The 57,671-nt window shown below is 58.6% G+C and carries 51 protein-coding genes and 1 tRNA gene (2 of these 52 running past the window's edge); 19 read left to right on the top strand and 33 right to left on the bottom strand.

The window, feature by feature from the left end:
- Together ACEN8Q_RS29385 and ACEN8Q_RS29380 are read left to right on the top strand one after the other, a co-directional pair.
- Positions 1-113, top strand: the 3' portion of a protein-coding gene (locus tag ACEN8Q_RS29385) for a cold-shock protein (RefSeq protein ID WP_007931076.1). Its footprint begins 100 nt before the window's first position; only the last 113 of its 213 coding nucleotides appear in the window; the start codon falls outside the window, past its left edge; its stop codon occupies positions 111-113.
- Between the two features lie 94 nt (positions 114-207).
- Entirely contained in the window at positions 208-696 is a 489-nt protein-coding gene (locus tag ACEN8Q_RS29380; RefSeq protein ID WP_413704099.1) for an RDD family protein, read from the top strand.
- A gap of 150 nt (positions 697-846) precedes the next feature.
- Here ACEN8Q_RS29380 and nadA read toward each other — a convergent pair whose 3' ends face one another.
- Complete coding sequence (gene nadA / locus ACEN8Q_RS29375) at positions 847-1,905, bottom strand: quinolinate synthase NadA (protein ID WP_008019227.1); 1,059 nt, start codon at positions 1,903-1,905, stop codon at positions 847-849.
- Between the two features lie 352 nt (positions 1,906-2,257).
- Here nadA and ACEN8Q_RS29370 point away from each other — a divergent pair, with 352 nt between their 5' ends.
- On the top strand, positions 2,258-3,214 hold the full coding sequence (locus tag ACEN8Q_RS29370) for an alpha/beta fold hydrolase (protein ID WP_413425980.1): 957 nt from the start codon (positions 2,258-2,260) through the stop codon (positions 3,212-3,214).
- A 98-nt stretch (positions 3,215-3,312) separates the two neighbouring features.
- Here ACEN8Q_RS29370 and ACEN8Q_RS29365 read toward each other — a convergent pair.
- From ACEN8Q_RS29365 to ACEN8Q_RS29285, 17 genes are all read right to left on the bottom strand, one after another.
- Positions 3,313-3,388 (bottom strand) — tRNA-Lys (locus tag ACEN8Q_RS29365).
- Positions 3,389-3,451: 63 nt separating this feature from the next.
- On the bottom strand, positions 3,452-4,144 hold the full coding sequence (gene queC, locus ACEN8Q_RS29360; protein ID WP_057398977.1) for a 7-cyano-7-deazaguanine synthase QueC: 693 nt from the start codon (positions 4,142-4,144) through the stop codon (positions 3,452-3,454).
- Position 4,145: 1 nt separating this feature from the next.
- The gene (gene queE, locus ACEN8Q_RS29355; RefSeq protein ID WP_413425979.1) at positions 4,146-4,793 is read right to left on the bottom strand and encodes a 7-carboxy-7-deazaguanine synthase QueE; all 648 of its coding nucleotides are present in this window, start codon (positions 4,791-4,793) and stop codon (positions 4,146-4,148) included.
- Positions 4,794-4,959: 166 nt separating this feature from the next.
- Entirely contained in the window at positions 4,960-5,805 is an 846-nt protein-coding gene (ybgF, locus tag ACEN8Q_RS29350) for a tol-pal system protein YbgF (RefSeq protein WP_057398976.1), read from the bottom strand.
- Between the two features lie 6 nt (positions 5,806-5,811).
- The gene (pal, locus tag ACEN8Q_RS29345; protein ID WP_003178634.1) at positions 5,812-6,309 is read right to left on the bottom strand and encodes a peptidoglycan-associated lipoprotein Pal; all 498 of its coding nucleotides are present in this window, start codon (positions 6,307-6,309) and stop codon (positions 5,812-5,814) included.
- A 52-nt stretch (positions 6,310-6,361) separates the two neighbouring features.
- Positions 6,362-7,642 carry a Tol-Pal system beta propeller repeat protein TolB gene (tolB, locus tag ACEN8Q_RS29340; RefSeq protein WP_177323544.1) on the bottom strand — a complete coding sequence of 427 codons (1,281 nt, stop codon included), beginning with the start codon at positions 7,640-7,642 and terminating at the stop codon, positions 6,362-6,364.
- Positions 7,643-7,659: 17 nt separating this feature from the next.
- The gene (gene tolA / locus ACEN8Q_RS29335) at positions 7,660-8,739 is read right to left on the bottom strand and encodes a cell envelope integrity protein TolA (protein WP_008015803.1); all 1,080 of its coding nucleotides are present in this window, start codon (positions 8,737-8,739) and stop codon (positions 7,660-7,662) included.
- Positions 8,739-9,191: a protein TolR gene (tolR, locus tag ACEN8Q_RS29330; RefSeq protein WP_162130292.1), complete on the bottom strand. Its 453-nt coding sequence runs from the start codon at positions 9,189-9,191 to the stop codon at positions 8,739-8,741. Before tolR ends, tolA begins: the two co-directional genes overlap by 1 nt.
- Positions 9,192-9,214: 23 nt before the next feature.
- Positions 9,215-9,910 carry a protein TolQ gene (tolQ, locus tag ACEN8Q_RS29325; protein WP_007977321.1) on the bottom strand — a complete coding sequence of 232 codons (696 nt, stop codon included), beginning with the start codon at positions 9,908-9,910 and terminating at the stop codon, positions 9,215-9,217.
- Positions 9,900-10,367 carry a tol-pal system-associated acyl-CoA thioesterase gene (gene ybgC / locus ACEN8Q_RS29320; protein WP_085714501.1) on the bottom strand — a complete coding sequence of 156 codons (468 nt, stop codon included), beginning with the start codon at positions 10,365-10,367 and terminating at the stop codon, positions 9,900-9,902. Before ybgC ends, tolQ begins: the two co-directional genes overlap by 11 nt.
- Positions 10,368-10,494: 127 nt before the next feature.
- Positions 10,495-11,556, bottom strand: coding sequence for a Holliday junction branch migration DNA helicase RuvB (gene ruvB, locus ACEN8Q_RS29315; protein ID WP_057398972.1), 1,062 nt, complete (start codon positions 11,554-11,556; stop codon positions 10,495-10,497).
- Positions 11,557-12,165 (bottom strand): Holliday junction branch migration protein RuvA, encoded by a 609-nt coding sequence (gene ruvA, locus ACEN8Q_RS29310; RefSeq protein WP_007995640.1) that lies wholly within the window; start codon positions 12,163-12,165, stop codon positions 11,557-11,559.
- 114 nt (positions 12,166-12,279) lie between these two features.
- Entirely contained in the window at positions 12,280-12,804 is a 525-nt protein-coding gene (gene ruvC, locus ACEN8Q_RS29305; protein WP_008015799.1) for a crossover junction endodeoxyribonuclease RuvC, read from the bottom strand.
- A 158-nt stretch (positions 12,805-12,962) separates the two neighbouring features.
- Entirely contained in the window at positions 12,963-13,709 is a 747-nt protein-coding gene (locus ACEN8Q_RS29300; RefSeq protein WP_007995641.1) for a YebC/PmpR family DNA-binding transcriptional regulator, read from the bottom strand.
- 128 nt (positions 13,710-13,837) lie between these two features.
- Positions 13,838-15,613 carry an aspartate--tRNA ligase gene (gene aspS, locus ACEN8Q_RS29295; protein WP_413425971.1) on the bottom strand — a complete coding sequence of 592 codons (1,776 nt, stop codon included), beginning with the start codon at positions 15,611-15,613 and terminating at the stop codon, positions 13,838-13,840.
- 119 nt (positions 15,614-15,732) lie between these two features.
- Positions 15,733-15,954: an FmdB family zinc ribbon protein gene (locus tag ACEN8Q_RS29290; protein ID WP_007977333.1), complete on the bottom strand. Its 222-nt coding sequence runs from the start codon at positions 15,952-15,954 to the stop codon at positions 15,733-15,735.
- Positions 15,955-16,090: 136 nt separating this feature from the next.
- The gene (locus tag ACEN8Q_RS29285) at positions 16,091-16,426 is read right to left on the bottom strand and encodes a ribbon-helix-helix domain-containing protein (RefSeq protein WP_413425969.1); all 336 of its coding nucleotides are present in this window, start codon (positions 16,424-16,426) and stop codon (positions 16,091-16,093) included.
- Between the two features lie 592 nt (positions 16,427-17,018).
- On the opposite strand from ACEN8Q_RS29285, the gene ACEN8Q_RS29280 reads away from it, so the two are divergent.
- The gene (locus ACEN8Q_RS29280; RefSeq protein WP_413425967.1) at positions 17,019-17,621 is read left to right on the top strand and encodes a cold shock domain-containing protein membrane protein; all 603 of its coding nucleotides are present in this window, start codon (positions 17,019-17,021) and stop codon (positions 17,619-17,621) included.
- A gap of 64 nt (positions 17,622-17,685) precedes the next feature.
- On the opposite strand, the gene ACEN8Q_RS29275 is transcribed toward ACEN8Q_RS29280, so the two are convergent.
- On the bottom strand, positions 17,686-17,892 hold the full coding sequence (locus tag ACEN8Q_RS29275; RefSeq protein ID WP_322614660.1) for a SlyX family protein: 207 nt from the start codon (positions 17,890-17,892) through the stop codon (positions 17,686-17,688).
- A 3-nt stretch (positions 17,893-17,895) separates the two neighbouring features.
- Entirely contained in the window at positions 17,896-18,321 is a 426-nt protein-coding gene (locus ACEN8Q_RS29270) for an HIT family protein (RefSeq protein ID WP_413426002.1), read from the bottom strand.
- 910 nt (positions 18,322-19,231) lie between these two features.
- Here ACEN8Q_RS29270 and ACEN8Q_RS29265 point away from each other — a divergent pair.
- On the top strand, positions 19,232-20,560 hold the full coding sequence (locus tag ACEN8Q_RS29265; RefSeq protein ID WP_413425965.1) for an OprD family porin: 1,329 nt from the start codon (positions 19,232-19,234) through the stop codon (positions 20,558-20,560).
- A 144-nt stretch (positions 20,561-20,704) separates the two neighbouring features.
- Here ACEN8Q_RS29265 and ACEN8Q_RS29260 read toward each other — a convergent pair whose 3' ends face one another.
- Positions 20,705-21,547 (bottom strand): mechanosensitive ion channel family protein, encoded by an 843-nt coding sequence (locus ACEN8Q_RS29260; protein ID WP_057398966.1) that lies wholly within the window; start codon positions 21,545-21,547, stop codon positions 20,705-20,707.
- Between the two features lie 135 nt (positions 21,548-21,682).
- The gene (locus tag ACEN8Q_RS29255; protein WP_007977344.1) at positions 21,683-22,168 is read right to left on the bottom strand and encodes a YajQ family cyclic di-GMP-binding protein; all 486 of its coding nucleotides are present in this window, start codon (positions 22,166-22,168) and stop codon (positions 21,683-21,685) included.
- A gap of 135 nt (positions 22,169-22,303) precedes the next feature.
- Here ACEN8Q_RS29255 and ACEN8Q_RS29250 point away from each other — a divergent pair, with 135 nt between their 5' ends.
- The 3 genes from ACEN8Q_RS29250 to ACEN8Q_RS29240 are packed head-to-tail and all read left to right on the top strand — an operon-like array spanning position 22,304 to position 25,887.
- Positions 22,304-23,221, top strand: a complete 918-nt coding sequence (locus ACEN8Q_RS29250; protein WP_413704098.1) for a putative 2-dehydropantoate 2-reductase — start codon at positions 22,304-22,306, stop codon at positions 23,219-23,221.
- A 45-nt stretch (positions 23,222-23,266) separates the two neighbouring features.
- Positions 23,267-25,303 carry an ATP-binding protein gene (locus ACEN8Q_RS29245; RefSeq protein WP_413425960.1) on the top strand — a complete coding sequence of 679 codons (2,037 nt, stop codon included), beginning with the start codon at positions 23,267-23,269 and terminating at the stop codon, positions 25,301-25,303.
- 2 nt (positions 25,304-25,305) lie between these two features.
- A complete protein-coding gene (locus tag ACEN8Q_RS29240; protein ID WP_413425957.1) occupies positions 25,306-25,887 on the top strand; it encodes a cob(I)yrinic acid a,c-diamide adenosyltransferase in 582 nt (193 codons plus the stop codon).
- A gap of 106 nt (positions 25,888-25,993) precedes the next feature.
- On the opposite strand, the gene ACEN8Q_RS29235 is transcribed toward ACEN8Q_RS29240, so the two are convergent.
- From ACEN8Q_RS29235 to secA, 4 genes are all read right to left on the bottom strand, one after another.
- Positions 25,994-26,938, bottom strand: a complete 945-nt coding sequence (locus tag ACEN8Q_RS29235) for a Nudix family hydrolase (protein WP_413425955.1) — start codon at positions 26,936-26,938, stop codon at positions 25,994-25,996.
- Entirely contained in the window at positions 26,935-27,561 is a 627-nt protein-coding gene (locus ACEN8Q_RS29230) for a glutathione S-transferase family protein (RefSeq protein WP_413425953.1), read from the bottom strand. Before ACEN8Q_RS29230 ends, ACEN8Q_RS29235 begins: the two co-directional genes overlap by 4 nt.
- A gap of 160 nt (positions 27,562-27,721) precedes the next feature.
- Positions 27,722-28,939, bottom strand: coding sequence for a bifunctional glutamate N-acetyltransferase/amino-acid acetyltransferase ArgJ (argJ, locus tag ACEN8Q_RS29225; protein WP_413425951.1), 1,218 nt, complete (start codon positions 28,937-28,939; stop codon positions 27,722-27,724).
- A 120-nt stretch (positions 28,940-29,059) separates the two neighbouring features.
- The gene (gene secA, locus ACEN8Q_RS29220) at positions 29,060-31,795 is read right to left on the bottom strand and encodes a preprotein translocase subunit SecA (RefSeq protein WP_413425949.1); all 2,736 of its coding nucleotides are present in this window, start codon (positions 31,793-31,795) and stop codon (positions 29,060-29,062) included.
- A gap of 306 nt (positions 31,796-32,101) precedes the next feature.
- Between secA and ACEN8Q_RS29215 the strand changes: the two genes are divergently transcribed.
- Positions 32,102-32,557, top strand: a complete 456-nt coding sequence (locus tag ACEN8Q_RS29215) for a DUF721 domain-containing protein (protein WP_057396259.1) — start codon at positions 32,102-32,104, stop codon at positions 32,555-32,557.
- A 133-nt stretch (positions 32,558-32,690) separates the two neighbouring features.
- Here ACEN8Q_RS29215 and ACEN8Q_RS29210 read toward each other — a convergent pair whose 3' ends face one another.
- The gene (locus ACEN8Q_RS29210; protein ID WP_413425947.1) at positions 32,691-34,178 is read right to left on the bottom strand and encodes a helicase HerA-like domain-containing protein; all 1,488 of its coding nucleotides are present in this window, start codon (positions 34,176-34,178) and stop codon (positions 32,691-32,693) included.
- A gap of 188 nt (positions 34,179-34,366) precedes the next feature.
- Here ACEN8Q_RS29210 and ACEN8Q_RS29205 point away from each other — a divergent pair, with 188 nt between their 5' ends.
- The 3 genes from ACEN8Q_RS29205 (at position 34,367) to ACEN8Q_RS29195 (ending at position 38,336) form a co-directional block, all read left to right on the top strand.
- Complete coding sequence (locus ACEN8Q_RS29205; protein WP_413425945.1) at positions 34,367-36,256, top strand: methyl-accepting chemotaxis protein; 1,890 nt, start codon at positions 34,367-34,369, stop codon at positions 36,254-36,256.
- 198 nt (positions 36,257-36,454) lie between these two features.
- Complete coding sequence (locus ACEN8Q_RS29200; RefSeq protein WP_413704097.1) at positions 36,455-37,567, top strand: glycosyltransferase family 4 protein; 1,113 nt, start codon at positions 36,455-36,457, stop codon at positions 37,565-37,567.
- A complete protein-coding gene (locus tag ACEN8Q_RS29195) occupies positions 37,560-38,336 on the top strand; it encodes a DUF2334 domain-containing protein (protein ID WP_413704096.1) in 777 nt (258 codons plus the stop codon). Before ACEN8Q_RS29200 ends, ACEN8Q_RS29195 begins: the two co-directional genes overlap by 8 nt.
- 51 nt (positions 38,337-38,387) lie before the next feature.
- On the opposite strand, the gene ACEN8Q_RS29190 is transcribed toward ACEN8Q_RS29195, so the two are convergent.
- Positions 38,388-38,564: a hypothetical protein gene (locus tag ACEN8Q_RS29190; RefSeq protein ID WP_413428828.1), complete on the bottom strand. Its 177-nt coding sequence runs from the start codon at positions 38,562-38,564 to the stop codon at positions 38,388-38,390.
- Positions 38,565-38,650: 86 nt separating this feature from the next.
- Positions 38,651-39,499 (bottom strand): formyltetrahydrofolate deformylase, encoded by an 849-nt coding sequence (purU, locus tag ACEN8Q_RS29185; protein WP_007993692.1) that lies wholly within the window; start codon positions 39,497-39,499, stop codon positions 38,651-38,653.
- Positions 39,500-39,835: 336 nt separating this feature from the next.
- On the opposite strand from purU, the gene mvaT reads away from it, so the two are divergent.
- The gene (gene mvaT / locus ACEN8Q_RS29180; RefSeq protein ID WP_007933316.1) at positions 39,836-40,213 is read left to right on the top strand and encodes a histone-like nucleoid-structuring protein MvaT; all 378 of its coding nucleotides are present in this window, start codon (positions 39,836-39,838) and stop codon (positions 40,211-40,213) included.
- Positions 40,214-40,311: 98 nt separating this feature from the next.
- Here mvaT and sbcB read toward each other — a convergent pair whose 3' ends face one another.
- Positions 40,312-41,742, bottom strand: a complete 1,431-nt coding sequence (gene sbcB / locus ACEN8Q_RS29175; protein ID WP_413428827.1) for an exodeoxyribonuclease I — start codon at positions 41,740-41,742, stop codon at positions 40,312-40,314.
- Positions 41,743-41,940: 198 nt separating this feature from the next.
- On the opposite strand from sbcB, the gene ACEN8Q_RS29170 reads away from it, so the two are divergent.
- From ACEN8Q_RS29170 to ACEN8Q_RS29155, 4 genes are read left to right on the top strand one after another with little or no spacing between them, the layout of a single operon-like run.
- Complete coding sequence (locus ACEN8Q_RS29170) at positions 41,941-42,666, top strand: RDD family protein (protein ID WP_413704095.1); 726 nt, start codon at positions 41,941-41,943, stop codon at positions 42,664-42,666.
- Complete coding sequence (locus ACEN8Q_RS29165; RefSeq protein ID WP_413425266.1) at positions 42,663-43,640, top strand: stage II sporulation protein M; 978 nt, start codon at positions 42,663-42,665, stop codon at positions 43,638-43,640. The genes ACEN8Q_RS29170 and ACEN8Q_RS29165 overlap by 4 nt, the downstream gene beginning before the upstream one ends.
- Positions 43,627-45,171, top strand: a complete 1,545-nt coding sequence (locus ACEN8Q_RS29160) for a DUF4129 domain-containing protein (RefSeq protein ID WP_413425264.1) — start codon at positions 43,627-43,629, stop codon at positions 45,169-45,171. The genes ACEN8Q_RS29165 and ACEN8Q_RS29160 overlap by 14 nt, the downstream gene beginning before the upstream one ends.
- Positions 45,168-46,331, top strand: coding sequence for a DUF4350 domain-containing protein (locus ACEN8Q_RS29155; RefSeq protein ID WP_413425262.1), 1,164 nt, complete (start codon positions 45,168-45,170; stop codon positions 46,329-46,331). Before ACEN8Q_RS29160 ends, ACEN8Q_RS29155 begins: the two co-directional genes overlap by 4 nt.
- A 288-nt stretch (positions 46,332-46,619) precedes the next feature.
- Here the strand turns inward: ACEN8Q_RS29155 and ACEN8Q_RS29150 are convergent, their stop codons facing one another.
- A complete protein-coding gene (locus ACEN8Q_RS29150) occupies positions 46,620-49,130 on the bottom strand; it encodes a putative bifunctional diguanylate cyclase/phosphodiesterase (RefSeq protein WP_413425260.1) in 2,511 nt (836 codons plus the stop codon).
- Positions 49,131-50,266: 1,136 nt separating this feature from the next.
- On the opposite strand from ACEN8Q_RS29150, the gene ACEN8Q_RS29145 reads away from it, so the two are divergent.
- Both ACEN8Q_RS29145 and ACEN8Q_RS29140 read left to right on the top strand, forming a co-directional pair.
- Positions 50,267-51,268: an AAA family ATPase gene (locus ACEN8Q_RS29145; RefSeq protein WP_413704094.1), complete on the top strand. Its 1,002-nt coding sequence runs from the start codon at positions 50,267-50,269 to the stop codon at positions 51,266-51,268.
- A complete protein-coding gene (locus ACEN8Q_RS29140; RefSeq protein ID WP_413425256.1) occupies positions 51,265-52,596 on the top strand; it encodes a DUF58 domain-containing protein in 1,332 nt (443 codons plus the stop codon). Before ACEN8Q_RS29145 ends, ACEN8Q_RS29140 begins: the two co-directional genes overlap by 4 nt.
- 33 nt (positions 52,597-52,629) lie before the next feature.
- On the opposite strand, the gene ACEN8Q_RS29135 is transcribed toward ACEN8Q_RS29140, so the two are convergent.
- A complete protein-coding gene (locus tag ACEN8Q_RS29135; protein ID WP_413425254.1) occupies positions 52,630-53,160 on the bottom strand; it encodes a hypothetical protein in 531 nt (176 codons plus the stop codon).
- A 73-nt stretch (positions 53,161-53,233) separates the two neighbouring features.
- Positions 53,234-57,671 carry the 3' portion of a neuraminidase-like domain-containing protein gene (locus ACEN8Q_RS29130; RefSeq protein WP_413425252.1) on the bottom strand. It continues 161 nt past the right edge of the window, so 4,438 of the gene's 4,599 nt are visible here — the last part of the coding sequence; its start codon lies beyond the right edge, outside the window; the stop codon is at positions 53,234-53,236.

The raw sequence follows: 57,671 nt of genomic DNA, 5'->3' as shown, positions 1-57,671 counted from the left end.
GCGCTATTCAGGGCAACGGTTTCAAGAGCCTGAAAGAAGGCCAGAAAGTGACCTTCATCGCCGTGCAGGGCCAGAAAGGCATGCAGGCTGACGAAGTACAAGCAGAAGGCTAATCTTCTGTAACGAAAAAGCCCCTGATGCTGACATCAGGGGCTTTTTTGTGCGCGTAAATCCGTAAAATGGCTTCTTTTTCGCCGAGAGCCTGTCATGTCGAAACACCTGCTAACTCCCCAGGGCGACTTTCCTGCCGCTGGCCTGGGTCGTCGCCTGGCAGCCATGTTCTATGACTTCCTGCTGTGCACCGCCCTGCTGATCGTCACCAGCGGCATCTACAAGATGATCCAGATGGCGATCATCGGCGAAGAAAGGATGCGTACCCTGACCGAAGCGGGTGCGCTGGACGGTGACCCCCTGCTCTCCACAATCCTGTTGTTCGTACTGTTCGGCTTTTTCGCCAAATTCTGGACCTGGTCCGGTCAGACCCTGGGCATGCAGGTCTGGTGTATCCGGGTGCAGAATGCCGATGGCTCGTCCATCAGCCTGTGGCAGGCGCTGTTGCGCTTTGTCGTGTCGATCGCTTCACTGCTGTGTGTTGGCCTTGGGTTCATCTGGTCGCTGTTCGACAAACAGAAACGCAGCTGGCATGACATGTATTCCAATACCGAACTGGTGCGGATTCCGAAGAAGACCAAGTAATCCCTGAACACACAAACCAATGTGGGAGCGGGCTTGCTCGCGAAGAGGGTGTATCAGTCGACATCGAGGTTGTCTGACACACCGCTTTCGCGAGCAAGTCGGATCGCCGCACCGCCGCTCCCACAGTTTTTGCGGCTTGCCTGAAAGATCTCAGGCGTTACCCGCCAATTTCATCCGCGCTGCGGCGGTGAAATCAAGCATGCGTTTGAGCGGCCGAATGGCCTGTGGAATCAGCGCAGGATCAACAAAGATCTCGTTCGCCCCTTCTTTCAACGCCTTCAGCGTCCGCTCAAGGGTGTTCATGGCCATCCAGGGGCAATGCGCACAACTGCGGCATGCCGCGCCGTTACCCGCCGTCGGGGCTTCGATAAAGACCTTGTCCGGGCACAGCTGCTGCATCTTGTAGAAGATGCCGCGGTCGGTCGCAACGATCAGCGTCTTGTTCGGCAGGCTCTGTGCCGCCGCAATCAACTGACTGGTGGAGCCTACGGCATCGGCCAACTCGATCACCGATGTCGGCGACTCAGGGTGCACCAGAATCGCCGCATCCGGGTACAGCGCCTTCATGTCTTCAAGCTGCTTGGACTTGAACTCTTCGTGAACGATGCAGGCACCGTCCCACAGCAGCATGTCGGCACCGGTCTGACGCTGGATGTAGGTTCCCAGGTGCTTGTCCGGGCCCCATATGATGGTCTCGCCGTTGTCCATCAGGCTTTCGACGATTTCCAGCGCACAGCTTGAGGTCACAACCCAATCCGCTCGGGCTTTTACCGCAGCGGAAGTGTTGGCGTACACCACCACCGTGCGCTCCGGGTGTTGGTCGCAGAACGCGGAAAACTCGTCCACCGGGCACCCCAGGTCGAGCGAACAGGTCGCTTCGAGCGTCGGCATCAGTACGCGCTTTTCCGGGTTGAGGATCTTGGCGGTCTCGCCCATGAACTTCACGCCGGCGACGACCACGGTCCTGGCTGGATGGGCGTTGCCGAAGCGGGCCATTTCCAGCGAATCGGAAACACAGCCGCCCGTCTCTTCGGCCAGCGCCTGAATGACAGGATCACAATAGAAGTGGGCTACCAGCACTGCGTCCTGAGCCTTGAGCTCGGCAGCGATGGCAGCACGGTAATAAGCCTCTTCGTCGGCGGTCAGCGGCTTGGGCTGTTTGGCGTCGAGGTGGGCTTGAACCAGAAGGCGTTCGGAAATTTGCGTCATGTTCGCAAGACCTGCAGGCGCATTCGCGCGAAAGTCGAGTATACACCCGGCTCCGGACCCTTCGGGGTACCGCCGGGAAAGTGGGTATTCATCAGGCACGGACAGCGTTGAAGCTGCGCAAGGCTACAGAATATCCGACGGATGCAAAAGATGATTCTGACCAGGGTGATGAATAGACGCGCCCTGATACAAGGCCTATGGCCTTGATCCTTGAGGAAAAACATTCGCCGTTGCAGTTATCGCACAAAACCTGAATGGCTTTGCCACTAACCTGCGCAAGGACTGATAGAAGCGTTAAGCCGGCTAAAGGAAACCGGCCAACCGAAACTGGAACAACCAAAGGACTGAACTCATGTCGATCCAACGCCTGATCAAGATCATGACCGCCTCAACCTTGCTGCTCACGGCATGGCTGATGTCTTCAACACTCGTCCTGGCGGGTGAGGATCTGAATCCAGCCTCGACAACCCGGCATTGTGAAACCCCACCCCTCTGCGCGCGCCTGATCCAGGCAGGCAACAGCGCCTGGTCGTATTACGAAAGCGAGCGGCAGGGGCCAACGGTGATCCTGATCCACGGCTTTTCATCAAGCAAACAAGCCTGGTTCGAATTTGGCAAGGCATTGAGTTCGCGTTTCCACGTCATCATCCCCGACCTCCCAGGCTGGGGAGCCTCCACTGACAATGAATATTCCAGCTACAACATCGAGGCGCAAGCGACCCGGCTCCATGAGTTTATCCTGGCGCTCGAAGCCGAGAACTTCACCCTCATCGGGCATTCAATGGGTGGAGCCATCGCCGGCGTGTATGCAGCCGATCAACCGCAGCGCGTCAGCCGGCTGGTATTGGTAGGCGCACTGGGGCTGAGCTTCAAAGACAATGATTTCATGCGGGAGTTGAATGCTGGAGGCAATCCATTTATCTACGATGATCGCGCTGGCGTTGAACGCACCGCCCGCCTCGTCTATCTGAACCCTCCACAGATGTCTGACCGGCAAGTGCAGGAAGCAATCCTTGCCAACCGCGCACAGCGAGCGATTATCGAATCCACCCTGGCGCAGATTCGCCCCTCCTCGCAATGGCTCGCCCTCGACCACCGGCTGATAAAATTGAACATGCCGGTACTCGGCATCTGGTGTCGCGAGGATAAAGTGATTGATGTCTCGGCACTGGACACGTTGCGTAACGGTCTTCCTGCCGGTTCAGCGAACGACTCGGCCATCCTTGAAGGGTGCAACCACCTGCCGATGATCGAACGCCCGGCCGAGACGCTTCAAGCACTGGACGCTTTCCTTGCAACGAGCGACTAGCCCAATGCAGCGGTGGCACGGGCACTTTTTTGCGGGCAAAAAAAAATCCGGAAATCCTCACTTGCGTGGGCCTTCCAGACTTTTAAAACAGCTAAAAATGGTGGGTCGTGTGGGATTCGAACCTACGACCAATTGGTTAAAAGCCAACTGCTCTACCAACTGAGCTAACGACCCGCTGTGTGGTGGCGCGTATAATACTGATTTTTAAGGACTATTCAACACCTATTTTGAAATAAATCAAAAATAAGGTGTTGGATCGCTGATTCCGGCCGCGGCAAAGCCTTCTGCACGCAGTCGGCAGCTGTCGCATTTGCCGCACGCACGGCCATCATCGTCTGCCTGATAGCAGGAAACGGTCAGCCCGTAGTTCACGCCAAGCTTCACGCCCGCCTGGACGATCTGCGCCTTGCTGAGGTTTTGCAGCGGTGCCTGAATCCGGAAGCCATTACCCTCCACGCCGGCCTTGGTTGCCAGGTTGGCCATGCGCTCGAACGACTCGATGAACTCGGGACGGCAGTCCGGGTAACCGGAGTAATCCACCGCGTTGACGCCGATGAAGATGTCGCGCGCACCGAGCACTTCAGCCCAGCCCAGGGCCAGGGACAGGAACACCGTGTTACGCGCAGGCACGTAAGTCACCGGAATGCCCTCTCCCAACTCTTCCGGAATGTCGATACTGCTGTCGGTCAGCGCCGAGCCGCCCATGCCGTTCAGGTTCAGACCGATCACCTTGTGCTCGACCACCCCCAGGTCTCGGGCCACGCGTTCGGCAGCGTGCAATTCGGCGTGGGACCGCTGACCATAGTCGAAGCTCATGGTGTAGCAGCTATAGCCTTCGGCGCGCGCCATGGCCACGACGGTCGCCGAGTCCAGGCCACCGGACAGCAGGATGACCGCACGTTTTTCAGGAGTGTTCAGTTGTTCAGTCATTTCAGCGCCCCGGCTCGTCATTCCATAGATATTTATGCAGCTGCAATTGCAAACGCACTGGCAGGTTGTCCGCCACCACCCAATCCGCCAGATCCCGCGCATTGAGATCGTGGTGACTTGGCGAGAACAGGACCTCACCGGCCCGCTGGTCCAGACCGTACTGGATCAGCTTGGAAACGGACCAGTCATAGTCCTCCCGCGAGCAGATGACAAACTTCACCTGATCGTTGGCCGTGAGCAGCTCAATGTTTTCGTAGCGATTGCGGTGTGCTTCCTTCGAACCCGGGGTTTTCAGGTCGACAACGCGACTGACCCGGGAATCTACCGCCGAGATATCAATGGAGCCACTGGTTTCCAGCGACACTTCGTAACCGGCGTCACACAAGCGCTTGAGCAAGGGAATGGCGTTGGGTTGCGCCAGGGGCTCGCCGCCCGTGACACAGACGTATCGCGGACGGAAACCGGCGACCTGCTCGAGGATGTCGTCGAGCGTGCGAATGGTTCCGCCTGTGAACGCGTAGGCGCTGTCGCAGTATTGGCAACGCAACGGGCAACCGGTCAGGCGCACAAAAACAGTGGGCAGGCCGGCGGTCCGAGTTTCACCCTGCAACGAGTAGAAAACTTCGGTGATTCTCAATGTGTCTTGCATAGTCGCCACGGGCGTAACAGCTAAACAGGCTGTCCGCCTCCGTCAGGCACTTCAAGGAACCCCGGCAATGCGCAGATCCCAAAAAGCGTGTTTCAGAAAAAGGGGATGAATTCTAACGAAAAAACCCGCGACAAGCGCGGGTTTCTTCAAAACGGGCCAGGCAGCCTTACATTTTCTGCAGATCGCGCTGGGCCAACTGGGCGGCGGACGTGCCCGGATACTGGGACACCACCTGCTGCAGAATGCCCTTGACCCGGTCGGTGTGACCCAGGCGACGCTCTACGTCAGCGAGCTTGTACAGCGAGTCCGGCACTTTGGCGTGCTTGGGATACAGCTGCGAAACCTTGGCAAACGCTTGACCTGCGCCTTGCAGATCGCCTTTGGCCAGGTTCACTTCGCCCAACCAGTATTGGGCGTTGCCCGCGTACTGACTGTTCGGGTATTTGCGCAGGAACGCCGAGAAAGCCTGGCTGGCCTTGTCGAAGTCCTTGGCCTTGATCAGGTCGAAGGCAGCATCGTAATAGAGCTTTTCCTTCGCCGGATCTGCCGGCTCGCTACCCGCAGCAGGTGCTTGAGCGGCGGCTGCGCCTGCTGCCGCACCTGCGGCTGCAGCTGCACCGGCGGCGTTCAAATCACCACCGGTGGAAGAATGTTCAGGAGTCGCGGCTGGTGCAACACCGGTTCCTATGCGCCGATCAAGATCCTGGTATCGCTCCAGGTTTTCCTGCTTCATGCGCGCTATATCGTTTTGCAGAACTTCAATCGCACCTTGCTGGCGCTCGATCTGTTGCTGCATTGATTGCAGTTGGTTGAACAGCTCGCCCTGTGCCGAGACAGGGGTCGAAACCCCTCCCCCGGCATAGGCGCCGTTCGTACCGTAACCTGCAGGCGGATAACTGCTCCCGCTATTGTTATAACCGGAGTTGTCATCGACCACAGGAACCGCAGCCCACACCGCAAGCGGCGCGAGGCTGAGAGCCAGAACAGTTACAGCACGACGGCACGTTCGCATGACGAATTACTTACGCAGTTCGACGCGACGGTTTTGAGCCCAGGACTGCTCGTCGTTGCCGGTAGCAACTGGACGCTCTTCGCCGTAGGAAACCAGTTCCAGCTGAGCTGGGGAAACACCTTGCAGTACCAGGTAGCGCTGAACGGCTTTCGCACGACGCTCGCCCAGTGCCATGTTGTACTCACGAGTACCACGTTCGTCGGTGTTGCCTTCCAGAACAACGCGAGCGCCGTTTGCTTTCAGGTCTTTGGCGTGAACGTCCAGAGCGCGCATGGCTTCTGGCTTCAGGTCCGAGCTGTCGTATTCGAAGTAGAAAGTGGTGATTGCGCGCAGAGCAGCTTCTTCGCTCAGGGAGCCGTCAACTGCACCAGTGTTTGCGCCGTAACCAGCGTTTGGATCTACCGCGCCTTCACCGGCATTGTCGCCGCCTTTGGACGAGCAACCTACAGCTACAGCCATGGCCAGTGCCAGCGCAGCAAATTTACCAAACTTCAGCATTTCCATCGTGAAACTCCTAATGAACCCCAGTGTGTTAAGTAAAACGTATAGCGCCGCGTCAGTTCAGGTAAGGGGACCAGGAAGGTTCTCTGACTTCGCCTTGTGCGGTAGGAAGCGGGAGCCTTACGCGTCCATTGATGGACACGAGCATCAAGACTCCCCGGCCCTGCTGGCGGGTGGCGTAGATTACCATGGTGCCGTTGGGCGCGACAGTAGGCGACTCGTCCAGAGTGCTATCAGTGAGGATTTTTACACTACCGCGTTGCAAATCCTGGGCCGCCACCTTGAAATTGGTGAAGCCATCCTGACGGTGAATCATGACAAGCGTCTTTTCATCAGCCGACAATTTAGGGTTGGCGTTGTAGTTGCCGACGAAAGTCACGCGTTCGGCACCGCCACCACCCGCACTGGTCTTGTAGATCTGCGGTTTGCCGCCACGGTCGGAAGTGAAGTAGATGGTCGAACCATCCTTGCCCCAGAACGGTTCGGTGTTGATGCCAGGACCGTTGGTGACGCGGCTGATCTGACGCGAACCCAGGTTCATCACGTAGATGTCCGGGTTGCCGTCTTTCGACAGCACGAACGCCAGGCGATTGCCATCCGGCGACCAGGCTGGCGCACCGTTCAGGCCTTCAAAGTTGGTGATCTGCTCACGGCGACCGGTGTCGATGTTCTGCATGAAGATCCGCGGACGCTTCTGCTCGAAGGAGACATAAGCGATGCGCTTGCCATCCGGTGCGAAACGCGGCGACAGGATCGGCTCGCGCGATTGCAGCAGGGTCACGGCGCGGGCACCGTCGTAGTCCGAACGTTGCAGGGTGTAGCGAGTGTTGTTCTCGGAGAAACGCTCGGCCGTCACGTACAGCAGGCGAGTCGAGAAGGCACCCTTGATACCCGTGAGCTTTTCGAACGACTGGTCAGAGATGTAGTGCGCCATGTCGCGCAACTGATCGACGCCGCCCGATACGCTGCCGGTCAGCACTTGCTGCTCGGTGGCCACGTTGAACAGTGCGTATTGCACCTGCAGGCGACCGCCCGCCGGAACGATGCTGCCGACCATGACGTACTGGGCACCCAGCGCCTTGAAGTCACGGAAGATGATCTCGCTGGCCTGGCTCGGCTGGCTGATCATGTTCTGCTTTGGAATCGGCGAGTAGTAACCCGAGTTGCGCAGGTCGTTACCGATGATTTCAGCCATGTCGTCCGGCAGCACGCTACCGCCCTGGAAGCCGAACGGAACAACTGCGATCGGGGTGGCCCGATCGCTGCCACTGGTGACCAGAATGTTTTTCTCATCTGCCATCGCGATCCCTGCCATGCAGCAGATCACGACGAGCATTCCTCGAAGGAGGTTTCTCACGGGGCTAGATCCTCAGGTGTGAATGTCATCTTGAATGAACGATACGGAGCAAAATCACTCGGCTTCATTCCCTGCATTTCTGTCAATCGTCCAATATTCTTCACTGCCGCTACGGCCGAAGCGTCAAACGGACCGTCGCCACTGGACTTGAGCACCTTGACCGAAGTCACCGTACCGTCCGGCAACATGCCGATTTGCAGCTGAACCGTCATGCCTTTGCGGGCCGAAGGTGGACGAGCCCAGCCTTCCGCTGCACGTATTCGAATCAGGTCATCGAAACTGCCGGCGACTTCGTCACCCTGCTCATCGGCCAAGGCCTGCTGACGCTGCGGCGTGTCGGAAAGCAAATCTGCCAGGGCCTGAGCCTTTTTGTCTTCGGCGGACTTACGTGCCGCATCCTGCGATTTCTTCTTCGCAGCATCGGCAGCAGCTTTCTTCTTCGCTTCCTCGGCGACCTTCTTCTTCGCCTCTTCAGCCTCGGCTTTCTTCTTGGCGTCTTCCGCGGCTTTCTTCTTCGCGTCTTCGACGATCTTCTTCTTGGCTTCTTCAGCGGCCGCTTTCTTGGCCTCTTCTTCAGCAGCTTTCTTGGCTTCTTCTTCAGCTTTCTTCTTGGCTATATCAGCCAATTGTTTCTCTTCTGCCTTCTTGGCTTCCGCGGCTTTCTTCGCATCGTCGGCTTTCTTGGCTTCATCAGCCTTTTTCGCCTCGTCCGCTTTCTTGGCTTCGTCGGCCTTCTTGGCTTCCTCGGCCTTTTGAGCCGCCTCTTCTTTCTTTTGTTCCGCGGCCTTCACCGCTTCCTGCTCGACCTTTTTCTGTTCCAACTGTTCGACTTCGGTCTGACGCGCAGCAGATTTCTGCGCTTCACCGGCAATCTTCTGATTGGTCTGGGTGGTCGCCCGACTTTTCGATTTCAGCTGGTACAAGGTCGCCTGGACAATCGGCTTGGCCGGCGGCAGTTCCGGGGTAAAGGCAAAACTGACGAACAGCATGCCGAACACCAGCACGTGCAAGCCAATCGCCCAGACACTAGGCCAGAAGTAGCTTTCCGAGGCGGACGGCTCTCGCTGTTGCTGCATCAGGGCGCCTCGGTAATCAAGCCAACATTACCGACCCCGGCTTTCTGCAACCCGCCCATGGCCCCCATGACAGAACCGTAATCGACGGATTTGTCACCGCGAATGAAGACTTGGGTGTGCTTGCCGTTTTCATTGCCGACGCGAATGATCTTGGTCACGGCGTCAGTCATCTGCGGCAACGTCATGGCCCGGTCTTGCTGCTTGTCCGTGTCGACTTCGCTACCAAGGTTCCAGTAGTAGGTCTTGTCGGATTTGATGGAAATGGTCAGGACCTGGGTGTTGTTGTCCTGCGGCAAGGCTTCGCTGGAAACCTTGGGCAGATCAACTTTCACGCCCTGATTGAGCATCGGCGCGGTCACCATGAAGATGACCAGCAGCACCAACATCACGTCGATGTAAGGCACCACGTTCATCTCGGCGACCGGCTTGCGCTTTTTGCGAGCTCGAGCGATTAAAGCCATTGGAAATTACCTGCTTATTCTTCGCTGGTGTGCACTTTGCGGTGCAGGATCGCCTGGAACTCGTCGGCGAAGGTGTAGTAGCGGCCCAGCAGGGTTTCGCTGCGAGCAGCAAAACGGTTGTAGGCGATAACGGCTGGAATGGCAGCGAACAGACCGATGGCCGTGGCGATCAGTGCTTCGGCGATACCCGGGGCCACAGTGGCCAGGGTCGCTTGCTGGGCGGTTGCCAGACCACGGAAGGAGTTCATGATCCCCCAGACGGTACCGAACAGACCGATGTACGGGCTGACGGAACCGACGGTGGCCAGGAAGGGCAGGCTCTGCTCGAGCTTTTCTTCTTCGCGGGAAATGGCGACGCGCATGGCACGGGCCACGCCTTCCATGACCGCTTCCGGATCAACGCCTGACTGCTGGCGCAGACGGGAGAATTCCTTGAAGCCGGCACGGAAGATTTGCTCGACACCCGAATCAGGGTCCGGGTTGCTGCCGGCCTGACGGTACAGCTTGGACAGGTCGATACCCGACCAGAAGCGCTCTTCAAAGCTCTCCAGGGCACGTCGACCGGCGCGCAGCAGGTTGCTGCGCTGAAAGATCATGATCCACGAGGTCACCGATGCGGCTACCAGGGTCAGCATTACCAGTTGCACCACGATACTGGCATTGCTGACCAGGCTCCACATGGAGGAATGGTCGACGACGTTAGCTTCCACGCTTTATCTCCTGCTTTGAGTGTGTACCCGCGCCGCTCACGTCGGCAAAGGCCGCTCGCAGAGCTTCGGGAATGGCCCGGGGTTTCAAACTGTCGGTGCGCACACAGGCCACCAAAAACTGCCCTTCGCAGAGCAGCGCATTATCCGTTGCCCGCCTGACCTGCTGTTTGAAGCGCAGGCTGGCACGGTTCAATTCGATTACTTCAGCGCTTACCAGCAGTTCGTCATCCAGTCGCGCCGGCGCGTGGTAGCGCGCTTCGCTGGAATGCACGACGAACAACAGGTCCTCCCCTGCCAGCTGCGATTGGGCAAAGCCCAGATCTCGTAGCCGCTCGGTTCGAGCCCGTTCCATAAACTTGAGGTAATTGACGTAATACACGATGCCGCCCGCATCGGTGTCCTCGTAATAAACGCGACAACGATGTGCGAAAGGCTCAAGCCCGTTTTGCGCGCGCATACTCTAGTGCTTACTCCTCAGGTTGCCAATCCGGCCAGGCAACTGTTTTTCATTGATCTGCGGCTTTCTCGTGAAAGTACGGTCCTGGGACACTACATTGCCCGAAAAAATCAGCACGCAAGGTTAATTAATCGTCACTGGCATCGAGGAACTCGTCTGCCACGGGCATTTCGCCCAATCGTGACGGAATGTTTAAACCGAAATGCAGGTAGGCATGGCGCGTCACCACCCGTCCCCGTGGCGTGCGCATGATGTAGCCCTGCTGGATCAGGTAAGGCTCCAGCACGTCTTCAATGGTGTGACGCTCTTCGCTGATGGCGGCGGCCAGGCTGTCGACCCCGACCGGCCCGCCGTCGAACTTCTCGATCATGGTCAGCAACAGGCGCCGGTCCTGGTGATCGAAGCCGCGCTCGTCGACGTCCAGCAGGTTCAGCGCGAGGTCGGCGATCGGCTTGGTGATATGCCCCTTGGCGCGAACTTCAGCGAAATCGCGCACCCGGCGCAGCAGTCGGTTGGCAATCCGTGGCGTGCCACGGGCGCGGCGGGCGATTTCGAAGGCGCCCTCCGGATCCAGCGGCAAACCAAGGATGCTTGCCGAGCGGCTGACAATGGTCGACAGATCGGCGTTGTTGTAGAACTCCAGGCGCTGGACGATCCCGAAACGGTCACGCAAGGGGTTGGTGAGCATCCCCGCCCGCGTCGTTGCGCCGACCAGGGTGAAAGGCGGCAGATCCAGTTTGATCGAACGCGCGGCCGGGCCCTCCCCGATCATGATGTCGAGCTGGAAATCCTCCATGGCCGGGTACAACACCTCCTCGACGATGGGCGACAGACGATGGATTTCATCGATGAACAGCACATCGTGAGGCTCAAGGTTGGTCAACAGCGCCGCGAGGTCACCCGGCCGCTCCAGCACGGGCCCCGAGGTGCTCTTGATCGACACCCCCATTTCCTGGGCGATGATGTTGGCGAGGGTGGTCTTGCCAAGGCCGGGGGGCCCGAAGATCAGCGTGTGATCCAGGGACTCGTTACGACCGCGAGCAGCTTGAATGAACAACTCCATCTGCTCGCGAACGGTCGGCTGGCCAATGTATTCGGCCAGGCTGACCGGGCGAATCGCCCGGTCCTGGACTTCTTCGCGCTCACGCGGGCTGTGCGTGGCAGCGATCAGACGATCAGCTTCAATCACTTAGATCATTCCCTTCAAGGCGCGGCGGATCATGTCTTCACTGCTCAAACCTTTCTCCTTGATCGCAGACACTGCCTTGCTGGCTTCCTGGGGTTTGTAGCCCAGGGAAATCAAGGCGCTGACGGCGTCATTTTCGGCAGTGTTCACCGGAGCGGGTCCATCCGGCTGGTTAGGCACCAGGGCGAACATGGCCGGTACGGTTTCCCAGGCCTTGAAGCGATCCTTGAGTTCGACCAGCAAGCGTTCGGCAGTTTTCTTGCCGACACCCGGGACCTTGGTCAGCGCCGAAGTGTCCTGGGACTGTACGCAACGAACCAGTTCATCGACTTCCAGGCTCGACATCAAGGCCAGCGCCAGTTTCGGCCCGACACCGTTGAGGCGGATCAATTCGCGAAAGAAATCGCGCTCACGCTTGCCGACAAAACCATAAAGTAACTGTGCGTCTTCGCGCACGACCAAATGGGTGTGCAAGGTCAGCGGTTCACCGACCGACGGCAAGCGGTAAAGAGTCGTCATGGGCACTTCAAGTTCATAGCCCAGGCCATTTACATCCAGAATCAGATGTGGAGGCTGCTTCTCAGCCAGGGTGCCGCGCAAACGTCCAATCACGTTACAAATCCTTGAGCGTTGGCCAGCTCTGGGCCAGCGACTGATAGAGCGAGGGAATATCGCCGACAACCCAGGCGAAACGCCCCCACTCCATAAAAATGCTTGCTGATGCTATCAGAGACGCAGGCGCCCGCCACGACTGCGTGCTGCTCCCAGGCCATGGGGCAACAGACTGGAACGGGTATGAGCATGGCAGATGGCAATGGCCAGGGCGTCCGAAGCATCGATCTGCGGCTTGCTGGTCAGCTTGAGCATGTGCATGACCATCATCTGCACCTGCTCCTTATTGGCCGCACCGGTACCGACGACGGCCTGCTTGACCTGGGTTGCGGTGTATTCGGCAATTTCCAGGCTTTCCTCGGCACCTGCCACGATCGCAGCACCACGGGCCTGCCCCAGCTTCAGGGCGGAATCGGCGTTACGGGCCATGAACACCTTTTCGATCCCCATGGTCACCGGATGGTACGTCTGAATGATCTCCCGCACCCCACGATAGACAATCTGCAGTCGCTCATGCAGCTCGCCGGCACCGGTGCGGATACAACCGGAGGCGACGTACTCACAGCCACGGCCGGTATCACGAACCACACCGTAACCGGTGATGCGCGAACCGGGGTCGATACCAAGAATTAAAGTCATAACGCCTGCAGGCTCAGTAAAAGCACGATATTCAATACAACGAATAACAAATGTGGGAGCGGGCTTGCTCGCGAAAGCGGTTTCATATTCAGCAACAACGTTGCCTGCAAATCCGCGTTCGCGAGCAAGCCCGCTCCCACATGGGACATTGTTGCCCTTTAGCCTAGCTGTGCGGCCACCGATTCCGGAATTTCCGCATTGGAATAGACGTTTTGCACGTCATCCAGGTCTTCGAGCATATCGATCAGCTTGAGGACTTTCTCGGCACCTTCCAGATCGAGTTCGGCACTGGTGGTCGGCAACATGACGATTTCCGCGTCATCACCCTTGAAACCCGCCGCTTCCAGTGCGTTACGCACGGAATAGAAGCCGGCGAACGAGGTGAAAACGTCGATCGAACCGTCTTCATTGGTCACCACGTCATCGGCGTCGGCTTCCATGGCCGCTTCCATCAGCGCGTCTTCGTCAACGCCGGCAGCGAAGGAGATCTGCCCCTTGCGTTCGAACAGATAGGCCACCGAACCGTCAGTCCCGAGGTTGCCACCGCACTTGCTGAACGCGTGACGAACAGCGGCTGCGGTGCGGTTACGGTTGTCGGTCATGCATTCGACCATCACCGCCACGCCACCCGGACCGTAACCCTCGTAGGTCAGTTCGACCACGTCGTCCGTGTCGGCTGCGCCGGTACCGCGGGCGACAGCACGGTCGATGATGTCGCGACTCATGTTGGCACCCAGGGCCTTGTCCAGGGCCAGACGCAGGCGTGGGTTGGAGCCCGGGTCGCCACCGCCCTGACGGGCAGCAACGGTTAGCTCACGAATCCACTTGGTGAAGATCTTGCCCCTCTTGGCATCCTGACGTTCTTTGCGGTGCTTGATGTTCGCCCACTTGGAATGACCTGCCATAACTCGCTCCGAATTCTCTTTGAAACATTGCCCGCTACGCTGCATTGCGCCAGCCGACAAACAAAAGTCTTGAACAACTCTGCCTAAAAGGAAAGGGCGCATCCCGAGATGCGCCCTTCAGGTCAAGCTTACTCAGCCTTGGGCGTTTCGCGCAGACGAATGTGCAGTTCGCGCAATGCCTTGGCGTCCACCTGGCCCGGCGCCTGAGTCATGACATCTGCCGCGCTCTGGGTTTTCGGGAAGGCGATCACTTCACGGATCGACTGGGCGCCGGTCATCAGCATCACCAGACGGTCCAGACCGAAGGCCAGGCCACCGTGCGGCGGTGCGCCGTATTTCAGGGCGTCGAGCAGGAAGCCGAATTTCTCTTCCTGTTCCGCTTCGTTGATGCCCAGCAGGCGGAACACCGACTGCTGCATCTCCTTGCGGTGGATACGGATCGATCCGCCACCCAGTTCGGTGCCGTTCAACACCATGTCGTAGGCACGGGACAGTGCGCCAGCCGGATTGGCTTCCAGCTCTTGCGGGGTGCACTTCGGTGCGGTGAACGGGTGGTGCAAGGCGGTGAAGCTGCCGTCGTCGTTCTCTTCGAACATCGGGAAGTCGACGACCCACATTGGTGCCCACTTGCAGGTCAGCAGGTCCAGGTCGTGGCCAAGCTTGATCCGCAGTGCGCCCAGGGCTTCGCTGACGATCTTCGCCTTGTCGGCGCCGAAGAACACGATATCGCCGTCGACCGCACCGACGCGATCGAGGATCACGTTCAGGTTGGCTTCAGGAATGTTCTTCACGATTGGCGACTGCAGGCCTTCGACGCCATTGGCGCGCTCGTTGACCTTGATGTACGCCAGGCCCTTGGCACCGTAGATACCGACAAACTTGGTGTAATCGTCGATCTGCTTGCGCGGCATGCTTGCCCCGCCTGGAACGCGCAAGGCAGCGATGCGGCATTTCGGGTCATTGGCCGGGCCGCTGAACACCTTGAAGTCGACTTCCTTGAGCTGGTCGGCAACGTCAACCAGTTCCAGCGGGTTACGCAGGTCTGGCTTGTCGGAACCGTAGCGGCGCATGGCTTCTTCGAAGGTCATGTGCGGGAAATCGCCGAATTCCAGATCCAGCACTTCCTTGAACAGGTTGCGGATCATGGCTTCGGTCAGGCCCATGATGTCTTTTTCATCGAGGAAGCTGGTCTCGATGTCGATCTGGGTGAATTCCGGCTGGCGGTCGGCACGCAGGTCTTCGTCACGGAAGCACTTGGCGATCTGGTAGTAACGGTCGAAGCCGGCCACCATCAGCAGTTGCTTGAACAGCTGCGGCGATTGCGGCAAGGCGAAGAACGAACCGGCGTGAGTACGGCTCGGCACCAGGTAGTCGCGCGCGCCTTCAGGGGTGGCGCGGGTCAGGATCGGCGTTTCTACGTCGAGGAAGCCGTTCTCGTCGAGGAAGCGGCGGATGCTGGTGGTCATGCGCGAACGCAGACGCAGCTTCTCGGCCATTTCCGGACGACGCAGGTCGAGGAAACGATAGCGCAGGCGGGTTTCTTCGCCGACGTCGGAGAACTCGTTCAATGGGAACGGCGGGGTTTCCGATTCGTTCAGCACTTCCAGCTCATAGCCGAGGACTTCGATCATGCCCGACGCCATGTTGGCGTTGGTCGCACCGGCCGGACGCAGGCGAACCTTGCCGGTGATCTTCACGACGTATTCGCTGCGCACGCGGTCGGCTGCGGCGAAGGTTTCAGCGCGGTCCGGATCGAACACGACCTGGGCCAGACCATCACGATCACGGATATCGAGGAAAATCACCCCACCGTGGTCACGGCGACGATGGACCCATCCGCAAAGGGTAATTTCCTGGCCGTCCAGGCTTTCGTTCAGTTGGCCGCAATAATGGCTGCGCATCATGGTCGTGGTTTCACTTCTCGTAATTCGAAATTCGGTTGGAGATCCTACAGCAGCCCCGCCTTTAAAAAGTCGTCGGGTGATGCAAGAGCACGCGTGTTGTTCAACTCAGGCTCAGGACCTTAGTCAGCTTTGTCGCCGCCGGCCAGGTTCTTCTTGGAACCGGTCTTGAAATCGGTTTCGTACCAACCCGTGCCGCTAAGGCGAAAGCCCGGCATGGACAGCATTTTTTTAAGCTCTGGCGCCTGACAGGCAGGGCAGTCGACCAGCGGTGCATCGCTGATCTTTTGAATGGCTTCCAACTGATGACCACAGGAAGCACATTGATAATCGTACATCGGCATGGAGGTTGTCTCGGCGATCAGATTGCTACCGCACACGCAGGGTTTTGCGGCAAAGAGCGGGATTATATCCATTAAATGCGGCCTGTGCAGCCGTAAGACTGCACAGGCCGACACTCTGCTGCTTTCGCCGTCCAGACTAGGCCGTGCCGATGCACCCGCCTTCCTTGAGACTGTGCACGACACAAACAACCCGCACCAATCCGCTGAAATTCCTGACTCCGCCGTGGCGCAAGTGAACCTCGCGATCCAGATGAGATAACAGGCTACTGACCGAGCAACCGTTGACCCGGGCCATCTCCGCCAAAATATCCCAATAAACCTGCTCAAGCCGCAAACAGGTGGCGAAGCCATTCAATCGTACGGAGCGGGACAAAGGCTGGGCCAGCCCCATATCGAACTCGCGAACGAACGGGTCAACCCTTACATCCCTGCGCGAACCGTATCGCCCCTCTTCATGCCTTTCATAAACCATAACGCTGACACTCCTTTGCCATCCTGGTTTGATTAAGAGCAACTGTCTGCCGACTTATAAAAACGCAGGTGCAAAGGTATATCCAGACGACTTTATGGCCGCCGACGTAGGATAAGCCAACAACTTTTGGCAGACCGTGGAGAACGTCCTACTCCGGACAATTTCCCACACAGCAAAGTGACGCCCCCTTCAGATGCACAGTATCGAATGGTGTAGGAAAGTAGAGTGCGAAGCATCCAGGCCGTTTTTTTTCATGCACCTGCATGCACTGGATCAACACCTCAACCGCAAGTTCGTCACTGACCTTGTCGAGTAATGGGTGCCGAACCACCCCGGCAAGCCTGCCGCCTTACCGCAGCCGCGAAACTTCGGGCAACCTGCGGCCATTCGCTCCAAAAGAGCCGCCGGACGCCCTGATTTGAGTAGCCTGCCGCTTTGCTGTTAAATAGACGGCGTGTCGCCAGCACCTATTTTTCCCGGTATGGCGCATAGGCTGATATCGGGCACGTGTCCAACGCCTCTTTATTGTTTTGAAGCGAACCGTGCGCCATCAGCTCTTCCTTGTGAACTGTCTTAACGTGAGTTAATCAAAATGTTGAAAATCGTCCATCTGCTGATAGGCGCTGCGGCCTTGCTGCTGTCCTTTGTCCCTAGCCTGCAATCCGAAGCCTTACCTTACCTGCAACAACCTGATGCGCTGTACCTGGCCTTTTTCGGCCTGCTCAATCTCACACTTGCACCTGTCATCCCTTACTGGAACAAAGGTCCGCGCCACCAACTGCAAAACCTGGTCAGCGCCCTGCTGGTCCTGGCGGTAGTCCTGCAAACCCTGACACTGATCGCACCGATGCCTGTCATCGCCGGTCAACCCGCCGTTCTGTTCAGCCTGGTCGCAGCCCTGATCGCTATTGCCCTGCATCTGGGTATCAGCTTCTACAAATCGTCACCAGCCACCGCCTCGCCAAGCTACGACATGAGCAACCGCGATACCGGCACCGTAAAATGGTTCAACACATCCAAAGGCTTCGGCTTCATTTCCCGCGACTCCGGCGACGATATCTTCGTCCACTTCCGGGCCATTCGCGGTGAAGGTCACCGCGTTCTGGTAGAAGGCCAGCGCGTGGAGTTCTCTGTCATGAATCGTGACAAGGGCCTGCAAGCCGAAGACGTGATCGCCGCACTGCCACGTCGCTGATTCAAAGCTGAAAAAAACCGCGCACAGCCGAGCTGTCCGCGGTTTTTTCATGCCTGTGCGTCGCTCAATAGTGCGGCGGCGGCGCTTCCTCTTCGAACGACTCGAACTGGCCGACCATTTCCTCCTGGCGCTTGAGCAGCGCAGCCATCTGCAGTTGCAGACGCTCGACCACCCGTTGCTGCTCGACCAGGACATCATTCAATGCCTGGACGGTGTCATCCTGAAAGGCCAGGCGGCTTTCCAGATCGGTAACGCGTTCTTCCAGGCTCATGATTCAGCCCTCCAGAAACGTAAAATCATCGGTCAATATCAGGCGCAAACGTTCGCGAATGGCGGCGACCTGCTCCGAATCATAGGGCTTTGCCGGATGTTTCCCCCAAACCGGTGCTGGCCAGGCGGCATCTTCGCGCTTGCGCACAATCACGTGCATATGCAACTGGCTGACGACATTGCCCAGCGCCGCAACATTCAATTTGTCCGCGTCGAACGAGTCCTTGAGCACTTGCGAAAGCTCCGTCGTCTCCTTCCAAAGCTGTTGCTGATCTGCATCATCCAACTGAAATATCTCACTGATAGCCTCACGGCGAGGTACCAGGATGAACCAGGGATAGTTCGAATCGTTGGACAACAGCAACCGGCAGAGCGGAAAGTCCCCGATCGGTAACGTGTCTTGTTGAAGTCGTGGATCTAAAGCAAACACCGCGTGCACTCCCGCCGGGTCATCATTTTTCAGCTTAGCGCCCATCCGGAGGGACAGCTCACCAAGCGACCGGACGGCAGCATACCTGCGAACGGCGCACGCTTCACGGCGAACCTTGCACAGAGGTCCCTGGCGCAAGCGAAAGCTGTCAGCCCGCTCCTGAATGAGACATTTTTCGCTGCCGCGCACCATGACAGCACCGATCAACCGGCAAAAAACGCCGAAATGACTGATTCACAACGAAGTGTTCGCACAAGACAAGCGGTCAACCGGGATGAACCCGGCACGGGGCGAAAAATTTTTTGCACCAAAACCGCACAGTGGGTCTACGCTGAACGCTTCGACATCCGCCATTTACTCACTGGCGGGGTGAACCGGTAACATTTTTGGTTGTCAGTCAGTCGACCAGAAGGGTGCAACATGATGCCAGGCAAGGCGTCAAGCCCATACCAAGCGTGCTTGAACCCCCGGTTTTATGAGGTTTTTACAGCGTCAGACCGTCAATTTGAAAAAAAATGCAACAGAGCTGGATTTTGCGCATGCTTATTGCATTCATACCCAACATCACCTGATGTGACACCCGCTGGAAGCGGAGGTCTTCAGGTAAAAAAGACAGCGGCAAGGTAGCCCGATGGAGATTCAAACGTTTCACCAGGACTCTTTTTACTGGCGCCAAGGCTCAGAAAACAGCATTAAAGTTGTCAGCCCGGTTGCGTTGGAGCTGGAAATTTGCGACATCTATCTCGCTGTTTGCGACAGGGTCGTAAAGAAGGCGAAAGGTTAGATACGCAAGTATCGCCAACATTGTCGGCGTGATATAAGTTTGCGCCGACACAAAAAGAAAGAGCCGCCCAGATAATAAAACAGGTGGGACGGCAGTACTCTTCTAAAACCAAAGGAGCAAATCACGATGCGCGTGATGAAGTGGAGCATGATCGCACTGGCAGTTGCAGCAGCAGCCAGTACTCAGTTGGCAGTAGCCGCACCTTTCGTAAGCGACCAGGCCGAAGCCAAAGGTTTCGTTGAAGACAGCAAACTCGACTTGCTGGTTCGCAACTACTACTACAACCGTAACAAGAAAAACGGCGCAGTCGATGACAAAGACTGGACCCAGGGCATCCAGGGCATGTACAGCTCGGGCTACACCCAAGGCCTGATCGGTGTTGGCGTTGAAGCTTGGGGCCAACTGGCCATCAAACTGGACGGTTCCGACAAATATGCAGGTTCCGGCAACATGTCCGTGGACTCTGATGGCGAAGTCAACAACAGCCAGGGCAAAGCCGGCGCTGCCGCCAAGTTCCGCATCTCCAAGACCGAGCTGAAAATCGGCGACATGCAGCCAAGCACCTCTCCAGTGTTCGCTGTAGGTGGTTCCCGTATCCTTCACCAAACTGCCAGCGGTATCCAACTGCAGAGCAGCGAAGTCAAAGACCTTGACCTCGAAGCCGGTCACTTCTACTCGGCAACCAGCCAGGACCGCAACGCTCGTGACGGCGAACTGTTCGCTACCTACGCTGGCGTGACAGCCAACTCCATCGACTACTTCGGTGGCAAGTACGGCATTACCCCGGACCTGAGCGTATCGCTTTACGGTGCCAAGCTCGAAGACGTCTGGAACCAGTACTACGCCAACGCGAACTACACCCTCGCACTGGGCGGCGACAACTCGATCAACTTCGACGGTAACATCTACAACACCAAGGATACCGGTAACGCTAAAGCAGGCGACATCAGCAACACCGCCTACTCCCTGGCCGCTGCTTACTCGTTCCTGAAAGCACACACCCTGACCCTGGCCTTCCAGAAGGTCAACGGCGATACCCCGTTCGACTACATCGGTGTGGGTGACAACAACCGTGGTGGCGACTCGATTTTCCTCGCCAACTCCATTCAGTACTCTGACTTCAACGCCCCTGGCGAGAAGTCGGTACAAGCCCGTTACGACCTGAAAATGGCCGAGTACGGCGTACCTGGCCTGAGCTTCATGGTCCGTTACGTGAATGGTTGGAACATCGACGGTACCAACACTCCATCGAACAGCACCTACACCGGTCTGTACGGTGCAGACGGCAAACACCACGAAACCAACGTGGAAGCCAAGTACGTCATTCAATCCGGCCCAGCCAAGGATCTGTCGTTCCGCATCCGTCAAGCATGGCACACCGCCAATGCTGACGAAGGCGAAGGCGATATCTCTGAGTTCCGCCTGATCACCGACTACCCGCTCAACATTCTGTAATCACAGAAAGTTAGTTTGCGGTAATCAAAAAAAGGCCCATCTTCGGATGGGCCTTTTTCGTTGGTGTGACAACAGTGTGTTTAAAACATCAGATCCATGCAGAACATGCCTGACCGAATAGTCAGGCATTGACCAGAAAACCAATCACTGCGCAGCAGATTCCTGAACCACGCGAATAACCCGCTGTGGAAATGGAATATCGATGCCGGCCTCTCTCAGACGATCACGGGATAGTTCGTTGAACATGAACATCACATCCCAATAATCCGCCGTCTTCACCCAGACACGCAGGGAAACAGTGATCGAACTGTCACCCAATGTCGAAATGACTGCCTGAGGTGCCGGGTCAGTCAAAACACGCGGATCCTTGGCCAACTCCAGCAACACTTCTCTGGCTTTCTGCAAGTCCGCTTCGTAATCGACGCCTACATCAAACACCACTTTGCGGGTCGGCTGACGATTGGTATTGGTGATAATGCCGTTCGACAGATTACCGTTGGGCACGATGATGGTTTTGTTGTCACCGGTACGCAGTACGGTATGGAAAATCTGGATGCTGTCGACAGTACCGGCGACACCTTGAGCCTCGATCCAGTCACCAATACGAAACGGACGGAACAGCAAAATCAGCACGCCGCCCGCGAAGTTCGCCAGGCTGCCCTGCAAGGCCAGGCCAATGGCCAGGCCCGCCGCACCAATCGCCGCTACAAACGAAGTGGTTTCCACACCGATCATCGAGGCCACGCTGACGATCAGCAGGATCTTGAGGATGATGTTCGCCAGGCTGCTGATAAAGCCTTGCAGCGCCAGGTCGGCATTACGCAATGCGATCAGGCCGCCGAGCTTTTTCGTGACTTTGTTGATCAGCCACCAGCCGATGGCCAGGGTGATGACCGCCAGCAGTACACGACTGCCGTACTCCATGATCATCGGGATCCAGGTCTGGGAGACCTTGACCAGGTTGTCTACCTCAGCATTTAAGTCCATCTGCTTGCTCCTTTTCCGGCTATCCGGCATGCATAAAAAAAGCGGCAGAAAGATTGAACCGCGACGAGCTCAATCGTTTCTGCCGTTGCCTGGGCCTGCGACGTCGCAAACGCCAAGAGGTTCCCGCGTACAAGATCAGTCGCGGAAGTTGTTGAACTGCAGCGGCATACCGAATTCCTTGGCCCGCAGCACTGCAATGGCTTCTTGCAGGTCATCGCGCTTTTTACCGGTAATACGTACCTGCTCGCCCTGAATGGCAGCCTGGACCTTGAGCTTGGCGTCCTTAACATGAGCGACGATCTTCTTCGCCAGTTCCTTGTCGATGCCTTCCTTGAGGACCGCTTCCTGCTTCATCAGCTTGCCCGAAGCGAACGCGTCCTTGACTTCAAGGCACTGCACGTCGATTTTGCGCTTGACCAGCGCCAGCTTGAGGATCTCAATCATTGCTTCGAGCTGGAAATCCGCCTCGGCGGTCAGGTTGACGGTCAGGTCTTTTTCCTTGAACTCGAAGCTGCCTTTGCCTTTCAGGTCATAACGACGATCGAGTTCCTTGACGGCGTTCTCGACCGCGTTGGTGACTTCGTGTTTGTCCAGTTCGGATACCACGTCGAACGACGGCATGTAATCTCTCCAAATTTAAAGGCGTGCTGATGGAGCACGCCTGGCTTGCGGTTAAAATCCGCGCTGATTATAACGGGTCTTTCCCATCATTCACTGTGAGCTGCCGATGCACGCCTTAAACAGAGCAAAAAGCTGATGTCTACCACCTGGCATGTTCTGGGCGCCGGCAGCCTTGGCACTTTATGGGCAACACGTCTGGCACGGGCTGGAGTGCCGGTCAGGTTGATCCTGCGGGACACCGCGAGACTGCAGGCCTATGAGGCAGCCGGTGGATTGACACTGGTGGAACACGGCGAGGCGCAACACTATGCCGTGCCCGCCGAGACAGCCGACAGCAGCCAACCGATCAACCGCCTGCTGGTGGCATGCAAAGCCTACGATACCGAAGGTGCGGTGGCCCGACTGGCGCCACGCCTGGCCCCAGACGCCGAACTGATTCTGCTGCAAAATGGCCTGGGCAGTCAGGAAGCGGTGGCCGCACAGGTTCCTCAGGCACGCTGCATCTATGCGTCGAGCACCGAAGGGGCCTTCCGCGATGGCGATTGGCGCGTGGTGTTTGCCGGGCATGGCTTCACCTGGCTGGGGGATGCGAGCCATCCCGTCGCGCCGATCTGGCTCGATGACCTGAGCACTGCCGGCATCCCCCACGAGTGGAGCACCGAAATCCTGACCAGGCTGTGGCGCAAACTTGCGCTTAACTGTGCGATCAATCCGCTGACGGTGCTGCACGACTGCCGCAACGGTGGTTTACAGCAACATCACTGCGAAGTCGCCACCCTGTGCGGCGAACTGGTGGAGTTGCTTGAGCGTTGTGGTCAGCCGGCAGCGGCCGAAAACCTGCAGCAGGAAGTCGAACGGGTGATCCACGCCACTGCTGCCAACTACTCCTCGATGCATCAGGACGTCACCAGCCAGCGCCGCACAGAAATCAGCTACCTGCTGGGTTACGCCTGTAAAGTTGCCGGGCGTCATCAACTGAACCTGCCTCACCTCAATCAGCTTGAGTCAAGGTTGATTGCTCGCCTGCACAGCCTTGGATTGCCCAGCGACTGAGCAGCGGCTACGCTGGCCACTTGTTCCTTTTTTGCGATGAATCCGATGCCATTGCGCCAGCGCCTTGAAAACCTGCCCGTCGGCCAGAAACTGCTGGCCGCCCTGCTGGTACTGATGGTCACCGTCCTGCTGGTTGCCAACCTGACCTTTATCAGCGCCGCGTACTACATCTCCCAGGAAAGCATGGCACCCCAAGCCCTGCAGACCATCGGCCGACTGGTATCCAACCCGAGCCTGGCCTCCGAAGCCCTGGCGTCACCACAAAGCGCCGAGCGCCTGCTACAGGAACTCAACAGCTATTCGCCGCTGCGTGCGGCAGCCCTGTATGACGGCAAGGGCGAGCAACTGGCGCAATTGCAGCATGGCGACAACCTGGAACTGCCGAAGCGTTTCCGCCATGTCGAAGACTGGCAGGCCACCGAGTTTCGCACCAATCAAGTCATCACCCTGCCCCGCCCCGGCACTGCACCAGGGCACTTGCTGCTGGTGGCCACGAGCGAACTGCCAATGGCGTTCTACACCGGGACCCTGACGGCCAGCCTGGGCATTCTGATCTTCAGCGTGTTGCTGTGGCTGATCATTGCCCGCCAGATCAAGCGCCTGATTACCCGGCCGATCCACCAGCTCGAAGAGTTGTCCCGCCAGGTAACCCGTGAAGAAAACTACGCACTGCGCGCTTCACGAGGAAACCACGATGAAATCGGCAGCCTCGCCGAGGCGTTCAACACCATGCTCTCGCGAATCGAGGCCAGGGAGCAGCAACTCAAGCGGGCTCGGGACGACTCCCAGGCGGCCTACGACCAGGCCCAGGGTCTGGCCGAAGAAACTCGCCATACCAACCGCAAACTGGAGCTCGAAGTCCAGGTGCGCAGCAAGATCGAGAAAAAGCTCACCGGCTTCCAGAACTACCTCAACAGCATCATCGACTCCATGCCGTCGGCGCTGATCGCCCTCGACGAACAGCTCTACGTGACGCAATGGAACCAGGAAGCCAGCGCCCTGTCCGGCACACGCCTCGATGAAGCCCTGAACCAACCCATCTTCCTTGCCTTCGAACCACTGAAGCCGTTTCTGCCGCAACTCAAGCAGACGGTCGAGCAGCATACGGTGGCCAAAATCGAACGTGTCACCTGGCTCAAGGACGACGAACCCCGCCACTACGCCCTGACTTTCTACCCATTGATGGGCGGTGCCGGGCGCGGCGTGGTGATCCGGATCGACGACATCACCCAGCGCCTGTCCCTGGAAGAGATGATGGTGCAATCGGAGAAAATGCTTTCGGTCGGGGGGCTTGCCGCCGGCATGGCCCACGAGATCAACAACCCGCTGGGTGCGATCCTGCACAACGTGCAGAACATTCGTCGACGCCTGTCCCCTGATCTGCCGAAGAACCTTGAAGTGGCCGAACAGGCCGGAATCGAACTGGCGACGGTCAATCAGTATCTGCAAATCCGTGAAGTGCCACAGTTGCTCGACGGCATCCAGCAGGCCGGTGCCCGGGCCGCCAAAATCGTGACCCACATGCTCAGCTTCAGCCGTCGCAGCACCCGCCAGATGGCCCCCTGCGATCTGCCCGCACTGATCGACCAGGCGGTGGAGATCGCCGGTAACGATTTCGACCTGGCAATAGGCTTCGACTTCAAGGGCCAGGCCATCATTCGTCAGTTCGATCCGGCGCTGGGACCGGTTCCCGGCACCGCCAACGAACTGGAGCAAGTGCTGCTCAACCTGTTGAAAAACGCCGCGCAAGCCATTCACCAGCGCGAAGACGACAGCGAGCCGGGACGGATCATCCTGCGCACCAGGCTGAATCCGCCGTGGGCGGAAATCCAGGTCGAGGACAACGGCATCGGCATGAGCGAGAACGTGCGCAAACGGACCTTCGAACCCTTCTTCACCACCAAGGAAATCGGCCAGGGCACCGGACTTGGGCTGTCGGTGTCGTACTTCATCATCACCAATAACCACAAAGGGCAGATGGAAGTGCAATCGACCCTGGGCCAAGGCACTTGCTTCACCTTGCGCCTGCCCCTGGCGAGCACACCGCCTGTCTCGCAAGAACTCAATCTGCTATCGAGGTAACCATGGGCTTTCGTTTATCGAAGATTTACACCCGCACTGGCGACAAAGGCGAGACCGGGCTGGGCGATGGCCGTCGCGTGCCCAAGGATCACCCGCGGATCGAGGCCATTGGCGAAGTCGATACGCTGAACAGTCAGGTGGGCGTGTTGCTGGCCGGGTTGGCGGCGCAAACGCATGACTTTTCAGGTTTGCAGGAAGTGATCGATGTTTTGGCGCCTTGCCAGCACCGTTTGTTCGACCTCGGTGGCGAACTGGCGATGCCGGTGTATCAGGCGTTGAATGCAGCGGAAATCGAACGCCTGGAAGCCGCGATCGATGTGTGGAATGAAGAGTTGGGGCCGCTGGAAAATTTCATCCTGCCCGGCGGCTCGACGCTGATTGCCCAGGCTCATGTCTGCCGCAGCCTGGCGCGCAGCGCAGAGCGGCGGTGTCAGCAACTCAATGCGATTGAGCCATTGGCCGGGGTTGGCCTGGCGTACATCAATCGGTTGTCGGATTTGTTGTTTGTTGCCGCGCGGTTGATTGCCAAGCGACAGGGAGTGGCGGAGATTCTTTGGCAGCCTGCGGCGAAACCTGAGGTTTAGTCGGCGCCTGCCAGGCCCCCTTCGCGAGCAAGCCCGCTCCCACAGTAGGTCTGTGGCGCTCACAAAACCTGTGGGAGCGGGCCTTCCCGCGAAGGGGCCGCTAGAATCAGGCCTCAGGCCAAAACGCCCGAATACCTGCCACCCCCTGCGCACCCGCAGCCCAGGCTTTCTCGACCTCCGACGGGCCAACACCACCAAGCAGGAATACCGGTTTGCTGAACCCCTCGATCAAGCTCGACGCCTGCTCCCAACCCAACGGCTCGGCGCCAGGGTGAGTCAGGGTCGGTTGAACCGGAGACAGGGTCACGAAGTCCACCCCCATCTGTTCGGCCAACGCCAGCTCTTCAGCGTTATGGCACGACGCCGCCAGCCAGCGCGATGCCGGTAGCGGTCGCCCCGCCGCTGCGTATTTGCGCAGCTGCGCCGAGGTAATGTGCCAACCCGCGGCCGGGAAGTCGCCCAGCCATTCGAACGGCCCCTTGATCATCAATTGCGCCTTGCCGGCACACAAACCCACCGCATCGACAGCCAGGTCACGATATTTCGGGTCGTAACCGTTTGGTGCACGCAATTGGATAAGCTTGATGCCGCCTGCAATGGCCTTCTGAATACCACGCAGCAACGCTGGAGTTTCCAGGTCCTCCGGGGTGATCAAGTACTGAGCCGGTAATTTTGCAGCCGCGACGATCGGCTGATTGGCCGCCGGGAACTGGTAATTCGACAAATCACGCGGTGCAACCCAGGCCAGCGGCTGTCCCTCGGCACCGTGGGGCTCACCGGTAAACGCCGAAACCTCCCAGACATCCAGCAACACCTGCTTGTCCGGGTAATCGTGCCGAATCCTGATCAGCGGGCGCGCCGCGCCGACCACGATGCCCAGTTCTTCATGGAGTTCGCGGGCCAGTGCGGTTTCGACCGACTCGTCGGCCTCGACCTTGCCCCCGGGAAACTCCCACAGGCCGCCCTGGTGCTGTGAGTCGGCACGTCGGGCGATCAGGATCTGGCCACTGCCATCGCGGATGACGGCAGCGGCGACATGAACTCGTTTCACCTTTGCAACTCCTCCAGTCCGGCCTTCTGCCACGCCTTGAACGCCGGCCATTGGTAGAGGGTCTCGACATAGGCTTCGTCGATGGCAGACAGTTTCACCTGATAGGTGCGCAGGCGCACGGCAATCGGTGCAAAGAACACGTCAGCCAGACTGATACGACCAAACAGGTACGGCCCGGCTTCAGTCGCGGCAGCGCGGCACTCGGCCCACAGTGCCGACATGCGTTCGATGTCGGCCTGAACGTCAGCCGGAACCGGCGACAAAGGGGCGTCATGGCTCAGGTCAAACGGCATGTTGCCGCGCATGGCGAAGAATCCGCTATGCATTTGCGCACACGCCGAGCGCGCCTGGGCGCGGGCGGCAATGTCTTTCGGCCAGAGTCCCGGGAACTGTTCTGCCAGGTATTCGGCAATCGCCAGGGAGTCGGCAATGGTGCCGTGTCCGGTTTTCAGCAGCGGGACCTTGCCAGTCGGCGAATGCTTGAGCAGACGCTCGCGGGTGTCCGGCTGGTTCAGCTTGATCAGTTCTTCGGTGTAGGCCGCGCCGGTCAGATCCAGAGCCAGGGCGCCGCGCAGGGACCAGGAAGAAAGCAGTTTGTCGCCGATGATCAGGTGCAGGCTCATGTTCGGGGTGCCTTCTCGTCAGGGTAACAAGCAAGAATATCCAGCGTCTGGTCGTCAGCCTTCGCGAGCAAGCCCGCTCCCACAGTAGATTTGTGGCACTCACAAAACCTGTGGGAGCGGGCTTGCTCGCGAATGGGACGACTCGGTCTTCAACCGTGTATCAAGTACGGTACTCGGCGTTGATCTTCACGTATTCGTGGGACAGGTCGGTGGTCCAGATGGTTTCGCTGCAATCGCCACGCCCCAGCTCGATACGGATGGTGATTTCTTCCTGCTGCATCACCGCCGCGCCCTGGGCTTCGGTGTAGGTTGCCGCGCGCGCACCACGGCTGGCAATGCACACTTCACCGAGAAATACGTCGATCTTGCTCACGTCCAGGTCCGGAACGCCGGCACGGCCAACAGCGGCCAGGATACGGCCCCAGTTCGGGTCGGAAGCAAACAGTGCGGTCTTGATCAGCGGCGAGTGAGCCACGGTGTAGCCGACGTCCAGGCACTCCTGGTGATTGCCGCCGCCGTTGACTTCAACGGTGACGAACTTGGTCGCGCCTTCGCCATCGCGGACGATGGCCTGGGCCACGTCCATGCACACTTCGAACACCGCTTGTTTCAACTTGGCGAACAACTCGCCTTCGGCGCGGGTGATTTCCGGCAGCGCGGCCTGCCCCGTGGCGATCAGCATGCAGCAATCGTTGGTCGACGTATCACCGTCGATGGTGATGCGGTTGAACGACTTGTTGGCGCCATCGAGCATCAGGTTTTGCAACACGTCGCGGGAAACCTTGGCGTCAGTGGCGATGTAGCCGAGCATCGTCGCCATGTTCGGACGAATCATGCCGGCGCCTTTGCTGATGCCGGTAACGGTGACGGTCACACCGTCGTGCTGGAACTGACGGCTGGCACCTTTTGGCAGGGTGTCGGTGGTCATGATGCCGGTGGCGGCAGCTTCCCAGTTGTGGATCGACAGATCATCGAGGGCAGCTTGCAGCGCACCTTCGATCTTCTCCACAGGCAGCGGCTCACCGATCACACCGGTGGAGTACGGCAGCACCTGGCTGGCATCGACACCGGTCAGTTCAGCCAGTTTGGCGCAGGTACGCTCGGCGGCGGCCAGGCCAGGCTCGCCCGTGCCGGCGTTGGCATTGCCAGTGTTGGTCAGCAGGTAACGCACAGGGCCTTGTACGCGTTGCTTGGCCAGGATCACCGGTGCGGCGCAAAAGGCGTTCAAGGTGAACACGCCGGCAACCGTGGAGCCTTCAACACAGCGCATGACCACAACATCCTTGCGCCCCGGGCGCTTGATGCCGGCCGAGGCGATACCGAGTTCAAAACCGGCAACCGGGTGCAACGTTGGCAAAGGACCAAGACCAACAGCCATGAATGCGCTCCTTTATAAATAATGTCAGCACCGCTCAAGGGAAACGGTGGTTCGAATGGTAAAACGCCGCGACGGCAGAAGCCGGTCGCGGCGCGGGTATTTCAGCGTTTGATACGGGTTTTACTGAATCTGCCCGTGGCAATGCTTGAACTTTTTGCCCGAACCGCAGTAGCACAGCTCGTTGCGACCCAGCTTCTGCTCGTTGCGAACCGGTGCAGCAGCGAGCGCAACGTCAATCTCTTCGCCCAACACTTCCGGTTGCTCCAGGCCTGGAGCCTCTTCATGCAGGAACTGCATGCGAGCGGCCAATGCCTCGGCTTCCTGGCGCAGGCGCTGCTCCTCCTCGATCGGGTCTTCGCGGCGAACCTGAACGTGGGACAACACACGGATCGAATCGCGCTTGATCGAATCCAGCAACTCGGAGAACAGGGTGAAGGACTCGCGCTTGTATTCCTGCTTCGGGTTCTTCTGGGCATAACCACGCAAGTGGATACCGTGACGCAGGTGGTCCATGGTCGACAGGTGGTCTTTCCACAGGTCGTCCAGAACGCGCAGAACGATTTGCTTCTCGAAGCTGCGCAGCGCTTCGGCGCCCGCCTGGTCTTCTTTCTCGTTGTACGCCGCGATGAGCTCGTTCATGAGCTTCTCGCGCAGGGTTTCTTCGTACAGGTGATCGTCTTCGTCGAGCCATTGCTGGATTGGCAGCGTCACACCGAAATCGCTCTGCAGCGCAGCTTCCAGACCGGCGACGTCCCACTGTTCAGGCAACGATTGCGGAGGAATGTGAGCGCTGACGGTAGCGCTGAGCACGTCCTGACGGAAGTCAGCGATGGTCTCGCCGATGTTGTCGGCGGCCAGCAACGTGTTACGCATGTGATAGATCACTTTACGCTGTTCGTTGTTGACGTCGTCGAACTCGAGCAGTTGCTTGCGAATGTCGAAGTTGCGGCCTTCGACCTTGCGCTGGGCCTTTTCGATGGCGTTGGTCACCATGCGGTGCTCGATCGCTTCGCCAGGCTGCATGCCCAGGGCCTTCATGAAGTTCTTCACCCGGTCAGAGGCGAAGATGCGCATCAGGCTGTCTTCCAGCGACAGGTAGAAGCGGCTGGAACCGGCGTCGCCCTGACGACCGGCACGACCACGCAGCTGGTTGTCGATACGGCGCGATTCGTGACGCTCGGACGCAATCACCTGCAAGCCGCCCGATTCGAGCACTTGCTGGTGACGCTTCTGCCAGTCGGCCTTGATCTGGGCGATCTGCTCAGGGGTCGGGTTTTCCAGGGAAGCCACTTCCACTTCCCAGTTACCGCCCAACAGGATGTCGGTACCACGACCGGCCATGTTGGTGGCGATGGTCAATGCGCCCGGGCGACCGGCCTGGGCAATGATCTCGGCTTCCTTTTCGTGGAACTTGGCGTTCAGAACCTTGTGTTCGATGCCTTCCTTCACGAGCAGGCTGGACATGTGCTCGGAGGTTTCGATGGTGGCGGTACCCACCAGCACCGGACGACCGGCGGCCATGCTTTCCTTGATGTCGGCCACGATTGCCGCGTATTTCTCGTCGGCAGTCAGGAACACCAGGTCGTTGTAGTCTTTACGGGCCAGCGGCTTGTTCGGTGGAATCACCATGACCTGCAGGCCATAGATCTGGTGGAACTCGAACGCTTCGGTGTCGGCCGTACCGGTCATGCCGGACAGCTTGTTGTACAGACGGAAGTAGTTCTGGAAGGTGGTCGACGCCAGCGTCTGGCTTTCGGCCTGGATGTTCAGGTTTTCCTTGGCTTCGATGGCCTGGTGCAGACCTTCGGACAAACGGCGACCCGGCATGGTACGACCGGTGTGCTCGTCGACCAGTACCACCTGACCGTCCTGCACGATGTATTCGACGTTGCGATGGAACAGCTTGTGCGCGCGCAGGCCGGCGTAAACGTGAGTCAACAGGCTCAGGTTATGCGCCGAATACAGGCTCTCGCCTTCAGCCAGCAGGCCGATACGCGTCAGCGTTTCCTCGACGTACTGGTGACCGGCTTCGTTGAGTTCGACCTGACGGGTCTTCTCGTCGATGGTGTAGTGACCGGCCTGGGTCACTTCGCCTTCGACTTCCTCGACGTGCAGCTTCAACTGCGGGATCAGCTTGTTGACCTCGATGTACAGCTTGGAGCTGTCCTCGGCCTGACCGGAGATGATCAGCGGCGTACGGGCTTCGTCGATGAGGATGGAGTCGACTTCGTCGATCACGGCAAAATTGAGTTCGCGCTGGAATTTTTCTTCCATGCTGAACGCCATGTTGTCGCGCAGGTAATCGAAACCGAATTCGTTGTTGGTGCCGTAGGTGATGTCGGCGGCGTAGGCAGCGCGCTTCTCTTCCGGTGGCTGGAACGGCGTGACAACGCCGACCGTCATGCCGAGGAATTCATACAGCGGGCGCATCCAGTTGGCGTCACGGCGGGCCAGGTAGTCGTTCACCGTCACAACGTGCACGCCGTTGCCGGACAGCGCGTTGAGGTAAACACCCAGTGTTGCCACCAGGGTCTTGCCCTCACCGGTACGCATTTCCGCGATCATGCCTTCATGCAAGGTCATGCCGCCGATCAGCTGGACATCGAAGTGGCGCATGCCCATGACACGCTTGCCGGCTTCGCGGGCAACCGCAAAGGCTTCTGGCAGCAGTTTGTCGAGGGTTTCCCCTTTGGCGATGCGGGCCTTGAACTCGCTGGTCTTGGCACGCAATTGATCGTCCGAAAGGGCCACCATTTGCTCTTCGAAGGCATTGACGAGTTGCACCGTCTTGAGCATGCGTTTGACTTCACGCTCGTTCTTGCTTCCAAAAAGTTTCTTTAACAAAGGCGCAAACATATCGGCAGGATCTTCCACACTAAAGGGATGGAGGGCGGCCCCGTGAGTCGCCCGTGCAGCCCTCATGGCCGCATGCGAACGAGCATTCTACCCGGAAACGATGGAGAGGAAAGTGGCGATATTCCACGATGCTGGCACAGCGCTTTGACGGGGCTCACTTAAAATAAGGGCGTTTTGCTCAACTTCAAGCCGTTCAAGGCAGAAGTTAGTTGTTGATTTAATGGGTAAAGCGTCCACAAAAGCAAGGGCGGGTGCATTCGGTGCTTTCTGCTACCATGGCGTCTCTGTTACTTCAGGTGTCTGATCATGGCATTTCGCCCACTTACGGCCAAAGTACCTGCCGTTCTACTACGCGAAGCCAAGCCGCTGAAAGCCATTCTCGGCCACGCTCAACGCCTGGGTCATCTGCAACGTTTGCTCGAAAGCCAATTGCAACCCGCCGCTCGCGAGCATTGCCACGTGGCTTCCTGGCGCGAAGGCAGTTTGTTGCTGATTGTCACTGACGGCCATTGGGCAACTCGCCTGCGTTACCAGCAAAAGCGCCTGCAGCGGCAATTGCAGATGTTTGACGAGTTCAACAATCTCACGCGAATCCTGTTCAAGGTGCAGCCGCCTACCGTCCAGCGGGGCGCAGCCGGGCACACCATGGACCTGTCGAACGATGCGGCCGCGACCATTCAGGCCACGGCCGACGGAATCAGCGACCCAAACCTGCGGGCAGCGCTGGAGCGACTGGCGGCGCACGCCAAAACCAGAACCTGACATCGGACCAATGTGGGAGCGGGCTTGCTCGCGAATGGGTTTACCAGTCGACATTTTCGTTGAATGACACACCGCATTCGTCGGAACGCCGCCCGGAGCAAGCCCGCTCCCACATTGACTGTTTCCGCTCAAGCTAGCGGCGTTTACTGCCGCCCAGTAATGACCCCATCAACCCGCGCACCAGCTGTCGCCCAAGCTGATTGGCCGCCTGGCGCATCGCCGATTTCAACGCCTGCCCTGCCGCCGTGCCAAGGAATTCCCCGGCCTGCTCGGTGAAGCTCGGTTCTTCAGCCACTGGTTTGCCCGGCACCGCTTCAGGATCCGGTGCCAGGCCCTTGCGCCCCATCAGCACCTCATAGGCTGATTCACGGTCAATCGGCTTGTCATAACGCCCCTGCAACGGCGAAGCGGCAATCAGCGCTGTACGCTCGGTACCGGTCAACGGCCCGATCCGCGATTGCGGCGGTGCTACCAGCACCCGCTGGACCATTTCCGGCGTACCTTTTTCTTGCAGGGTGCCGACCAGTGCTTCGCCGATCCCTAGTTCAGTCAGCACCGACAAGGCATCGAACTCCGGGTTTGGCCGGAAGCCGTCCGCTACTGCCCGCAGGGATTTCTGCTCCTTGGCGGTGAACGCACGCAAACCATGCTGGATGCGCAAGCCCAACTGAGCCAGCACGTCATCCGGCAGGTCACCCGGTGACTGGGTAACGAAATACACGCCCACGCCTTTCGAACGAATCAGCCTCACGACTTGTTCCAGACGGTCACGCAATGCCTGCGGCGTACCGTTGAACAACAAGTGGGCTTCGTCGAAGAACAGCGCCAGCAATGGTTTGTCAGCATCGCCCCGCTCAGGCAGTTGCTCGAACAGCTCGGCCAGCAGCCACAGCAGGAACGTCGCGTAGACTTTCGGCGCTTCATGCACCAGACGGCTGGCATCCAGCAGATGAATGCGCCCGCGGCCATCCGCGGTGGGTTGAAGGATGTCTTCGAGTTGCAGCGCCGGCTCGCCGAACAAGGCCTCGGCGCCCTGTTGCTCCAGGGTCGCCAGTCGCCGCAGCAACGCCTGGCTGGAGCCGGTGGTCATCAATGCCGCATCGTCGCCCAGCAACTGGGGGTTGTCCCGCAGGTGATTGAGCAGGGCCTTCAGATCCTTGAGGTCGAGCAACAACAAACCTTCGCGGTCCGCCACCTTGAACGCCGCATACAGCGCCGACTGCTGACTGTCAGTCAGTTCCAGCAGGCTGCCCAGCAGCAGCGGCCCCATTTCACTCAAGGTTGTGCGTAAAGGATGACCGGACTGACCGTGTATGTCCCACAACGTCACCGGATAAGCCTGAGGCTTGTAGTTGAGCCACGGCATCCCGGCAATCCGCTCGGCGATCTTGCCCTGGGGGTTACCGGCGGCACCGAGGCCGCACAGGTCACCCTTGATGTCGGCGGCGAACACCGCCACGCCGGCATCGCTGAAGGCTTCGGCCATTCGTTGCAAGGTGACGGTTTTGCCGGTGCCGGTCGCGCCCGCGATCAAACCGTGACGGTTCGCCAGGCGCATGGCCTGGGCGATTGGCTGCCCCTTGGGATCGGCGCCGATAACGAGTTGCAATGAATCAGGCATTTGGTCACCCATGATTAATCTTTGGTCCTACACGGCCGATAGAAATAACGACAAAGCAGACAGACACGATCTGGTCAGAAATTTCCCTAAGGAGAGTCGGAAAATTCACTTGCTTTCAACCTTGCCCGTTGCGCGTCCCTTCATAAAAGCACGCGCTGGACATAAAGACCTTAGCGGAACCCCAAGCCATGAACAAAAATCTGCGTTTCAGCCATAAAATCCTGCTTGCCGCCGCTCTCATCGTTATTGCCGCCTTCGCCTCATTCACGCTGTACAACGACTATTTGCAGCGCAATGCCATTCGTGAGGACCTGGACAATTACCTGCAGGAAATGGGCAGCGTCACTGCCAACAACATCCAGACCTGGTTGAACGGGCGCAGCCTGTTGATAGAAAACCTGGCGCAAACCGTCGCACTCAATCCCGAGGCGGGCAACGTATCCAGTCTGCTGGTGCAAAAAGCCGTGACTTCGACTTTCATGGGTGCCTACCTGGGCAGCAAGGACGGTTCTTTCATCATTCGCCCGGACAGCAAGATGCCCGACGGCTATGACCCTCGTGCGCGCCCTTGGTACAAGAGCGCCCAAGGCACCAGCGGTTCGGCGTTGACTGAACCCTATGTGGACCTGGCCTCCGGCCAACTGGTGATTTCCATCGTCAATAGCGTGATCAAGGATGGACAGAACATCGGTGTCGTCGGTGGCGACCTGAGCTTGCAAGTGATCGCCGACAGCCTCAATGCGCTGGATTTCGATGGCATGGGCTACGCCTTCCTGGTCAGCGCCGATGGCAAGATCCTGGTACATCCCGACAAAGCGCTGGCGATGAAGACGCTCAAGGATGTCTACCCGCAAGATACGCCCGCGATCAGCAGCGACCTGAGTGAAATCCAGGTCGACGGCAAAACCCGCATCGTGACCTTCACCCCGATCAAGGGCCTGTCGTCGGTCAACTGGTACATCGGCCTGTCGGTCGACAAGGGCAAAGCCTTCTCGAAGCTCAGCGAATTCCGCACCTCCGCGGTTGTCGCGACCATCATTGCCGTGGCCATCATCATCGCCCTGCTCGGCATGCTGATTCGCATCCTGATTCAGCCATTGCACGTCATGACCCGCGCCATGGCCGACATCGCTGACGGCGAAGGCGACCTGACCAAGCGCCTGACCATCGTCAACAACGATGAATTCGGCAGCCTCGGCACCGCGTTCAACCGTTTTGTGGAGCGTATCCACGGCTCGATCCGCGAAGTGTCTTCGGCCACCGGGCAAGTCAACGAAGTTGCCTTGCGCGTGGTCGCGGCTTCCAACTCGTCGATGTTCAACTCTGACCAGCAAGCCTCGCGCACCAGCAGCGTCGCCGCCGCCATCAACCAGCTCGGCGCCGCCGCTCAGGAAATCGCGCGCAACGCCGCTCAGGCCTCGAGCCAGGCCAGCGATGCCCGCAGCCTGGCCGAAGACGGCCAGCAAGTGGTGGATCGCAGCATTGTCGCGATGAATAAGCTGTCGAGCATGCTCAGCGCTTCCAGCACCAATATCGAATCGTTGAACAGCAAAACGGTGAACATCGGGCAGATTCTCGAAGTGATCACCAGCATTTCCCAGCAAACCAACCTGCTGGCGCTCAACGCCGCGATTGAAGCCGCGCGCGCCGGTGAAGCCGGTCGTGGTTTTGCCGTGGTGGCGGACGAGGTGCGCAACCTGGCACACCGCACGCAGGAATCGGCGCAACAGGTGCAGACCATGATCGAGGAGCTGCAAGTCGGCGCCCGTGAATCGGTCAGCACCATGAGCGACAGTCAGCGCCACAGCCAGGACAGCGTGGAAATCGCCAACCTCGCGGGCGAACGCCTGAACAGCGTGACGCTGCGTATCGGTGAAATCGACGGCATGAACCAGTCGGTCGCCACCGCGACCGAAGAGCAGACCGCCGTGGTGGAGTCGATCAACGTCGACATCACCGAGATCAACACGCTGAACCAGGAAGGTGTGGAAAACCTGCAATCGACACTGCGCGCGTGCTCGGACCTTGAGCAGCAGGCGGCACGACTGAAGCAGTTGGTAGGCAGTTTCCGTATTTAGCGATCGAACCAGCCCCTTCACGAGCAGGCTCGCTCCCACAAAGTTGTCACTGAACCTGTGGGAGCGAGCCTGCTCGCGATAGCGGCCTGCCAAACACTACAAAACCCCGCTGACTCCCCCGCCCGCACACCCCCAACCGAACATCTATCCTTCATATAGGTCAACCAAGGGAGTACCGGGCCTGGAGGACCGTTCATCGTGCATATCGCTGACATCACCATGTTCTATGCCCCAGCCAGCGGTGGCGTGCGTACTTATCTGGATGCAAAGCACCGTCGCCTGGGCATCAAGCCGGGCATTCGCCATAGCTTGCTGATCCCTGGACCCTCCTTGAGTGAGCAGGACGGCATCTTCACCGTTCCTGCCCCTGCCCTGCCCTTCGGCAAGGGCTATCGCTTCCCTCTGCGCCTCGCGCCCTGGCGCAATGTCCTGCAAGACCTGCAACCCGATCTGATCGAAGTCGGCGACCCCTATCTCACTGCATGGGCAGCGCTGGATGCGCGGCGCCAACTCGACGTGCCGGTCATCGGCTTTTATCACTCGGACCTGCCGCTACTGGTCCGCAACCGCATGGGCAACTGGGCGACCAACAACGTCGAGGCCTATGTCAGCAAGCTCTATGGCAACTTCGACCGGGTCCTGGCGCCCAGCCGGGTCATGGCCGACAAACTTACCGGGCTTGGGGTCAGGAATGTCTTCGTGCAGCCGCTCGGTGTCGACCTGCAAACCTTCAATCCCGAAGCCAGGGACCCCGGGCTGCGGGCCGGGTTGGGCCTGGACGAAAACACCCGGTTGCTGATCTTCGCCGGGCGCGGCTCCAAGGAAAAAAACCTGCCGGTGCTGCTCGACTGCATGCAACGCCTGGGTCGACGCTATCACCTGCTGCTGGTCGGCTCGTCGATGCCCACAGCCGTGCCGTCCAACGTGACGGTGATCGACGAGTTCTGTCCGGCGGCGCAGGTGGCCCGCCTGATGGCCAGCGCCGATGCATTGCTGCACGCCGGCGATCAGGAAACCTTCGGTCTGGTCATTCTGGAGGCCATGGCCAGCGGCATTCCGGTGGTGGCCGTGGCAGCCGGGGCTTTCGAGGAAATCGTCACCGAGGACTGCGGCCGCCTCTGCGCACCAAACAATCCTGCCGCGATGGCCACCGCCGTTCGAGATTTGTTCGGGTCGGGCACCACAGCGCTGGGTAGACAGGCACGGATACATGTCGAACGGCATTACGCCTGGGACACGGTGGTCAACAGCTTGCTGCGCCACTACCACGCCGTGCTCGGCAGCCAATGGCCACTAACCGCCAATGGTTGAGCCCATGAACAAACCCGGTTTGCTACTGGTACTGCACGATGTGGCACCGCCAACCTGGGCCGATTACCAGCCGTTCCTCAAAGCCATCGACGCGCTGGGTGACGTGCCGATCACCTGGCTGGTGGTACCGGATTTCCACAAACACAACGATCTGGACGCCCATCCGCAATTTTGCCGCCAGCTCAGCGCCAGGGTTGCCCGCGGCGACGAACTGGCACTGCATGGCTACTACCACTGCGATGACGGGCCGATGACCCGCAATCCCCGCGACTGGTTCATGCGTCGGGTCTACACCCACGAAGGCGAGTTTTACCGTTTGTCAGCAGAAGCCGCCCTCGCCCGCCTGCGTTCGGGAATCGAGATGTTCCACCGCCATGACTGGCCGCTGGAAGGGTTCGTCGCCCCTGCCTGGCTGATGAGCCAAGGTACTCGCCAGGCATTGCGCCAATTGCCGTTGAGTTACACCAGCGACTCGCAGCATTTATACCGATTGCCGGATTTCACCGCGATCGAGGCACCCGGGCTGGTCTGGAGTGGGCGCAGTGCCTGGCGCCGGGGCGTATCGAAGCTCGTCAGCGATCGCCGCGAGCACCGCTGGCAGCAGGCCCCGGTGATTCGCCTGGGCCTGCACCCGGTGGACATGCGCCATGAATTCTCGCGCCGATACTGGCTACAAACCCTGGAACGCCTGCTCGACAACGGAAGGGTTGCGATGACCAAGGCCCAGTGGCTGGTATTGCAAAACGACCGACCGGGTCGTGCCGCATGATTCACGGGCTGCTGTTGTTGGGCAGGCCGCTGCTGAAGAAATTGATGAAACTCAGGCTGGCTTGGGTTTGTCCTCGGACTCCTGCTGCAACTTTTCCCACAACTGCGCGGCGTCAGGGAACTCCGTTCCGGTTTCAGGCCCCATGTCATCCGGGTCGTAGCGGCTCAGGCAACCCTCGCCCAGCGTGGCGGGAGCCTTGGATGTGGCTTTGTCCAGTGGATCGGCCATGGTTTTGTCCTCGGTGCAGAAACGGCGAAGGGCCTGAAGCGATTGAACGCCCAGGCCCTTCGAATTTCAACAGTGCCGCAGGTCTGTCAGAAGACGACGGTTTTGTTGCCGTGTACCAGCACCCGGTCTTCCAGGTGATAACGCAAGCCACGGGCCAGCACCATTTTTTCGACGTCACGGCCGAAACGCACCATGTCTTCGATGCTGTCGCTGTGGCTGACGCGCACCACGTCCTGCTCGATGATCGGGCCGGCATCCAGCTCTTCGGTCACATAGTGGCAGGTCGCGCCGATCAGTTTCACGCCACGCAGGGAGGCCTGGTGGTACGGCTTGGCACCGACGAACGACGGCAGGAAGCTGTGGTGAATGTTGATGACCTTGTGCGCGTATTCGCTGCACAACTCCGGCGGCAGGATTTGCATGTAACGGGCAAGCACCACCACTTCGGCATCGTGCTGCTTGACCAGGCGCGAAACCTCGGCGAACGCCGGTTGCTTGTCCTGCGGATTGACCGGGACGTGGTAGTACGGAATACCGTGCCACTCCACCATGCTGCGCAAGTCATCATGGTTGGAAATCACACAGGAAATTTCGCAGTCCAGTTCATCGCTGTGCCAGCGGTGCAGCAAGTCGGCCAGGCAGTGCGACTCGCGGCTGGCCATCAGCACCACGCGTTTCTTCTGTTCGGTATCGGTGATGCGCCAGTCCATCGAGAACTCTTCGGCGATCGGGGCAAAGGCTTCGCGAAACGCTTCGATACCAAATGGCAGGGAGTCGGCACGGATTTCGTGACGCATGAAGAACCAGCCACTGAGATTGTCCGAGTGATGGCTCGCTTCAGTGATCCAGCCGTTGTGTGATGCCAGAAAGTTACTGACTTTGGCAACGATGCCAACACGGTCCGGGCAAGAAATCACCAGACGAAAAGTGCGCATGAGGGGGAAACTCCAGAACTTCGCAAAGGCCGCCATTCTAGCGATTGCGCAGCAAAACTGCAGTATTGTTGACGTTTCGCCCTGCCCGAAGGTCGGTCCGGCAGGGTGGACAGCCCCAGTGCCGGTTCGCCCGGATGCTCTAGCGGTACCGGTCATTTGTTAATTTATGTATATCTGTCAGACCCGGACCACACTAATAAATGCATTACCAATGTACGCCAAAGACACAGCAGTTAAATTAAATAAAGTTGGCCTAAATGTTTACTTGATGAAACACCGTGACTATTATTGCCGCACTGTCACCTGCCATCCAGCGCACAACATAAGGTAGTCCACATGTCCTTGATCAACGAATATCGCGCCACCGAAGAAGCTATCAAAGAGCTGCAAGCCCGTTTGAAGAACCTGTCCCAAGACGACAAACTGCAAACCGAGCTGGAATTCGAAGGCAAACTGCGCACCCTGATGGGTGAATACTCCAAGTCCCTGCGTGACATCATCGCGCTGCTGGATCCAGAATCCAAAACCAAGGCACCACGCGGCGGTGCAGTGAAAACTACCGGCACCAAGCGTGCTCGCAAAGTTAAACAATACAAAAACCCGCACAACGGTGAAGTCATCGAAACCAAAGGTGGCAACCACAAGACTCTGAAAGAGTGGAAAGCCAAGTGGGGCGGTGACGTGGTAGAAGGCTGGGCTACCCTGCTGGGCTAAGCCCCGGAGCTTGTCGCAGACGGAACCGTGACAAAAAATAACGCCAGCAAATGCTGGCGTTATTTATGCGCGGTGTTTTAGCCCCGGCATGTTCGAATTCAAAGACTCAAACGCAGGCGTAGTCCCTGGACATAATCCTGCCACTCACTGAGCACCCCCTGCTGAAACGGAGTAGCACTAACGCTCAATTGGGCCGCGGTCTCTACAAAAACTTCAAGGGTATTTGGTGCCCCCCATTGGGGATCTGACAAACGTTTCTGACAGAATATTCGCCAGCGTTCTTGCTCCTCGGAACTCAACGTATCGGGAAAGTTGCGTGCGCGATATCGAAACAGCAATTCCGGCAGACGTTCGTCATCGAAAGGCCACTGCTCTTGTGCCAATTGCATCGGATCAACGGTTCTGACTTGTTCACACAAGCGTCGATCCCGATCACCGATAAATCCATCATATAACTGTTGCTCAGGATCCTTGCTCTGGGAAAAATCTTCGCGAGCATAAATCGCCAGGATTTTATCCTGCCAAACTTTCCGGGCGTCATTGAGCTGCAACACCCTCTGCTGATAAAGCGCCATATCCAGCCCCAGACGCTGCTGATCTTCCTGGCGAAGTACCGACAACGGGGCCACCACCGGGCACTTGTTGATGTGAATCAGCTTCAACGGCACCGGTAACTCGTCTTCGGCCAGTTCGTCGCGGCGGGTATACAAGCGCTGGCGCAAACTTTCGGCATCCAGGTCGAGCAGGCCCTGGGGATCGAGGTGCAGGTCACAGACAATCAGGGCGTTCTTGTTGCGCGGGTGCCAGGCCAGCGGCAACACCACACCTGCATAGTTGCGCGCGGCGGAAAAACGCCCGGAAACATGCACCATTGGTTGCAGCAGTCGTATCTGGTCCATGACTTTTTGCTTGCTGCGCAACTGAAACAGCCAGTCGTACAGTTTTGGCTGTTTTTCCCTTATCAGGCGTGCAAGGGCGATCGTCGCGCGAACGTCCGACAGCGCTTCGTGGGCATTGCCATGATCGATGCCGTTGGCAGCGGTCAGGCGTTCAAGCTTGAGCGTGACCCGCCCCTCGTCGTCCGTCGGCCAGACGATGCCATCGGGGCGCAAGGCATAGGCAGCGCGCACCACATCGATCAGGTCCCAGCGGCTGTTACCACCCTGCCACTCCCGCGCATAAGGGTCGAAAAAGTTTCGGTACAGGCTGTAGCGGGTCATTTCGTCGTCGAAACGCAAAGTGTTATACCCCGCGCCACAGGTACCGGGTGCCGCGAGCTGGGCATGCACCCGGGTCATGAAGTCGGCTTCGCTCAAGCCTTGCGCCTGCAGTTGTCCGGGAGTGATTCCCGTGATCGCGCAGGCAGCCGGATGCGGCAGGATGTCGTCGCTGGGCTGGCAGTAGAGATTGACCGGCTCGTCGATTTCATTGAGATCGAAATCGGTGCGCAGGCCGGCCATTTGCAATGGACGGTCACAACGGGGATTGATGCCAGTGGTTTCGTAGTCGTACCAGAAGATGGAGGTCACGGGCGATTCCTGAACAGAAGATCGGCAAAGTCTAGGCGTTCACCTCCCGCCCCGGCCAGTAGTCTTGTCATTCAAGCACCTTGCGCGACTCGCCATGCATTACATAGTCATGTCGTTTCCCCCCGCCGCCCCCTCGAATAGGCTGCTAGCATCGAATGGATACACAATCCCGATCCAGGCCACATCGTCAGGTTGCCCATGCTCGAGACCACAGCACTGCCAGGGAATGCGCCGCTGTCACCACCGCTGGATACGCGGTACCAGGTCGAAACGCCGGAGGGCGTCGACCTGCCACTGCGCCCGGCCGGGTTGATGGTCCGTGCGCTGGCGTTCGCTATCGACCTTGGTTTGCGCGGCCTGGTCCTGGGCGTGCTGTTCATTGCACTGGCGATGCTCGGTAAACTGGGGGCCGGACTCGGCTCGATCCTGCTGTTCGTGGTGAGCTGGTGGTACATGGTGCTGTTCGAGGTGCTGAACCACGGCCGCTCGCCGGGCAAGCAATGGATGGGATTACGGGTGGTGCATGACGATGGCACCCCGGTCGGCTGGTCCGCGTCGCTGCTGCGCAACCTGTTGCGCGCTGTCGACCTGTTGCCGTTCGGTTACTTCCTCGGAGCCATCAGTTGCCTGCAACACCCTCACTTCAAGCGCCTGGGCGATATCGCCGCCGGTACCCTGGTGATCTACCGCGAACAATCGCATACCCGCCCCGAACTCCCCGAGGCCCAGCCCCGCCGCCCGGCCTTTGCCCTGACGCTCACCGAACAACGGGCCATTCTCGGGTTTGCCGAGCGCCAGGGCGAACTCTCCCGGGCACGGGCCGATGAACTGGCTGCGATCCTCGCCCAACCGTTGCAAGTCCCGACCCCGCAGGCGGTGACCGAGCTCAACGGCATTGCCCGCGGCTTGTTGGGGCCGACATGAAGCAAAGCCTCTTTGAAAACCGGCACAAGGCCGAATGGGAACAGTTCGCTCATCTGCTCGAGCAATTGGAGCACGACAGGAAAGCCACCGGCGCCGGCAATTTCCCGAGGGACTACCGACGTCTTTGCCAACACCTGGCACTGGCCAGGGAGCGAGGCTACAGCAGTTTTCTGATCGACTCCCTGCAGCAACAAGCGCTGCGCGGACACCAACAACTCTACCGTCACCGTAGCCGTCCGGGCGCCAACATGCTGGCATTCATCCTCGCCGACTTTCCGCGACTGGTGCGCGAACAGTGGCGTTTCGTCCTCGCCGCCAGCCTGATGTTCTTTGCCAGCCTGGCCGGTTTCGCGCTGCTGGTGTACCTGTACCCGGACCTGGTCTACAACCTGATCCCCGCCGAGCAGGTCAGCGAGATGCAAAGCATGTACGACCCCGTTGCCGGGCACCTCGGGCGTACGGCGCAACGAGCCGCCAGCGAGGACTGGGCGATGTTCGGCTACTACATCATGCACAACATCGGCATCGCCTTTCAGACCTTCGCCAGTGGTTTGCTGTTGGGTTTGGGCAGTGTGTTTTACCTGGTCTTCAACGGCCTGATGATCGGTGCGGTGGCCGGGCACCTGACCTACGTCGGCTACGGGCAAACCTTCTGGTCATTCGTGATCGGCCATGGCGCTTTCGAACTCAGCGCCATCGCCCTGGCCGGTGCCGCCGGCCTGAAGCTGGGCTGGGCGTTGGTCGCCCCGGGGCGCCTGCCACGCGCCGAGGCCTTGCGCCTGGCTGCGCGCAAGAGTGTGCTGCTGGTCTGCGGGGTCATGCTGTTCCTGTTGATTGCGGCGTTTATCGAAGCCTACTGGTCATCAAAGACTGGCCCGTCGCACCAGACCAAGTACCTGGTTGGCGCCGCGCTCTGGTTGCTGGTGGTGGTTTATCTCGTGTTTGCCGGACGTCGCCGCCATGCGCCTGAGTGACGCCACGGTGGTGATTCGCCCGCGCCCGACCTGGGAAGCCATGGACCTCGGCGTGCTCCTGAGCCAGCGCCACCGACGCCTGTTGATGACCAGTTGGGCCATGGTCACCTTGCCCGTTTTCGCGCTGCTCAGTTGGGGATTCTGGGATTCGCCCTCTCTCGCCGTGTTCATTTTCTGGTGGCTGAAGCCGGCGTTCGAACGCCTGCCCTTGTACATCCTGTCCAAAGCCATGTTCGCTGAAACACCCTCGCTCAAGCAGGCCCTGCAGCAATGGCCACGCCTGCTCAAACCGCAATTGCTGGCCAGCCTGACCTGGCGACGCCTGAGTCTGCATCGCAGCTTCGCGATGCCGGTGATGCAACTTGAAGGCCTCGATGGAGCGCAACGGCAACAGCGCTTACAGGTGCTGCTGCAGCGAGACGCCGGCGCCGCGCGCTGGCTGACGATCATCGGCGCGCACCTGGAGGGCACGCTGTGGATCGGCTTGATGGTGTTGTTCTATCTGCTGCTGCCACAACAGGTCGCGCTCGACTGGAGTTGGCAGTCGCTGATCTCTGCGGCGAGCCAGGACTGGCGTTGGCTGGAACATCTGACCAACGCCTTTTATGCACTGGTGCTGGTGGTCTGGGAACCGATTTATGTCGCCTGCGGTTTCAGCCTTTACCTGAACCGGCGCACCGTGCTGGAGGCCTGGGATATCGAACTGGTGTTCCGTCGCATGCGCCAACGCCTCACCAGTGCAGGCGCGGCCCTGTTGATCGCCGTGATCTTGCTGAGTCCGAGCACACACAGCGTATGGGCCGCCGAACCGGCCATGTCACCCGACAGTCCACGCTTGCTGGACCAGCCCCTGACCAGTCAGGCCTCCAGGGACGGCATCAAGACGATCCTCGAACAGCCGCCCTTCAAGAACCGGGAAACAGTGACGCGCTACCGCTTTGGCGAAGACCGGCCAAGCGCTGAAACCCGGGACGACGGCAAGACACCGCAATGGTTGAAGGCCCTGCTCAAGCTGCTTGAGGGGCAACGCTTCGGGGCATTGGCGAGCCTGATTGAAATCGTGCTGTGGGGCACCGTCATCGGAGCCATCGGCCTGTTGATCTGGCGCTATCGCGACTGGTTGCAAGCTTTTGTCAGCCGTCGACCGCCCGTCGACATAAAAACCGCGCGGCTGTTACCGCAGCAGGCGTTCGGCCTGGACCTCAAGCCCGAGTCCCTGCCCGCCGACATCGCCACCAGCGCTGAAAGTCTCTGGCAGAGCCATCCGCGCGAAGCCCTCGGCTTGCTTTATCGCGCCCTGCTCAGCCGCCTGATGCACGATTTCAACATCGCACTCAAGGCCGCCGATACCGAAGGCCAGGTACTTCAGCGCGTTGAGCTGTTACAGCGACCGGCCCTGCTGGCGTACAGCAAAGATCTCACCGGGCACTGGCAAAACATGGCCTACGGTCATCGCCTGCCACCCGCCCAGGTGCAGCAGGAGCTGTGTAACGGCTGGCGTATTCTGTTCGGCTCGGAGGCTGTCCGTTGAATCGGCGCCAGGGGTCGATAGCCGGGGCGTTGATCGCCGTGCTGCTGGCTGCGTTGAGTGTTTATCTGTACCTCAAGGCCACCCCCTACCAGAGCGTAATCGACCACGGCCCCTCCCCCGAAGCCAAGGCCAACCCTTATCTGGCGGCGGAACTCTTTCTGCGCAAACAAGGCCTGAGCGTCGACCACGCCAATGGCCTCGACATCCTGCCCAGCCTCGACCCGACTCAACACAGCCTGCTGTTGCTCGGTGACCGCTACAACATGACTCCACGGCAGGTCGACCAGGTGATGAACTGGACCCGGGCCGGCGGGCGGCTTCTGTTCGTCGCCGAATCACTGTGGGATGAAAAACTCGGCCACAGCAACGACCTGCTGCTCGATCGGGTGCAAGTGCACCAGTTACTGAGCAAAGACCTCAAGGCATCGCCACCCAATGTCGGCGAAGATCCGTACCCGCAACTGACCAAGCTCTACCTGGAAGGCGAAGACGCCCCGGCCTATGCCGGTTTCGATACGGCGTTCCATCTCGAAGACCCGAAAAACCTTGCCCAGGCCTGGGCCAACAGCGCCATGGCCACGCACATGATGCAGCTCGATCACGGGCTTGGCTCGATCATCGTGGTCACCGATGCCGACTTGTGGAAAACCCCGGCCATCGACCGGTACGACAACGCCTGGCTGCTCTGGTACCTGACCGCCGACACCCGCGTGACACTGATCTTCAACACCGATCACGACAGCCTGCCGACCTTGCTGCTGCGTTATTTTCCCCAGGCGCTGGTCGCGTTGTTCGCCTTGATCGGCCTGGGGTTCTGGCACTTTGGCGTGCGGCAGGGACCATTGCAGGAGCCGGCACCGAAAGCACGCCGGCAACTGCAGGAGCACCTGCGCGCCAGTGCCGATTTCCTGTTGCGATGCAACGGTCAGGCCGGCCTGCTGCAAGCCTTGCAGCAAGACATCCTGCGGCGTGTGCGGCGTCGCCATCCCGGCTTTGAACAACTCGGCGTTGCCGAACAATGGCTGGTGCTCGCACGCCTGACCGGCCAACCCACACGCGCTATCAGCCAGGCCATGAGCCCGCGACCGCAGCAACGGCTTTCCAGCGTTGAATTCAGCCGTCAGGTCGCCCATCTGCAATCCTTGAGGAACGCCTTATGATCTGACACCTTGCAAGCGTTAGATTCCCATTGTTTTAGAGGACAGCCCCTTACGAGCTCATAGCCTGAGATGTTGTTCAAGGAGCGAACTAATGGCCCTGAATCTGTTAAGGCAGACTAAAGGGATGGAATGTCTGGTCAAGCAGGGGATGGCAGATGGAGCTTCCTGCCAGCTGTTCGAGGCTACCTCCGGCAATTGCGGGTGCGAGCCATATTTGAGTTGACCTCTCATCGTCCGCATTGGGTTGAGTCCACAGCCGAAAGCGGACGTTCCCAGGCAACTGCGAAGTTATGGCGATTTAGTCTTGGTCCGTAGGAAATCAGTGCTCGCCATTAATCTTTCGTGAACATACTCCTCAAATTGTTCGGCTGGCAGTGGCGGGGAAAACAGGAAGCCCTGGTAGGTCTGGCAGCCATGCTTGACCAGAAAGGTGCGCTGAGCTTCTGTCTCCACACCTTCTGCAATCACCGAAAGCCCCAATATCTGGCTCAGGCTCACAATCGCGCAGGCGATGGCGGCGTCGTTGGGATCAACCAGCACATCTCTGATGAAGGACTGGTCAATCTTGAGTTGATCCAGCGGAAGGCTCTTCAGGTATGACAGTGACGAGTAGCCGGTTCCGAAATCATCCAGCGAAAGGCCTATGCCAATCTCTTTCAACTCGATCATTTTGGCGACAGTACCTTCCATATCCTCTATCAGCAGGCCTTCGGTCAGTTCCAGTTTCAATTTCTTCGGATCGGCCCCCGTGTGTCTCAGTACTTGCAGTACCTCCTCGACGAAGTCCGGATGGTGAAACTGACGGGCGCTGACATTCACAGCCATACCCAGTCGGGCGGTTTCCGAATGCTTTGCCCAGGCAACCAGCTGAGTACAGGCTGTCTGCAGCGCCCAACGGCCTAACCGCAGAATCAACCCCGTTTCCTCTGCCAATGGAATGAACTCGCCTGGAAACACGACTCCGCGCTCAGGATTGTGCCATCTCATCAGTGCCTCTGCGCCAATGATACGGCCCTCACTATTCACCTGCGGCTGGTAATGAAGAAGGAATTCGTTGTCCTGCAAGCCTTGGCGCAAGTCTACTTCCAGCCTGGCGCGTGCCGTGGCAACCGCCTGCATTTCCGGATCGAAGAAGCGCATGGTATTGCGGCCCGCCGCCTTGGCGCGATACATCGCCAGGTCAGCGCGCTTCATAATATCGTCCACTGTGCTCAGCTGCCCCTGGAACAGCGCAATGCCGAGGCTGGGGGTGCTGTGGTGCTCATATCCATCCAACTGGTAGGAAATATTCAGAGAGTTGAGAATCTTTTCGCCAATAGTCTTGGCCTGGATAGCCGCTTCTGGAGGATTCTCATTAAGGCCATCCAGCAGGACGACGAATTCGTCTCCGCCCAGGCGAGCCACGGTGTCGCTCTCGCGTATGCAGCCGCAAAGGCGCAGAGCAACTTGCTGCAGCAACATGTCGCCTCTGTCATGCCCCAGCGTGTCGTTCAGTGCCTTGAAGTTATCCAGGTCAATGAGAATTATCCCGCTCGTATGCAGGCTACGGGAGCTGCCCGCCAGCAGATGCTGTAACCGGTCCAACATGAGCCGCCTGTTGGCCAGCCCGGTCAACTGATCGTAGAAGGCCAAACGCTGGACCTCTTGCTCTGCGGTCTTACGGTGGGTGATGTCAGTATTGATCGACAGAACGGACTGCGGCTGGCCATCATCGTCTCGCACCAGGGTTCGATGACTTTCGAGTGTGATGGTGCAGCCATCCCGGCGTCGAATTGTAACTTCGTCCGCCCAGTCACCCGTTTCTATCAGGCTGTTAGTGGCCGCATTGAAAGCGGCGCTACCCTGGTAGATCAACTCCTGTGCCGATTTGCCAAGTGCCTCCTCCTTTGACAGACCGTAGAGACGCTCGGCACTTTTGTTCCAGTACAGGATGCGGTTATCCATCCCGTGAACGACAATGGCGTCCTGGGCCTTGTCCAGCAGAGATGCTTGCTGGCGGGCCTGCTTCTCGCTTTCGCGCAGCACTGCCAGATAACCTTCCCTTTCGGCTGCTTGCGACTCCATTTCGCGCCTGATCTTGCCCCCGTAGATAACGGCCGCACTGACCATCAGTAGCACGAACACCATGATCGCGTATTCGACCCGGCGCAGTTCTTCGACCGACTCAAGCTCCTCCTCCAGGAGCTTGCTTTGAATCAGGCCAACGCGATCCCGCACAGTACTGAGTGAGGCGAGCAACAGGGCAAACTTCCTGTCCATCGTTGCCATGCGTTTGCCGGCATTATCCGACTGCCCCTCCCTGAAGTAGGAAAAGATCAGCAAGGCCTCGTTCACCATTTCGACCATCGCAGCATCAATTGCACCCACCTCATCCTTCAATGCAAGGGTAAAGGCTTGTATATCTGCACTGTGTTCAGCCTCATTGGCGATCCGTACCTCCAACTGTTTTTTGGCCATTGCCAAATGCTCGTTGAAGGCGCGCAAGGCTTCATCCATGTTCCGCGATTCGGCTTCAACATTATGTGTATCGAACACATTATTGCCCGGCGCATTGACTGTGGAAGCCAGGCTGCCCAGCGTTGAATAGCTCGACAGCTGTTGGACCCACGACTGGTTTGCCTTGATGGAGCGGTGATAGGTATCGACGATCAGGTGATTCAATAGCACGCTCAGCACAACAACCAGCACGTCGAACCCCGCAAGAAAAAAGTACATGCGGTGCCATTTGGTCGAGCGCGGCTTATTTGAACGGGTGGGTATGTCTTGCTTTGCGGCGCTTTTATTCCTGAAAAAATCCATTTCACAATCTCCAAACATAATCCTTCTAAATTGGCCAATAGAAGCGGTATTCGGAAACCTATTAACCTTTTGTGCCGACACCTGAACCTGAGAACACACCGCACGTAGCATTAGCCAAATTTTTTCTCTGTTCTGGATTCACGCTGGTTTTCGTGAGCGAAGCTCCCGAGACAAGCATTAGCTACCGAAGCTATACGTCTTAAGTGTCACGCCAACCAACCATTCGACACTAAGCAATGCATTTGGCGATGCTAATTTCATGGTGAAATTTTTTACCCTCGGAAGCAGTCTCTTAACATTTCAGCGATAAAACGAAATCATCTTCATTTGCTGTGTTTGAGATCATCGTTTCAGGTAACGATTCTCCTCGCTCTCCATTGTAGAACTGAACGTCGGCAATCACTTTTGCCAGATGTTCTGTTCCTTTCAATTTCCTCAGCCTCTTTCTGCGCCTCTGGCGAGCGTGCAGACCTTGGCCAGCATGTCTGGGGTGAGCATATCCCCGCTTTCGCAGTGCCCGGCCGCACCGTAGCGAAAGTCGATTCGATCCTGAGTGATCCCGACAGATCCAGTCCAAACCCTGCGCCTGCAGGTGCAGGGTTTGCTCCATGTCTTGCCGAGTGCCGTTGCGGATTTGCGCCCCTGAACTGGATGCTTCACGCAGCATAGTCGGGTGACATAGGGCACGTTGCGGGTCATTTCCGCGCAGCCTGCCGGACTGCCTGAATAGTTTCGACAGCAGACCAAGCATAGCCACTAATTTGCCATTATTCTGTTCGCCGACTGCTCCAGGTCGGTAGCAGCCCTTGATGGTCGGCAGCTTTTCAACCCAAAGCAGCCCTCCGAGAAGGGCTGATATCGGGCAACAGCAGACTTCTGCGATGAAAAACTCTCCTAACTATGTCACCCAACCTGCATATGGAATGCACTACCTCAAAACATAACTGGCCGTCATGGCCTAACCTCGACTTCAGACGAACGCTCAAATGAGGGTTGCCAGGGGATCTTAATGAGGCAGATTGGCAGTCACTCACTCGTTCCACGCGTAAAAAAATATGTGAAAAAAGTTAGATTAGATAAGTGACTGATTTATGGAAGATAAAACAAATATAACTGTTAACGAGGCTCCGGAACCCATGAGTCAACCGATCGAGCCCGACGTACCGAGCCATGCCGCTCAACAACGTCAGCGTGCCAGCCACCTGGCGCAGGCCGTACGCAATGAACTGCAAAAAGCCTTGATCGGCCAGGACAGCGTGATCGACGACGTCCTGACTGCGCTGATCGCCGGCGGTCACGTGCTGCTCGAAGGCGTACCGGGTTTGGGCAAGACCCTGTTGGTGCGCGCCCTCGCCCGCTGCTTCGGCGGCGAGTTTGCGCGCATCCAGTTCACCCCGGACCTGATGCCCAGCGACGTCACCGGGCACGCGGTGTACGACTTGCAGACCGAGCAATTCAAACTGCGCAAAGGCCCGCTGTTCACCAACCTGTTGTTGGCCGACGAAATCAACCGCGCCCCGGCGAAAACCCAGGCGGCGCTGCTCGAAGCCATGCAGGAACGGCAAGTCACCCTTGAAGGCCGTCCATTGCCGATTGGACAACCGTTCATGGTGCTCGCCACTCAGAACCCGATCGAACAGGAAGGCACTTACCCGTTGCCGGAGGCCGAACTCGACCGTTTCATGCTCAAGGTGCGCATGGATTACCCCGGCGCCGAACAGGAGCTGAACATGGTCCGTCAGGTCAGCCGCTCGACCCGGGCCGACATGCTCGATGTCCAACCGATGCGCACGTTGTTGCAGGCCAAGGATGTACTGGCCCTGCAACGTATCGCCAGCGACCTGCCGCTGGACGATCAGGTGCTCGATTACGCCGTGCGCCTGGCCCGCTCCACCCGCAACTGGCCCGGCTTGATCCTCGGCGCCGGGCCACGCGCGTCCATCGCGCTGGTGCGATGTGCCCGGGCCCGTGCGCTGCTGCGCGGTGGTGAGTTCGTGATTCCGGATGACATCAAGGGTTGCGCACTGGCCGTGCTGCGTCATCGTGTGCGCATCGCACCGGAGCTGGATATCGAGGGCCTGGATGTCGATCAGGTGCTCCGGCAGTTGCTCGACCAAGTGCCGGCGCCGCGCCTGTGAAACCGTCGCGTCTGATGCTCGTCTGGCTATTGATCCTGCTGGCCTGCGGCATTGTGTCGGGCACATTGCAAGCACTGGAGTTCACGGTTCCGGCGAATCTCATGGCGATCAACTGGGGGTTGCTCCTGGCGCTGCTAGCCCTGGCCCTGTTGGATGCTGTTCGCGTGAAGCACCTGCCATCGCCCCGGCTGAAGCGCCAGTTACCCGGCAGCCTGGCGCTGGGCCGATGGGGCGAAGTGCAACTGACCCTTGAGCACGACTTTGCCCAACCGCTGAACGTACAAGTCTTCGACCATGTGCCAGCGGGCCTGAGCTTCGAAAACCTGCCACTGTCAGTCGAGTTGCAACCCGGCCAGCACAGCCTGGCCGGTTATCGCCTGCGTCCGCTCAAACGCGGTCATTTCAGCTTCGAGCGCTGTGAAATCAGCCTGCCAAGTCCCTTGGGGCTCTGGTCGGACAGACGCTTGCTCGAGCTGCCCGACGCCACCCGCGTCTACCCCGACTTCGCCCGTCTCTATGAAGGGCAGTTGCTGGCGGTGGATAACTGGCTCAGCCAGCTTGGCGTACGCCAGAAACAACGACGGGGCCTGGGCCTGGAATTTCATCAATTGCGCGAGTTTCGCGAGGGCGACAGCCTGCGCCAGATCGACTGGAAAGCCACCGCCCGCCAGCGCACACCGATTGCCCGGGAGTACCAGGACGAGCGCGACCAGCAGATCATCTTCATGCTCGACTGCGGCCGGCACATGCGCAGCCAGGATGATGAGCTGTCGCACTTCGATCACGCCCTCAACGCCTGTCTGTTGCTCAGCTACGTCGCGCTACGCCAGGGCAACGCGGTGGGCCTGAGTACCTTTGCCAGCGAACAGCCGCGCTACCTTGCACCAGTAAAAGGCACCAGCCATCTCAACACACTGCTCAACAGCGTTTATGACTTGAACAGCACCCAACGCAGCGCCGACTATCAAGCAGCGGTAACGCAACTGCTGGCACGGCAAAAACGCCGGGCGCTGGTGGTGTTGGTGACCAACCTGCGGGATGAGGACGACGATGAGTTGCTCTCGGCAGTAAAACGCCTGAGCCAGCAACATCAGGTGCTGGTCGCGAGCCTGCGCGAAGAGGTGCTCGACACCCAGCGTCAGTCACCGGTGCAGACTTTGCCCGAAGCGCTGGCCTATTGCGGGACCGTGGACTACCTGAATGCACGCGCCGAACTCCATGAGCGCTTGAGCGCTCATGGAGTACTGGTGATGGATGCGCGACCCGGGGAGTTGGGCCCGGCCCTGGTGACGCAGTATTTAAGCTGGAAGCGGGCCGGAGCTGCGTAGGCATCTGGCGGCATCCCCCCACGCATCGATGGATTAAAGCTCATAAGTCTGATCATCAACCTTGGCCCAAGCCAACTCCAGGGGTGCGAGATGCAGTTGAACGTCGAGGTCGGTCATACGTAAACCGCTCGATCCCCCCAGGCTGGAACCATGCAACTCGAACGTCATGTCTTTGTCAGCCGCCACGACCGTGAGCCCATAGGGCTCAAAGGGATTCCAATCCGCCAGAGGTCGATCCGGGAGTTTCCCGCTCAGATCAATGGGGTCCTCAACCCCGGTCCCCGATCTGACGATTACCTTGGAGTTTGCCCCATCACCAAAGTTTTCATATTGAAAGCTCAACCGATACCAGGCGTTCGCCAGTTGCGCGGTGGTGAGCGGTGCAGCGCTGAATGTCTGGGTAACGGCGGCCGCCCCATTCATCATCAGATAAAAGCCATACTCCGGGTCCGCGAATGTTCGCGCAATGCCCTTGCCATTGAAATGCGTCCAGTGCTCCCTCCAACCGGAGGAAAACCTGCCGTCTGCAATCAGGTTGCGACCACGAATTTCGTCATTGCTCATGATGCTTTCACACCTCTGTTGATCCATGACTCCTGAATCGACACCACGTCACCCAGGCACTGTTGAAACGACGTCAATCCCCCAACTTATCCAGCACAGCCTCGGTGTAAGCCGTCCCCCCTGCCTTCGCCAGGTACCGCACCTGCACAATGATGTCCGTCAGGCTTTCGATCAGGGCTTTTTGCTGCTCTGACGCATGCCGCGGAAAATGCAGTTGCCACCTCGAAACAGCCCCGGTTCCTTCGAATGGCAAGTAGCGTTCATCGCCAAACATCAGCTGGTGCAGGCCGGCATCATCCAGGCCGCTGCTGATGCCCACTTGCTGGTGACTGCGCAGGTTGAGCAGGATATCCGCCGGAGGCATCTGGTTGCCGTCGCCATACAGGTAGTCGAGTGAGTCAACACTGGCTTTGAGCACCGTGGTACTGGCGGTTTGCGTCAACGTCGCGCGCACATCCTGGTAAGGGCCCAACACCACGGGCAGCGACAGCGCCACCGTTGTGATCTGCCGGCAGTAATGGCCGGGGTAATCGCTGTCGAACAGCTTCTGGGTCAACTCGAAATCCAGCTTGCCCTTGCCGAGTTCTGCCAGCACCTGTTCCCAGGTTTTAGGTGTCGTGAATTGCCCCTTCTCGAACAGGTCGCGCAGGGAAATGGTCTTGATGAGTTCCAGTCGCCGCTCGTTGCGATAGAGGAAGTCCCGCTCCAGGCGCAACAAGTCGAGCTGCATCGATTCACCGGCGCTCAAGCCATGTCGGTTGTCCATCCAGACGTTGGGCCGAATGACCCGGGTGTCGAAATCACCCATTTCATACTGCCAGCTGGCTTCGGCGCTCAGGCACAGGCCCACCACAGCGTCATAGGCCTGGAAGTACAGCGTGGCCATCTGGCTCAACAACCAGCGGTAGAGTTCGACGTTGGTGGCGCGGGTTTTGTAGAAGGAGTAAAGCTCCTGGGCCTGCTCGTTGGCTTTTTGGGTTTGCAGCAGGCTGGCTCGAGCGGCCTTGAGTGTGTGTTCATGAGCTTCGAGCTGTTCGTCAATGACCCGCAACTCGCTCTTGGCCTGGGCCTCGGCGAAGCTCCATTCCTGGCTTCGACGCAGGTAAAAAGCGGTTCGCTGGAAAGCTTCACCTGTCGCATACGCGGTGGCGCCCGAAGTCGATAGCCCGTTACCCGTTGCTTTCAGGGGATCCCCACGATCTCCACCTTGCGTACCGGCCGATGCTAAGGGCAAGGGGCCAGCCGCGCCACCGAGCGTTTGCTCCTTCACGGCTGCATTTGTAACTGCGCCAGCGTTTACAGGAACAATAGCCGCAGCGCTCTTCAGCTTGCCAACCAGTCCGATCACATCCCCGGCTATTTCCATGTTCAGCAACGGGTCAGCATTGAGGTCCTCATAGTGCCTGGCTCGCTCCTCGATCATTCTTTGACTTTCTTTCAACGCCGCCTCCGACGACTCCAGTTGTTTGATCGTCTCTTCCTGAATGGTCCTGGCATGGCCGCCCAACGCAATCACATGACTCTGCTGCAACTCTTCCAGTTGCCCGCGATCACGCAGCTCCATCAATTGGCGAACCTCGCGACCAAACCCGATAAGCGTCTGCACCGCATTTTGCGCGGTGGCCAGCATGGTCCGGAATCGATAATGCGGAATGTTCAGCCAGCCGCCCGCACTGCGCGCGGCCCCCGAAGAACCACCCGCTTGGGCGCGTAGCAGATCGAGTGGATTGGTCGGCGGGGCGTACAACGCCAGCGACATCGGTTTGCCATCAATGGTCAGATTATGTCGCATGTTCCACAGGCATTCGTCGATGTACTTCCAGATCCCCAACAACTGATCATTGGTAGCCGGACGGAACTCATCCCGTGCCAGAATTTCAAAATCCGGTGTTCCCTCTACCCGTGCGGGCAGGTTCGCCACATTGACATCCAGTGACCGGGCGAATGTCAGAAGTGACGAGGTGCCGGTAGCCGCCTTGGGTTTGAGGATCTGGTCAGCGGACTGTGGCACCCAATGGCTCATCGCTTTTGCGGTGGGGGCGTTGCCCATCAGCGACAAGGCCCGCACATACTGCAGTTTCGCCGCCGCCAGGCTGTCACGGGTCAGCCGCCGATAGAGTGAATCGGCGTGGGCAATGATGCAGCGCACATAGGCGACAAAAATGGTTTTGCGGTAGTGGATGCGTTTGGAAAAGGCAATCGCGTCTGGGTCTACCAACCCCAGGGCTTCAAAGCCGGTATAGCCTTCTTCCAGCAATGGGCGGCACCACCAGTAGCGGTCGCTCGGTTTGACTGCTCCCGGACGCGGCTCGCGAATGTGCGGGTTGAAAATGTACTGATACCAGCGCTGCGATTCATGGTAATCGCGTGTCTCGCACAGACGATGGGCGATCAGGAACGGCAAGTGGAAGAACAATTCCCAGTAAAAAATGCCGTGGGCACTGTTGAAGTCGATGGGTGCGGTTGCGGGCGTAACACCCGCCGGTTGAGGCTCTAGGGTGTTCTGGGTTGCCCAGGACAATACCTCGTCGATGGAAATGGCGGCTTTGGCTACCAGCTCCGGACCAAACAGGGAGTTGAGGCGTATCCATTTTAGCCTGGTCAATGCCAGTGGCTGAATATCCAGGAACTGAGCACCGGTTGACTGTTTACTGATCAGTGGAACAGCGCTGGCATTCGGGGTCTGCTTGATCACGATTTCATAGCGGTTGCGACCATAACTACCATCGGCACTTTCCCCCCACACGACATGCAAGGTCTTGCCGACCGGATCGCCAGTCCAGCGATATTCAATCCAGGGGGTTTGAAACCAGCCCTTCAATTCGCTCAACGATTCCCACTTGCCTGGCGCGACCGTTGCACCATCCTTCACTTTCAGGCCCAGCGTGACTGTCTCCGGCTTCTGCACCAGAGACAACGTATTGCCGCTGCCCGCGAATGGCAGGTACTGAGTACCTGTCAATATGGAGAAACCGGCGCCGCCTCTGATGTGTCCGGGGCTTTGCAACCACAATATTTCCCGTTGCCGATGAGAAAGTACGATGTCCTTTTTGACGGAAACCCAACCATTGGCCAAGGCGAACTCATTCGCCTTGATAGCCGCCAATTCGACAGGCTTTCCTTCAACGTCATCCAGGCACAATGAAAAATCGAATCCCGACTCGGATTGACGGAAACAGGTCACCTTGATGCCTTTGGTTCCGACCCTGGAAATTTCAAAGAAGGTGACAAACGTTGCCACCTGGTGTTGAACGACCAAGGCAATGTCCTTCAACTCGTACTCGGGCCGGGTCAAATCGCAGACGCCTTGTACCTGCAACACATTTTCAGTCGCAAGGGCACCGTCGACCACGGTTTGCCGGCTGCTGAAATTGATATCCAACGAAAGGAACTTGCTCAGAGTGCCATCTCGCGTATCGTCGACAGCGGCAACGCTCGAAGCCGGTACGCGCACCTGACTGAGCACGGCTGCTTCACTGAGCAAGAGCTTGTGCTGCAAACCGTATTGATTGGCAAAACGACCATTGGCCAACACTTTAAGACTGGCCATGTCGGGCGGTAGCGGCTCAAACAGGGCATTGCGTGCGGCAAACATCCATCCGTGTTCCTGCTCGTTCTCCGCCGTCGCCTGCGCCGCTGGCAAATCCGTGGTGGTGAAACACACCGCCAACAGGTCATCGACGTCTTTTTTTGCACCCGCATAAGTTACAACCACCAAACGCGCGGACTCCACCGATGCCTTGGCGAACTCCTTCGTCCCCAGGGTCGATGGTGTCGACCAGATCCCGTTCACGGCAAGATAAGACAGCTTGGCTTCAACCTGCCACGTCCCTTCGGTAATCACTTCATTACCGTCGTTACCTTTCGTCTTCGTGTCCCGGGCTTTGGTCCCTTCGACCTGAACCACCATCAATCGACCGGCGAAAAACACCGGCCGGATCGCCAGCACGGTTGGCGCGGCGGGGATATCGACGGGCTTCCATTCGGTCCACGCGGTCGGGTTCAGAAACTCACTGGCGGCATTCAACTCAACATGGGCCTTGCGCCAAAAATAACCAAAGGGTTGAACCCGTTGCCGACCGATGAAGTAGTAATCGGCGTTCTTGAAGTTCGTTCCCTTTTCAGCTCCATTTCCCTCGGTACTGTCGATATAAGCCGAAATCAAATCGAGATTGCATACTTCTTCGAACCGCTTCAGATGCTCATAAAGCGCCATTTGCACCGATGCATCGTTGAGACTCGCTTGCCCGAGGTTGTTTTCCAGCTCTTTGAAAGATTCAGACTTATTGAGGCGCAATGTCGGATCGATGTAGTTTTCCGGATAATCCACAAGCATCTGATAACCGGCCCAATCGCTGATATTGCAATAACGTTGATGCCAGTCTTGCAGCTCATCTTTGGTAAACGCCTCGGTATGACCGGGCTCCATACCGCTGTAAATGGCGCCGATATATTGCTGCACACAAGCGATCGCCTCCGCCAGGCGTGCTGTTTCCAGCTCATGACCGACC

The organism is Pseudomonas sp. Pseusp16 (genome assembly GCF_047324915.1).
GTDB lineage: Bacteria > Pseudomonadota > Gammaproteobacteria > Pseudomonadales > Pseudomonadaceae > Aquipseudomonas > Aquipseudomonas fluorescens_CD.
Note: the sequence above shows the minus strand (reverse complement) of the source record. Positions and strands in the feature narration are given on the sequence as shown.

Bases quoted from the DNA above. Each gene is read 5' to 3' on its own strand.
- ACEN8Q_RS29380 (WP_413704099.1), top strand. From the start codon at position 208: ATGTCGAAACACCTGCTAACTCCCCAGGGCGACTTTCCTGCCGCTGGC.
- nadA (WP_008019227.1), bottom strand. From the start codon at position 1,905: ATGACGCAAATTTCCGAACGCCTTCTGGTTCAAGCCCACCTCGACGCC.
- ACEN8Q_RS29370 (WP_413425980.1), top strand. From the start codon at position 2,258: ATGTCGATCCAACGCCTGATCAAGATCATGACCGCCTCAACCTTGCTG.
- queC (WP_057398977.1), bottom strand. From the start codon at position 4,144: ATGACTGAACAACTGAACACTCCTGAAAAACGTGCGGTCATCCTGCTG.
- queE (WP_413425979.1), bottom strand. From the start codon at position 4,793: ATGCAAGACACATTGAGAATCACCGAAGTTTTCTACTCGTTGCAGGGT.
- ybgF (WP_057398976.1), bottom strand. From the start codon at position 5,805: ATGCGAACGTGCCGTCGTGCTGTAACTGTTCTGGCTCTCAGCCTCGCG.
- pal (WP_003178634.1), bottom strand. From the start codon at position 6,309: ATGGAAATGCTGAAGTTTGGTAAATTTGCTGCGCTGGCACTGGCCATG.
- tolB (WP_177323544.1), bottom strand. From the start codon at position 7,642: ATGCTCGTCGTGATCTGCTGCATGGCAGGGATCGCGATGGCAGATGAG.
- tolA (WP_008015803.1), bottom strand. From the start codon at position 8,739: ATGCAGCAACAGCGAGAGCCGTCCGCCTCGGAAAGCTACTTCTGGCCT.
- ybgC (WP_085714501.1), bottom strand. From the start codon at position 10,367: ATGCGCGCGCAAAACGGGCTTGAGCCTTTCGCACATCGTTGTCGCGTT.
- ruvC (WP_008015799.1), bottom strand. From the start codon at position 12,804: ATGACTTTAATTCTTGGTATCGACCCCGGTTCGCGCATCACCGGTTAC.
- ACEN8Q_RS29300 (WP_007995641.1), bottom strand. From the start codon at position 13,709: ATGGCAGGTCATTCCAAGTGGGCGAACATCAAGCACCGCAAAGAACGT.
- aspS (WP_413425971.1), bottom strand. From the start codon at position 15,613: ATGATGCGCAGCCATTATTGCGGCCAACTGAACGAAAGCCTGGACGGC.
- ACEN8Q_RS29290 (WP_007977333.1), bottom strand. From the start codon at position 15,954: ATGCCGATGTACGATTATCAATGTGCTTCCTGTGGTCATCAGTTGGAA.
- ACEN8Q_RS29285 (WP_413425969.1), bottom strand. From the start codon at position 16,426: ATGGTTTATGAAAGGCATGAAGAGGGGCGATACGGTTCGCGCAGGGAT.
- ACEN8Q_RS29280 (WP_413425967.1), top strand. From the start codon at position 17,019: ATGTTGAAAATCGTCCATCTGCTGATAGGCGCTGCGGCCTTGCTGCTG.
- ACEN8Q_RS29275 (WP_322614660.1), bottom strand. From the start codon at position 17,892: ATGAGCCTGGAAGAACGCGTTACCGATCTGGAAAGCCGCCTGGCCTTT.
- ACEN8Q_RS29265 (WP_413425965.1), top strand. From the start codon at position 19,232: ATGCGCGTGATGAAGTGGAGCATGATCGCACTGGCAGTTGCAGCAGCA.
- ACEN8Q_RS29260 (WP_057398966.1), bottom strand. From the start codon at position 21,547: ATGGACTTAAATGCTGAGGTAGACAACCTGGTCAAGGTCTCCCAGACC.
- ACEN8Q_RS29255 (WP_007977344.1), bottom strand. From the start codon at position 22,168: ATGCCGTCGTTCGACGTGGTATCCGAACTGGACAAACACGAAGTCACC.
- ACEN8Q_RS29250 (WP_413704098.1), top strand. From the start codon at position 22,304: ATGTCTACCACCTGGCATGTTCTGGGCGCCGGCAGCCTTGGCACTTTA.
- ACEN8Q_RS29245 (WP_413425960.1), top strand. From the start codon at position 23,267: ATGCCATTGCGCCAGCGCCTTGAAAACCTGCCCGTCGGCCAGAAACTG.
- ACEN8Q_RS29240 (WP_413425957.1), top strand. From the start codon at position 25,306: ATGGGCTTTCGTTTATCGAAGATTTACACCCGCACTGGCGACAAAGGC.
- ACEN8Q_RS29230 (WP_413425953.1), bottom strand. From the start codon at position 27,561: ATGAGCCTGCACCTGATCATCGGCGACAAACTGCTTTCTTCCTGGTCC.
- argJ (WP_413425951.1), bottom strand. From the start codon at position 28,939: ATGGCTGTTGGTCTTGGTCCTTTGCCAACGTTGCACCCGGTTGCCGGT.
- secA (WP_413425949.1), bottom strand. From the start codon at position 31,795: ATGTTTGCGCCTTTGTTAAAGAAACTTTTTGGAAGCAAGAACGAGCGT.
- ACEN8Q_RS29215 (WP_057396259.1), top strand. From the start codon at position 32,102: ATGGCATTTCGCCCACTTACGGCCAAAGTACCTGCCGTTCTACTACGC.
- ACEN8Q_RS29210 (WP_413425947.1), bottom strand. From the start codon at position 34,178: ATGCCTGATTCATTGCAACTCGTTATCGGCGCCGATCCCAAGGGGCAG.
- ACEN8Q_RS29205 (WP_413425945.1), top strand. From the start codon at position 34,367: ATGAACAAAAATCTGCGTTTCAGCCATAAAATCCTGCTTGCCGCCGCT.
- ACEN8Q_RS29195 (WP_413704096.1), top strand. From the start codon at position 37,560: ATGGTTGAGCCCATGAACAAACCCGGTTTGCTACTGGTACTGCACGAT.
- ACEN8Q_RS29190 (WP_413428828.1), bottom strand. From the start codon at position 38,564: ATGGCCGATCCACTGGACAAAGCCACATCCAAGGCTCCCGCCACGCTG.
- purU (WP_007993692.1), bottom strand. From the start codon at position 39,499: ATGCGCACTTTTCGTCTGGTGATTTCTTGCCCGGACCGTGTTGGCATC.
- mvaT (WP_007933316.1), top strand. From the start codon at position 39,836: ATGTCCTTGATCAACGAATATCGCGCCACCGAAGAAGCTATCAAAGAG.
- ACEN8Q_RS29170 (WP_413704095.1), top strand. From the start codon at position 41,941: ATGCTCGAGACCACAGCACTGCCAGGGAATGCGCCGCTGTCACCACCG.
- ACEN8Q_RS29165 (WP_413425266.1), top strand. From the start codon at position 42,663: ATGAAGCAAAGCCTCTTTGAAAACCGGCACAAGGCCGAATGGGAACAG.
- ACEN8Q_RS29160 (WP_413425264.1), top strand. From the start codon at position 43,627: ATGCGCCTGAGTGACGCCACGGTGGTGATTCGCCCGCGCCCGACCTGG.
- ACEN8Q_RS29150 (WP_413425260.1), bottom strand. From the start codon at position 49,130: ATGGATTTTTTCAGGAATAAAAGCGCCGCAAAGCAAGACATACCCACC.
- ACEN8Q_RS29145 (WP_413704094.1), top strand. From the start codon at position 50,267: ATGAGTCAACCGATCGAGCCCGACGTACCGAGCCATGCCGCTCAACAA.
- ACEN8Q_RS29135 (WP_413425254.1), bottom strand. From the start codon at position 53,160: ATGAGCAATGACGAAATTCGTGGTCGCAACCTGATTGCAGACGGCAGG.